This window comes from Blautia intestinalis (assembly GCF_014297355.1).
Taxonomy (GTDB): Bacteria; Bacillota; Clostridia; order Lachnospirales; family Lachnospiraceae; genus Blautia_A; species Blautia_A intestinalis.
In genome coordinates, this window is record NZ_JACOQE010000008.1 from 57,672 (window position 1) to 115,342 (window position 57,671).

The window sequence follows — 57,671 nt, forward strand, 5'->3', positions numbered from 1 at the left end:
AACACCGGCATTTATCGCAAGTGTTCTGGGAATCATTGCGGGATTGACAGGCGTGATCAAACTTCTGCTTGCAGGCCCGGCAGGCGGAATTTATGCAAGCGTCGAGAGTATTCTGACTACAGCTTTGACAGCAATCATTCTGATCGTAGTAGGTTTCAGCATGGAACTGACACCGGAACTTTTTGGACCGTGTGTTCGGACGATCGTGATGCGTATTGTGCTGCAGGCAGTTATGATTGTGTGTGTCCTTCTGGCGGTACATAGTTTTATCGGAAGTAATAAATTACTGGACCTGGCAGTGATCACCTATATGTCCGCACCGGCTACGTTTAGTATGCAGACTTTCCTTAAGCGTGAAGACGGAAGCGCATATGTATCTACGACAAATTCGCTGTATTGTATTGTGTCGGTCGTGGTGTATATGATCCTTGCGTTTTTTACATATTAAAATAGAGAATAATTATAAATAAGTGCCATACGGAGCAGAAAACCGTATGGCACTTGTTAGATGGTTACTGGAAGATCTGATCATCACAGACACAAGTAAAGAAAATGTGTTTGAATTGCAGGAGAATTATCCATGCTGCAGCAGAGATATGGTCATAACAGCAGGAAACAGGGAGCATTATAAGTTGCTGTGAACGGAGTGGACAGAAACTATTATAATTTACAGAGAGCGAGGTTAAATATATGTCCTGTACAATAAGAAAAGCTACACCGCGGGATCTTCCGAGAATCCGGGAAATCTACGAGATGGCAAGACAGTTTATGAGAAAAAACGGCAACCATTCACAGTGGGGGAAAGGTGACGAACCGGAAGCTCTGATCGAGGGAGATATCTGTCAGGGAAATCTGTATGTACTGGAGGAAGCGGACATTCATGCAGTATTCGCCTTTATTATTGGAGAAGATCCGACCTATCTGGAGATAGAAGAAGGAAGCTGGAAGTCAGAGGAACCTTATGCTGCCGTGCATCGTGTAGCCAGCGACGGAACAGTGCAGGGTGTCCTTGGTCATGTCATGGATTACTGCAGCGCACAAGTGCCACATCTTCGGATCGATACACATACGGATAACAAAGTAATGCAGCACGTATTGGAAAAATACGGTTTTGTAAGCTGTGGCATCGTACATGTCCCGGATGGAAGCCCGCGTATTGCATACGAACTGCTCCCATAATATGTTCTTTGATAAAAACTTGCATTATCCTGCGGAAAGGAACATAATGTCAAAGGCGGCATGACCGCCGGTAAAGTCTGGAAATGAATTATGGGGGGGAGTTGAGTGAAAAATGGAACAGCAACAGCATATGTTTTCTAATCGCATGATCTGCAGTCTTCTGATTCCGGTCGTGCTGGAACAGTTGTTGAATTCAATCATGGGAACTGCGGATACCATGATGGTAAGCAATGTCGGTTCGGCGGCAATCTCAGCGGTATCGCTGGTAGATTCGATCAACGTGCTCGTCATTCAGGCATTCTCCGCACTGGCGGCAGGCGGTGCGATCATCTGTGCACAGTACATAGGACAGAGAAACAAAGAAAAAGCAAACGAATCTGCAAGACAGGTGTTGTTTATCATAACAGCTATTTCGGTAGCGGTGAGTCTGATCTGTCTTGTTTTCCAGAAACCACTCCTGAGGCTGATCTTCGGATTGGTAGAACCGGCGGTCATGCGTGCTTCGGAAACATATTTCTTCTATACAGCTCTGTCGTTCCCGTTCATCGCAGCTTATGATTCAGCAGCTTCTATTTTCAGGGCGCAGGATAATACAAAAGGACCGATGATCATTTCGATGATTTCCAATGTCATGAATATTGCGGGAAATGCAGTGATGATCTGGGTATTTCATATGGGAGTTGCAGGTGCGGCGCTTTCTACATTGATTTCCCGTATTTTCTGTGCAGTTGTCGTTATAATCCAGCTTCGAAAAGAAAGAGAAGGTCAGGAGATTGTTGTACGTGATTATTTCGAGATCCGTCCGGACTGGAGTATGATCAGACGTATTCTCGGACTCGGTATTCCGTCAGGCATCGAAAACAGTATGTTTCAGCTTGGGAAGCTTGCAATTCAGTCAACAGTTTCCACGCTTGGAACTACCGCAATCGCAGCACAGGCAATGACAAATATCCTGGAAAATCTAAATGGTATTGCAGCAATCGGAGTCGGAGTCGGTCTGATGACGATCGTCGGTCAGTGTCTTGGTGCCGGAAGACAGGATGAAGCAGTCTATTACATAAAAAAACTCTGCGTGATCGCAGAAGTTATTATCATCATAAGCTGTCTTGGTGTATTTGCACTGACAAAACCAATCACAATCCTTGGTGGTATGGAAAAAGAAAGTGCAGATATGTGTTTTCATATGGTGATGTGGATCACAATTGTAAAGCCGCTTGTATGGATCATGGCATTCATACCTGGATATGGACTTCGTGCAGCGGGAGATGTGAAATTTTCCATGATTGTTTCCTGCTGTACGATGTGGGCATGCAGATTTTGTCTCTGTGTATTTCTGATCAGAGTCATGGGATTCGGACCGATGGGTGTCTGGATCGGTATGTTTGCAGACTGGACACTTCGTGGAATTATTTTTACATGGAGATTTCACAGCCGGAAGTGGTTACAGCATAAAGTCATATAAATATACATTTTCTATTCACATATTATGTGGTAAAATAGAGAGAAAATGAATAGTTATACATAGAAAGGAATTCTTATTATGGAAAAGGGAACAATTTTTAAATTTCATAATGACCTTGATACAGACCAGATCATTGCATCCCAGTATTTGCTTCTGCCGAATCTGGATGAAATGAAAGGGCACGCATTTGAATCATTAGATCCTGATTTTGCAAAGAAAGTAAAACCTGGAGATTTTGTAGTAGGCGGAGAAAACTTTGGCTGCGGTTCGTCCAGAGAGCAGGCACCGGGCGTCCTGAAAGCACTTGGTGTACAGGCTGTCATTGCAAAATCTTTTGCGAGAATTTTCTTCAGAAATGCAATCAATATCGGCCTTCCGGCAATTGTCTGTAAAGATCTTCCGGATAATGTAGCAACCGGAGATACTATGGAACTCCATATGTCTGACGGAACAGCAGTTGCAAACGGCAGGACTTATACCTGTACAAAACTCCCGGAATATATGCAGGGAATTCTGAATCAGGGCGGTCTGATCGCTTCGCTGAACAAGGAGGAGAAATAACCATGGGAATGACAATCGCAGAAAAAATTATTGCAGCGGCAGCCGGAGTGGAGAGCGTAAAGCCAGGAGATATCCATACCGTACAGCTTGACCGTCTGATGAGTAACGACGGAACGACACATCTGACTGTTGATATGTATAACAATAAATTAAAAAATCCGCACATTGCAGATACAAAGAAACTTGTATTTATCGTGGACCATAACGTACCGTCTGACTGCCCGAAAACAGCAGCGTCTCAGAAAAAAATGAGAGATTTTGCAAAAGCAAACAACATTGATTTCTGGGAAGGTAAAGGTGTCTGCCATCAGGTCATGATTGAAAATTATGTGCGTCCGGGCGAACTGATCTTTGGTGCAGACAGCCATACATGTTCCTACGGTGCACTCGGTGCATTTGGTACAGGTGTCGGATGTACAGACTTCCTCTATGGAATGGTGACAGGTACTTCCTGGGTACTTGTTCCGGAATCTGTAAAATTCAATCTGACAGGAAAACTTCCGAAAGGTGTGACCGCACGTGACCTGATCCTTACGATCATCGGCGAAGTTGGTGCAAACGGATGTAACTATCAGGTAATGGAATTTACCGGAGAAGGTGCAAAGACATTGAGTATCAGTGACCGTATGACACTTTGCAACATGGCAGTAGAAGCCGGTGCAAAGACCGGTATCTTTGAAGCTGATGAGAAAGCCATGGATTATCTGAAAGAGCATGGACGTGAGCCAAAAGCCGTTTTCCACAGCGATCCGGATGCAAAATATGTAAGAGAATACACATTTGATCTGAGTAAAGTCCGTCCGGTAGTTGCCAGACCGGATTTTGTAGACAATGTTGTTCCGGCAGAAGAAGCATGTGGCATCGAGATCAACGAAGCATTCCTTGGTTCCTGTAACAATGGACGTATCGAGGACCTGCGTGTGGGTGCCGAGATTATCAAAGGAAAGAAAGTAGCAGATAAAGTACGTTTCCTTGTTGTTCCGGCAAGCCAGACCATTTACCGTCAGGCATTAAAAGAAGGACTGATTGACATCTTTATGGAAGCCGGCGCAATCGTTATGAACCCGAACTGCAGTGTATGCTGGGGAAGCTGCCAGGGAGTGATCGGAGAAAACGAAGTGCTGATCAGTACCGGAACACGTAACTTCAAGGGACGTGCAGGACATCCGAGCTCCAAAGTATATCTCGGATCAGCAGCAACTGTTACAGCTTCGGCAATCGCAGGAAAGATCGCGCTGCCGTCTGAAATCTGAGAAGCAGGAATATAAGAACGAAATACAAACAACGAATACATATTCAGTGAGGGAACATAGATTATGGAAAAGTTTACAGGTAAAGTCTGGGTACTTGGCGATGACATCGATACAGATATCATCATCCCGACCGAGTATCTGGCACTCAAAACAATCGACGATATGAAACAATATGGATTCAGCCCGCTTCGCCCGGAACTGGCTGGTCAGATCCAGAAAGGCGACATCATTGTTGCCGGCAAAAACTTTGGCTGCGGTTCATCCAGAGAGCAGGCACCGGAGATCATCAAAGCGCTTGGAATCCAGTGTGTCATCGCGAAATCTTTTGCCAGAATTTTCTTCAGAAACTCTATCAACAACGGTCTTCTTCTGATCGAACAGCCGGATCTTCATAAAGATGTCAAAGAAGGAGATTCTGTGACTGTTGTTATGAATGAGCATGTGGACTACAACGGAAAACAGTACCCGATCGCTTCCCTGCCGGAGAATCTGATGAGCATCATTCAGGCAGGCGGACTTGTAAAAGCCATGCGTAAACTGAACGGACTGGACTAAGGAGGTAGATCAGATGGGCGAAACAGTTATTGAAAAGATTATCAGAAACAATGTGGGTCATGCCGTAAAACCGGGTGATATCGTCACCGTCAATGTCGACAGAGTGATGATCCACGATATTTTTATTCCGTTTGTTGCAGAGAAATTTGAAGAAATGGGATTTCAGAAATTATGGGATCCGGACAAAGTAGTCTTGATCTATGACCACCTTGTTCCGGCAAGCCAGCTTGATGATACCAGACATTTCCACACAGGAGATGCTTTTGCAGAAAAATATGGCATGAAAAACGTGCATAGAAGTGACGGAATCTGCCATCAGTTAATGACAGAGGCCGGCTATGTGAAACCGGGCAATATCGTATTTGGTACAGACAGCCATACGACTACTTATGGATGTGTCGGCGCTTTTTCTTCCGGTATCGGTTATACCGAGATGGCAAGTATCCTCGGAACAGGGACTATGTGGATCAAAGTTCCGGAAACGATCAAAGTTGTGATCGACGGAGAACTTCCGGAAAATGTCATGTCAAAAGATGTGATCCTGCGTCTGATCGGGGATCTCGGTGCGGACGGGGCTACATATCGTGCACTGGAATTTACAGGAAGTGCAGTGAAGAATATGTCTGTGGCTAGCCGCATGACAATTGCCAACATGGCAATTGAGGCAGGCGCAAAATGTGCGCTCTTTACTCCTGATGAAAAGACGGCAGAGTACTGCGAGATTGAGCTGAACGATTTCCAGAAGAGTCTTGTCGGAGATGAGGATGCCACATATCTTAATATTGTGACCTATCGTGCAGAAGATCTGGTTCCGGTTATGGCATGTCCGTCTCAGGTAGATAAGATCTGTGATGTCAGCACACTGGAAGGAACTGAGATCGATCAGGTATTTATCGGTTCCTGTACAAACGGACGTCTGGAAGACCTTGCAGCAGCAGCGGAGGTTCTGAAAGGCAAAAAAGTTGCAGATTATGTAAAACTGATCGTAACACCGGCAAGCCGTAAGATCTACAGACAGGCAATCGAGCTGGGTATTCTGGATACTCTGGTTGAGGCAGGGGCGATGATCACACATCCGGGATGCGGACTGTGCTGTGGACGTGCAGGTGGTATACTGACAGACGGAGAGCGCGTTGTGGCAACAAATAACCGTAATTTCCTCGGCCGTATGGGAACATCCAAAGTAGAAATTTATCTGGCATCTCCGAAGACTGCGGCAGCATGTGCGGTGGCAGGAAAGATTGTCAGCCCGAAATAAAATACATTTAATTAACAAAAAATTTCAAGAGGGAAGAAAAAAATTTCCCTCTTGACATCTTAATGATTTAGCACTATAGTATAACGCAGTGACAGCAATAACGAGGAGAAGTTTGCAGGAAAGAGGCCAGGGCCCACCGAAGGAGTAAAACTCTCAGGTATCCGTGTTATCGGACAGAAACTGTAAATGGATCGTTTCTCTGGAGACACCTGTTTCAGTACAGGGGCCGAAGGTGCAAGCGACGCGTAAGCGTCTTGAATCTCTCAGGCAAAAGGACAGAGGATGCTTTTTTATAATTACATCCTGGAAGTTTATTCTTTTAGCAGTTCTTTTTTTAGTCTGAGTTTCAGAGATTCTTATTATTATCCTTTTATCAGAGATTGATTCTTTTTATGAAGTCCCCTTGTTTATGATGCTGAAAAATACATACGTAAGGAGAACTTTTTGAGATGTGGGAAGCAATCAACAATTTCTTAGTTGCAGTGGATGACAAAGTCTGGGGAGTGCCGCTTATGGTATTGATCATAGCCGGTGGTGTCCTTCTTACCAGCAGACTTGGGTTTCTTCAGGTGCGTCGTCTTCCGCTGGCTCTGAAATGGATGTTTAAGAATGAAGAAGAAGGAGACGGAGAAATCTCCAGTTTTGCAGCTTTATGTACAGCACTGAGTGCAACGATCGGTACCGGTAATATCGTCGGTGTGGCAACAGCAGTCTGTGCCGGAGGTCCGGGAGCATTGTTTTGGATGATCGTAGCAGCATTCTTCGGAATGGCAACGAAATATTCAGAAGGTCTTCTGGCAGTTAAGTATCGTGTGGTTGCCGAGGATGGACACAGCCTTGGCGGACCATTCTACTATATCGAAAAAGGTATGGGAAGCAAATGGAAATGGCTTGCAAAGATCTTTGCATTCTTTGGTGTATGTGTTGGTCTCTTTGGTATCGGTACTTTCAGTCAGGTAAATGGTATTTCCAGTGCGGTACAGAACTTCTTTGATCCAAATAAAACAAACTGTATCAATATCCCGTTTTTGGGACAGTATTCTGTGGCTGTTGTTGTTTCTTCTCTGATTCTTGCATTCTGTGTGGCAGCAATCCTGATCGGAGGTTTGAAGCGAATTGCAACAGTCAGCCAGATTATTGTACCATTTATGGCAGTAATCTATATTGCGCTCAGTGTTGCTCTGATCATCTGCAACATTACAGAGATCCCGGCAGCAATCGTAACTGTTGTAAAAGCAGCGTTTAACCCGAGCGCAGTGACAGGTGGTGTGGTTGGATCCATGATCGTGGCAATGCAGAAAGGTGTCGCACGAGGAATTTTCTCTAACGAGGCAGGTCTTGGTAGTGCACCGATCGCAGCAGCAGCAGCTCAGACAAAAGAGCCGGTACGCCAGGGTCTGGTAAGTATGACAGGTACTTTTATTGATACGATCATTATCTGTACAATGACAGGTCTGTCTATTGTCCTGACAGGCGCATGGCAGGTAGAAGGTATTGAAGGTGTACAGGTTACTACATATGCATTCCAGCACGGACTTCCGCTTCCGGCGAAATTTACAGCATTTGTACTCATGCTCTGTCTTGTATTCTTTGCATTTACCACCATTCTCGGATGGGATTACTACAGTGAACGTTGTCTGGAATATCTGACAAACGGACACCAGAAAAAAATCATTGTATACCGTTGGTTATACATTCTCGCAGTATTTATCGGACCTTACATGACAGTAAGTGCTGTATGGACCATCGCAGATATCTTCAATGGTCTGATGGCAATTCCGAATATGATCGCACTGTTTGTATTGAGTGGAGTCGTAGTAAAAGAAACAAAAGCGTTTTTTAACGCAAAGAAACATAAAATGTAAAGGTGTAAAATGAATAATTCCTTCTGTTTTTCATAAAATAGACATTAGAAATGTCGAGAAAAACAGGAGGAATTTTTTTGAAGAAAAGAACAAAAACACTGCTCACCTGTCTGGCAGTGCCGCTTGGAGTTGGGGCCGTTTCCGGATTTCTGACACAGGGAAGCATGGATGCATTTGAAAAATTAAATCAGCCTCCGCTTGCTCCGCCGGGATGGGTATTTCCGGTAGTGTGGACCGGACTGTTTGCAATGATGGGAACAGCATCTTATCTGATCGCGCGTCTGCCGGAATCGGAAGAGAAGAAAAAAGCATTGACGCTGTATGGAATACAGCTTGCAGTGAACTTTCTGTGGCCGGTATTTTTCTTTAATGCGGGATGGTATCTGTTTTCGTTTGCATGGCTGTTGCTGTTGTGGTATCTGGTATATCTTTGTACAAAAGCCTTTTATCATCTTTCGGAGAAGGCAGGATACCTGATGATCCCATATCTGGTGTGGCTGACCTTTGCAGGATATTTGAATTTTGCTATTTTTCTTTTGAACTGATACAAAGCACTGTCTGAAAATGACAGTGTTTTTGTATTTTACAGAAAAACATCTGGCTTTCGTACAAAAACAGCGCTTGACAAAGACTGAGGAATCCTGTAATATAGGTAAGGATTATGATTAACAATACAAATGTTGAACATTTTTCCAACTGCCGTAATGAATGGAAGTGACAGGACTCGTCATGATACTTTCTGCGACAGCTTTTTTTATGCAACAGGGTTGCCTTGATGCAAATGGATGAGGGATATAAACAAATGGGAAAAAGCTATACTCACAAGGAGGAAGATGCATGAACTATGATGTGATCATTATTGGTGCCGGCCCGGGAGGAATCTTTGCGGCATATGAGCTGATGAAAGAAAAACCGGATTACAAAGTGGCTGTTTTTGAAGAGGGATATTCTCTTGAAAAAAGAAAATGTCCGATTGACGGCAAAAAAATCAAAAACTGTATCAATTGTAAGAGATGTTCGATTATGTGCGGCTTTGGTGGCGCAGGTGCATTCTCCGATGGAAAATATAATATCACCAATGATTTTGGCGGAACATTGTACGAGCATATCGGAAAAAACGAAGCCATTGAACTGATGAAATATGTAGACGATATCAATATGGAATATGGCGGAGAGGGAACAAAGCTCTATTCTACAGCAGGAACTAAGTTCAAGAAGCTCTGTCTGCAGAATAAACTGAATCTTCTGGATGCATCCGTACGTCATCTCGGAACAGATATCAATTATGTTGTTCTTGAAAATCTGTATAATGCAATGAAAGAACATGTGGATTTTTATTTTGACACACCGGTACAGAAGCTGGAAGTTCTGGAAGACGGCTACCGTGTGATCTGCGAAAAGGATTCTTATGAATGTAAGAAATGTATCGTTTCCGTCGGAAGAAGCGGAAGCAAATGGATGGAAACTGTCTGTAAGGATCTCAAGATCCCGACCAAATCCAACCGTGTGGACCTCGGTGTCCGCGTAGAGCTTCCGGCAGTTATTTTCTCTCATCTGACAGATGAGCTTTACGAGAGTAAGATCGTTTACCGCACAGAGAAATTCGAAGATAATGTCCGTACATTCTGTATGAATCCGAACGGAATTGTTGTAAACGAGAACACAAACGGAATCATTACTGTAAACGGTCACAGTTATGAAGGCGATGAGAAGAAGACAGATAATACCAACTTCGCGCTTCTTGTATCCAAACATTTTTCAGAACCGTTCAAAGACAGCAACGGATATGGCGAAAGTATCGCAAGGCTTTCCAACATGCTTGGAGGCGGCGTTATTGTACAGCGTTTCGGTGATCTTGTACGTGGACGCAGAAGTACTGTTAAACGAGTAGAAGAAGGTCTTGTAAGACCAACCCTTACTGCAACACCGGGAGACTTAAGTCTTGTGCTTCCGAAGCGTATTCTTGATGGTATCATCGAAATGATTTATGCACTTGATAAGGTAGCGCCGGGAACTGCAAACGATGATACCCTTCTGTATGGTGTAGAAGTAAAATTCTACAACATGGAGGTTGAAATCGATGATAATCTCGAAAGCTGCTATAAAGGCCTGTATGTGATCGGAGACGGAAGCGGAGTTACCCATTCCCTGTCTCACGCATCTGCAAGTGGTATCTACGTAGCAAGACATATCGCAGGACAGAACTAAATATAATCTAAGACATAAAGAAAAGCCCATGAACTGTAAGACAACAGTTTGTGGGCTTTTTGCATTGTACATCGAGGAGGTGCAGGTGGCGCGTCCGGTGATTAATATATGTAAATTTTGATACGCCTGTAATACGTATAAAACAATTGACATATACGCCTTAAGGGCGTATTATAAAAATAAGGAGGGTACGAGTTTGAAGAGACGTAATCTGATAAAGAAACTCGAAAGTGCCGGATTTATTTTTTAGGAACATGGAGGAAATCATGATACATACAAAAGAGGCAATGATACAGAGCAGGTTCCGCGGCATACCGAGATCAATGAGATTACTGCGAGAAGAATTTTAAAAAAGTGGGGATTGAAATGAATACCTGCTTTCATAATATACTAAAGAGGACAAAAGAAAGGTGTGGATAAAATGAAAGAAGCATATCCGGTTTTGATCAAACAATGTGGGAAAGACTATCTTGTTTATGTTCCTGATCTGGAACTATACACAGAAGGCAAAAGCATGGCGGAGGCAATGGAAATGGCAAGGGATGCGATTGGATTAAAAGGTATTGACTATATAAAAGACTCCAAACCATTGCCGGAACCGTCAAATACAACGAAAGTACTTCAGAAAGCCAAAGAAGAAGCGGATGAGGAGTTTGACTATTCAGATGGAGTATTGACATTAGTTGATGTAGACTTTGAAGAATACAGAAAACGTATGAGAAATCGTGCAGTAAAGAAAAACTGTACGATACCATATTGGATGAGTGAGGAAGCTGACAAACGTGGAGTAAATTATTCACGTTTGTTGCAGGAGGCGCTGCTTGCATTTCTTGGAGGAACGCAAGGCGTGAATAACTAAAATGACCAGGGCAGCCTTGGGGGGCTGCCTGTTCTTTACTCATTTCAGTATATTAAGTCCGTTCAGCATAATATCTTCTGTATATCGTGCGAGTTCCTCCGGAGTCTGTGGAGTGTCATTTTTGCTCCAGTTTTCGATGATTCCAATACAACCGGAAAGGAGATATGCGGAATAAATTTCACTCAGCCTGGGATCTGCATTGGAAAAAATGGCATCCCAGTCTTTGATGCACCGGTCACGTATGATATCCTTCAGACGATTCTTTAAATTCTGTTCCTGATTGTCTACAAGAACAAGTCTTACAAAATCTGAATTCTTTTCCAGAAATTTGTACAAATCACAGATAAGAGGAAAGGGTTTTCCCATCATATCCTGAGGCTGATGAGAATTGGTGATTTCTATAAATTCATCCAGCATATCATTTTCTATATGCTCAAGAAGACCCATAATATCCCTGTAGTGCAGATAAAACGTTTCTCTGTTCAGATTTCAAAACACTTCGATTTTTTCCTTTTGTATTTATAAATAACTTCTTTTCTGTTGTTCAAAAAAGGACAACTTGAAAATTTTTTGTAAAAGATTGAACGTTATAGCAAATATGTGTTGAAAAATCAACGGCTGTAAAAAAATATTGATTATTGAGTTTTTTTGTCTTATGAATATGGGCAAACTGACTCTTCAGGATTTGGGGCAAATGCAGATGTATGTGAATTATTACACGCGTGAAATGATGAATGAGGGAGATATGTAGCCCATTGGTATCGTACTTTGTGCAGATAAGGGGGATTCTATTGTGAAATATACACTTCCAGAAGATAATCACCAGATATTTGCGTCTAAATATTTTACCTATTTGCCATTATAGGTAAAAGCCTGGAAGAAACAGCACGGAAAAGCACTGGTCTTTCGGGCCTTTTTCTGTTTGTATCCATATATCCGGTGCCGATAAATGAATAATACATTCTAAAACAGATGAAACGAAATATAAACGAAACTATAAATAATGAAAACGAAATAAATATATTGACTTTTTGGTGAGAAACGAATATATTATACTCATAAATTACATTTTTGAATGCATTCCGAAAATGAAAGAAAACAAAAACAAAACATAAAACGAAACTATATGAAAAGAAGGTATTTAAAAAACGGGAGGGAATTTATGAAAAAAGCGACAGCTATTATTATGACAGCAGCTTTAACAGTTGGTTCATGTATGATGAGTACAGGGATTAATGTTTATGCAGCAGATGATCTTAATTTTGTAATCATTCCAAAGTGTGTTCATGAATGGTTTGATGCAGTAAATCAGGGGGCGCAGTCACAGGCAGATACACTCAGTGAACAGCTGGGAAAGAATGTGAATGTCGACTACAGAGCACCATCAACGGCAGATGTTACAGAGCAAAATACAATCCTTGAACAGGCGGCAGCTACAAAACCGGATGGTATTGCAATTGACCCGGTTGATTATGAGGGAAGTAAGTCTGTAATTGAAGAAGTTCAGGCAATGGGAATTCCGGTAATGCTGTTTGATGCGGTTGTTGAAGATTCTGGACTTTCATCAGTTGGAAATGATTTTAAACAGCAGGCAGAAATGGAAGCTGAAAAATTAGTAGAACTTCTGGATGGAAAAGGAAAAGTAGCTGTTATGCATGGTGTAACAACATCTGCAACACATATTGAGAGATATGAGGGACATATGGAAGTCCTGAAAAAATATCCGGATATTGAGATTATTGACGGTGGTGCTTCCAGTGATGATGTTCAGACTGCCCAGCAGCAGGCGGCGGCAGTAATTGCAGCTAATCCGGATTTGAATGGATATCTCTGTGTAGATGGTGCAGCACCAATCGGTATTTCCGCAGCGATTGAAGAAGCTGGAAAAGCTGGAGAGATTACATTTGTAGGAGCAGAAAATCTGGCACAGATTCTTCAGTATATCAAAGATGGAACAATGGTATGCTCATATTCAACAATGCCTCAGATGCAGGGATCAATGGCAACATTGATGCTCTGGGAAATGTCATGCGGACAGGATATTCCGAACTTTGTGGATACCGGTATCCTTTATATTGACCAGAACAATGTTGATGAATGGATTGAAATTGTTGGTGATGGTTCAGCAGAATAAACGCTGAAAACGAATAAATAGGAAAAATCAATGACGGGCGAGGCATTTATGCCCGTCCGTCAACCTCTTTATAAATAAAAGAAAGGAAAGACAGACTATGAGTGTGCTGGAGGCAAAAAATATTACAAAGATTTTTCCGGGAGTAAAGGCATTGGAAGATGTGAGTGTTTCCTTTCATAAGGGCGAAATTCATTGTATTATGGGAGAAAATGGAGCAGGTAAGAGTACACTGATCAAATGTCTTACAGGTGTGTACGAAGCAGAAAACGGAGAAATCTTTATCAATGACAAGTCCGCATTAAAGGACAGAAGTTTGTTTAAGAGAATTGCATATGTACCGCAGGAAATCAGCTTGTTTCAAAAGATGACGGTTGCAGAGAATCTTTTTATACCATATGACAAAGCAGGGATAAAAGGAAGAATCAATCAGAAAAAATTAGAAGAACAGGCAAGACCGATTTTGGATAAATTTAATATACATGTTGAACCGGGAAAACTGGCAGATGAAATTTCTGTGTCAAGTCAGCAGCTTTTGCAGATTGCTCGTGCAGCAGCGTTCGCAGATTATGATGTACTGATTTTGGATGAGCCAACGACATGTCTGACACAGAAAGATACTGAAAATCTGTTTGATATAATCAGGAAAATAAAAAAAGAAGGAAAAGCGATTATTTTTATTTCGCATAAGTTAGATGAAGTTTTTGAACTGGGAGACTGTATTACTGTTTTCTGCAATGGAAGAAAAGTTTCCACGGCTGAGTTGAAAGACGTAGATGTGCCGTGGGTGGTAGAACAGATGACAGGCAAGCAGCTGGATTATCAGGAGACATTTTGCTCAGAAAAAGTAAGCGAGGAGATGATTCTTGACGTAAAACATCTTACGGGAGCGATGTTTCATGATGTAAGTTTTTCTTTGAAAAAGGGTGAAATATTAGGATTTTCCGGACTGGTCGGAGCCGGAAGAAGCGAACTGATGCAGGCAATATTTGGATATCTTCCAATCTATAGCGGTGAAATCGTATGTCAGGGGAAGGTATGGAAGACGGGAGATACACATTATTCTGTAACAAATGGAATGTTCTATCTGCCGGAGGAGAGACGCAGCCAGGGAATTCTGCCGGACATGAGTGTAAAAGAAAATATTTCAATTAATACACTCGACACAGTCAGTAGCTGGTGTGGTATTTCCAAAAGAAAAGAGACTGCCAAAGCAGAAGAAATCATAAAGGCATATAACGTAAAGACTTCCAATCTGAATAAAGAAATAAAATTTCTGAGCGGAGGTAATCAGCAAAAAGTAATTATAGGAAGATCAACTTGTACTGAACCTAAAATACTGATTTTTGATGAGCCGACAAAAGGAATTGATATCGGAGCAAAGACAGAGGTGTACAGACTGATGAAAAAACTGGCGGAAAACGGGATTGCGATTATATTAATTTCTTCCGAAATGGACGAAATAAAGAAATGTGCCAATCGTATTATATGTATGTATCACGGAGAGGTGACGGGAGAAAGCGATTACGGTTCGGAAAAAGAGGAGATTTTAAAGGCAATTCTGGGAATCAAAACCAGTAGTGAGGAGGGAAAGACTGATGAGCAGAGAGCATGAAAATAAACAGAATACATCAGTGGCAGATATCTTAAAAAAACTGAGCAGGAACAGTGTGGCTTTGATAGGAAGCGTACTGATTTTGATGATGATCATAGCAACTATATTTTCACCACATTTTCTGACGATATTTAATCTTCAGTCACTGATGCGTGATATTGCATTTATTGGTATGGTTGCGGTGGCCCAGTCCCTGCTTCTGCTGATCGGAGAACTTGATCTTTCAGTAGGAAAGATTGCAACATTATCAGGTGTACTGGGCGGTATTTTGATGACAAGCATGAAAGTAAATCCATTTTTGGCTTTTGCAATAGGACTTTTGTCCGGAATTTTATTTGGTGTGATCAACGGACTTCTGGTGACAAAACTCCGCCTGAATTCTATGGTCACAACAATAGGAATGCAGTCACTGTATGGAGGAATCACGTTAGTTATAACAAAAGGAAAAGCAGTTACAAATATACCGGATGCGATTTTTTTCCTTGGAAAAGGCAATATTGGTGTATTTCCAATTCCGTTTATCTTTGCTATAGTTGTTCTTATAGTCATAGTATATTTTGTTACAAAGACGAAGACAGGAAGATACATTTATGCAATCGGAAACAGCAGAGAAGCAAGTAAGATCATGGGAATTCGTGTAGATGCTGTAAGAGTTCTTATATATGGAATTGTAGGATTTATTTCAGCTTTGGCAGGAATGCTTTACGTTGCAAGATTGGGCTCTGCGCAGGCAGCAATCGGAAATAACTGGCCGATGAATTCTATTGCATCCAGTGTAATTGGAGGAGTTTCTCTGACTGGTGGTGTGGGAAGTCCTGTAGGAGCAATCATTGGTTCCGCAATTATCTGTGTGATTTCGAATGTCATAGTATTGTTTGGGGTTAATGTATACTGGCAGGAAGCAGTCAGCGGATTTGTTGTAGTAATTGCAATCGCACTTCCATCTCTGCTTACGATTATACGGGAGTGCAGTGTGGCAAAAGCGAAGGCATGATCTGATTCAACACGGGGGTGACTATATGGAGAAGTATTTTATTGGAATTGATTCCGGTACATCCGGAATCAAAGCGGTACTGTTTGATCTGAAGGGAAATGAAATCGGACAAAAATCCTTTCCGTTAAAAGGTATATTTCCACGGGAAGACATGTACGAAGAAGACATGCTGGAAATCTGGGACAAAGCAGTGAAATGTGTAAAAGCTGTTACTGAGGCGTTTCCGGACAAAGAGATTGTGGGAATCGGTATCACTGCACAGGGCGACGGGCTGTGGATGGTTGATGAAAATATGGAGCCGGTGAGAAACGGATGCTGTTTCTGCGACGGAAGAGCAGCAAAAATCGTAGACAGATGGGTCGAAGACGGTACTTGTGACAAGCTGTTTGAAATTACTGGAACACGTATTTTTACCGGAAATCAGAATGGAATCGTAAAATGGATGGAAGAGCATGAACCGGAGAATCTGGATAAGAGCAGATGGCTTTTGCACTTAAAAGATTATCTTTTCTACAGATTTACAGGAAAAGTAACAACAGATGCAACTGATCAGTCACTGATCTTCCTTGATCAGAATAAAAGAGATTATCTTGATGAAACATTCAAGATCTGTGGGATCGAGAAATACAAAGATAAATACCCTCCGGTACTTTCCGCAAAAGAAAATGCATTTCCGGTACAGAAAGAACTGGCAAAAGAATTAGGACTGGGAGAAAATGTTATTGTAACATCAGGACCGATGGATGTCAGTGCATGTGCACTTGGAAGTGGTGTAGTCGAAAATGGTCATTGCTGTTCAATTATCGGCACAGCGGCACTTCATGAGATGGTAATCGGCAAACCTCTGCAGGACAATATTAAAGCCGGAATGACCGTCTGCCATGTAATGGAAAACAGATGGCTGAGACTTATGGCTTCTCTTGCAGGTACACCGAATCTGGAATGGATGCTTGATAATTTTGGTGGAACGCTGAAACAGCAGGCAGCCGAAAAGAATATGAATATCTATGATTATATGGAAGAACTGATCGAGACAGTTCCGATTGGTTCCAGAGGAGTTATGTATCATCCGTACCTTCTTGCAGGAGGTGAGCGTGCACCGTTTACTGATTCCAGAGCAAGAGCAAGCTATACAGGAATCAGTGTGCGTCATACAATCGCTGATATTGTCCGCGCGACTTACGAAGGGGTTGCTTTTGCAATGCTTGACTGTTATCAGCATATGCCACAGGAGATCAAACAGGTGACGTTATGCGGCGGCGGAGCAAAGAGCCCGGGATGGAGCCAGATGTTTGCAGATATCCTCGGCAGCGAAATCGTCACAATTAAAGGAAACGAACTGGGAGCAAAAGGTGTTATTTTAAATAATGCAGTTGTCCAGGGATATTATAAGGATTACAAAGAAGCTGTTGATGCGACTGTTGAGATCAAAAAGGTTTATGAGCCAGATATGAAGAAACATGAAGAATATATGAAATTCTATCCGCTCTATAAGAAAACCTATGAACAGTTAAAGGAGACATGGAAACTCAGGAGTTCTCTTGTCGGAGAGGAGTGATGAAAGATGCTCTATGAAGAAGAGAGAAAAGATATCATTCGGATCTGCCTTGAAATGCAGGAGAAAAAATATTTCCTTGGTACATGGGGAAATGTAAGTATCCGTGTTGGAAACCATATTATTCTGACACCCAGTCGTATCGGGTACAATGATATGACACCGGAGAGCCTGGTAGTCATTGATCTGGAAGGAAATATTGTGGAGGGAACCAACCGCCCCACTTCTGAGAAAGAAGTACACAGACAGATTTATCTGAGAAGAGAAGATGCAGGAATGATCATTCATGCACATACAAAGAAAGCGATGGCGGTTTCTGTCCGTAAGATCAGAGAAGTGCCGTGTCTGGTAGAAGAAATGTCACAGCTGATTGGCGGAGGAATCCCAATCACTCCACAATACGTTCCGGCAGAGCAGCATTTCCAGCTGGGAACAGCAGCAGCAGAAAATATTGGAAACAGAAATGGAGTAATCCTTCGAAATCATGGCCCGGTGGCAGTCGGTCGAAACACGGAAGAAGCAGTTCTGATGGTTGAGGTGATCGAAAAAGCATGTGAAATCTTTCTGGATCAGGGACAGATGTTTTATGCACCAATTCCACAGTGCTATATAGATTCAGAACGTTATCGATACTTATATAAGTATGGAAATGAAAATACCTGACATTTTGGCAGGAATAAGAAAAAAGAAGTCTTTGAAATGAGTGGAAAAGAGGGTATAATGGAATAAATTGGTTTTGGTTAAATATTGAAAAAGAAAGAATTTAAAGTATGAAACGAACGGACAGATTAACAGAAATAAAGAAAATGGTTGCCAAACAGGGCAGAATCGAATTAACAGAGCTGAGCCAGCTGTTTGGGGTATCTGTTGTTACGATACGTAAGGACGTTGAAATTCTGCAGGAACGTAACAGTGTGAGAAGGGTCCATGGGGCAGTAGTCACACCGGAGGAACCGGAATTGCAGGAAGAAGAAAAAGACAGCATTATGGGAATTCCACTTGTGAATGTTGCACTGAAGGAAAAAATCGGTAAAATTGCCGCGTCCAGAGTAAATGGCTCAGGTTGGATCTTTATAGGTCAGGGAACAACATGTTATTATGTAGCAAAAGAACTTGCAAAACTTGAAACTGTAAATGTGCTGACAAATAATCTCATGGCAGCGCAGGCACTGGCCAAAAATAAAAGGGCGAACGTCGTAGTGACGGGAGGAAACATGATCAACAGCCATTTGTATGTAGCCGGTGAAATGTTTATGCGAAACCTTGATAATTTGTATATTTCAACAGCATTTTTAGGTGTTGGAGGAGCAGATATGCATGCCGGCTACACGGTGAATTATTCAACGGAGCTGACTGTGTTTGAGACAATACAGAAACTGACAGATAATCTTATAATTGTTGTGGATTCCACCAAATTTGACCGGACAACATTTTTGTCTCTGGGAAAACTGGAATATGCAGATATGGTGATCACGGACGATGCCATACCGGAAAAATACGAAAAATATTACAGAGAAAATGGTGTGACGGTTTTGAAACCAATGGACATTACCCGGTGAACAGACTCTTCGGAGTCTGTTCCTTTTTTGTTGCATCCGAAGAAAACTGCCAGTGGCAGGTTTTGCAGGTGGCTTTCTCAGAAAAATTCTGTTATAATAAATGCATAATAATCATATGGAGGCTTTTTGTACTATGCATACAATTGAAAACGAAGAACTCCGTGTAATGATTAGTAATCACGGGGCAGAATTGTCAGGCATTTTTGACAAGAGAAATAATCGTGAGGTTCTCTGGAATGCAGATCCGAAATACTGGAAACGCCACGCACCGGTACTTTTTCCGAATGTCGGACGTCTTTATGAGGATACATGCCTGATCGGAGGAGAGACTTACACATCCGGACAGCATGGATTTGCCCGTGATATGGAATTTGTCTGTGTTGAAGAAACAGAAACATCTGTGACACACTTACTGGAAGCAACAGATGCAACGAAGAAAGCATGGCCGTATGAATTTCAGCTTTACATCACACATACATTAAACGGACGTGATCTGACTGTGACATGGAAGATTGTGAACAAAGATCAGGAGACCATGTATTTTACGATCGGTGCACATCCGGCATTTAATGTTCCGGTTCTTCCTGACACGGTGCAGAGCCAGTATCATCTGACATTTAGTGGACAGAAAGAACTTACCTATTGCTTGCTGCACCCGGAATATGCGACGGCAATGCCGGATCAGCCGCATACACTTTCTCTGGAAAACGGCACCTGTCTGATCGATGAGCATATGTTTGATGAAGGTGCACTGATTTTTGATGACAGACAGATTACAAAAGCCGGAATCGCTTTACCGGACGGTACTCCGTATGTGGAGATTTCCTGTGAAGGATTTCCGAACTTTGGTATCTGGTCTGCAATCGGAGCTCCGTTTGTATGTCTTGAGCCATGGATGGGACGTTGTGATAACACCGGTTATGATAAAGAACTGTCTCAGAAACCGAATATTAATACACTGAAACCGAAAGAAGTATTTGACAGATCCTATGTGATTTCTGTTAAATAAACAAAAAGTATATGAGGAGATAGGAAAATGAAAAGAAAATGGAAACAGATTTTGTGTGGAACTCTGGTGGGACTTCTGGTGGCTACAGCAGCTCCGGCAGCTTTTTCGGGAAATGGATATGTGACAGAAGTTGAGGCAGCATCAAAGAAAGCAAAGCCAAAACTGAATAAAACTAAAATCAGTGTAAAAACAGGCAAGACATACACACTGAAGGTAAATGGCACAACACGGACGCCGAAATGGAAATCCAGCAACAAAAAAGTTGCTACGGTCAGCAAGACAGGCAAAGTTACTGCAAAGAAGGCTGGAACAGCGAAGATTACGGCAACGATCGGTAAAACCAGACTGACCTGTACCGTTAATGTAAAAAAGGCATCCACAGGTTCTTCAAAATATACAAAGAATTATACGAAGGTAAAGAAGTATCTGAATAAGAAAGGCAAGGTCGACAGTGACGGAACAAGATATATTGAGAAGAAAATTGACGCACATACGACTGCAATTCTGGGATATGATCCAAAAACAAATAAACTGGATATAGGGCTGGCGATCATTGATAAAAAAGCAGATGTTTCATCAGCAGTAGATGTCCTTGTAAACTGTTCAAAATCAGCTACAGCAGAAGCGATATCTGCAATCTTCGGGGATGGAAATGAAACTTATGCAACTGCAAAGTTCAATGCAAACAGCTATACAGGAAAGAAAGATGTAACTTTCCGTAAGCTCAGTGGAAGTAAGGCTCCGAAGAGCATTCAGAAAGCTTCTAATGCGACACTCCAGGCAGCGATTGCAGGTGCAAATTACATTTTAAGTTCAAAACTGCATATGACAGTAAAAGACCTCGGCTTTACAGCTTACCAATAAGAACCGCAAGTAAATAAAACAAAAGAAAAGCCGGAGCATTATCAAAATTGTATTGATAACGTTCCGGCTTTTTTGTACTGCAAAGCAGATATGTAATTATTTGTTTTCGTCGATTTTCAGACGACCTTTTAATGCGACACAGCATGCAAGGTCTCCGATAACATTGACGCAGGTTGCACCCATATCACAGAGCGTATTGATACTGATGTAAACGCCCATAACACCGGCAGGAAGTCCAGCCATAGTTGCGAGTGCTGCGAAAGATGCGATTGCACCTCCAGGTACACCTGGCGTTCCGACAGAGAGGAGTACGTTTGCAAGAAGTACGATTACCATCATGGAGACGCTGACGTTGATTCCGCATGCGTTGGCAAAGAACATGATCATAAAGGACATCAGGATGGATACGGCATCCATGTTTACGGTAGCACCAAGTGGAATAGCGATACTGGTGATTTTGTTGGAAACGCCCATACCTTCTTCCATACACTGTTTACTGATCGGAATCGTAGCAGAACTGGAACATGTTCCGAAAGCATTCAGGGCAGCCGGCATAATGGTTTTGAAAAACTTGACAGGGCTTTCTTTACCGATTACTTTTACAGCAAGTCCGTACACTACAAATGCAAAGATGAAGAATGCAAGATAGAGGATGATCAGCTGAGTTGCCAGTGAGATGATCGTCTCGGTACCGTTTGCTTCGACAACAGGAACGATCGTACAGAAAACACCGATTGGTGTAAAGTACATGATTGTGCTGATGATTTTTAAGCATACTTCGTTGAGTGAATCAATTACATTCAGAAGTGCTTTTCCCTTGTCACCGACAGAAATCAGAGTGAATCCGATGATTACTGCAAAAACAAGAACCTGAAGCATATTTCCCTGTGCAAAAGCACTTACTGGATTGGATGGGATCAGATTTTTGACTGTTTCCAGAATATTGCTCATGTCCGTAGCTGCAATATCGGAAGTAGCCATCTCGAAGGAAACACCCTCACCGAGATGAATCAGTCGCGGAATGATCAGTCCGGCAAGACTTGCAAGTGCTGTTGTGCAAAGGAAAAATACCATAGCGGCACCGGTGATCTTTCCGGTTGTGCGGATATTTCCGATGCTGCAGATTCCCATAACAACGGAACAAAATACAAGTGGAAAAATCATCATGTTCAGGGCATTCATGTAAATGCCACCAAGAAGACTGGTTACGGTCAGAACCGGGGTAAAGCGGTCTGCCAGAAATAGTCCGGTCAGGATACCAAGAAGCAGGCCGATGAAAATCGCACCGGTGATGTGCTTCTGATACCATGCATAGAATTTCTTCATTTTATCTCCTCCTCAAAAAGTGGTATGCTTCGGCAATAATCCCCAAATACATACAAATATAACAAAAATTATAGCATGCGTGTATATTTAGTGTCAAGAAAACCAACAGTATTCTATTATAGAAGAAATACCTGTCAACATAAAATATCTGGGGGAGTTTTACGCTATCGTTTGAGTAGATTTTGTTTTATTTTCTGATAAAATATGGTATAGTAACAAAGATGAATTGCATCAGAAAGATGCAGAATACTTGAGAGAAGAATATTGGGGGAATAGACGGTGGAACAGACCGTATTACATAAAAAAGAACTGGAATATTTTTTTGTAGAGGAATCCTATGGAGGTAATCAGGATCTTTTTCCGGATGTGACTATGCGTGATGGAGGATGCGGTGCGATTGCAGCTTGTGAGAGCTGTATTTATTTTGCAAGAACAAATGATATGAGAAATCTTTATCCACATCCGATTCAGGAGATAAGCTGGAATGAGTATCATGATTTTGCTTACATTATGAAACATTATCTCTGTCCGAGACCAAATGGAATTGATACGCTGGAACTCTTTATGGAAGGCTTTGGGGAATACCTGAAAGATGTGAAGGACACACGGCTTCAGATGGAAGGATTTCACGGGACACATACATATGAGGAAGCTGTGCAGGCAGTAAAAACACAGATTGATGCAGCCTGTCCGATCCCATATCTGATGTTGAAGCATAAGAATGAAAAAGGAGCACTGGAGGATTATATCTGGCACTGGTTTATTCTGGCAGGATATGAGATAACAGAGGATGACCTTCTGGTAAAGGCAGTTTCCTATGGAGAGTACAAATGGTTCTCTTTAAGTGAGATGTGGGATACCGGATATGACAAAAAAGGCGGAATGATCTTGTATCATATATAGAACAGTCGGGAGGATGTGTGTAGCATGCTCCCTTGCTTTTAGGAGGTACAGAGTTGGAAACCAGAGAAATACTGACAAGATTTAAGAATGGGGAGCTTTCTATCGAGGAAGCAGAACATTATTTTCGTAAAGAACCGTTTGAAGTGATGGATGATTATGCAAAGCTGGATTCACACAGAGAAATCAGAAATGGATTTCCGGAAGTGATCTTCTGCAGTGGAAAAGCTGATCAGCATTTTGTCCATATCTTTAAGAAGTTGTATGAGGATAATGGTGAAGTGTTTGGAACGAGAGCATCGAGACATCAGTATGAACTTGTGAAAGACCTTTTGCCGGATGTGGAATATGATGAACTGTCTCACATTATCAAGATAGAGAAGAAAGAAAAGGAGCATATCGGTAAGATTGCGGTATGTACAGCAGGAACTGCCGATATTGCAGTGGCAGAGGAAGCGGCTCAGACGGCAGAATATTTCGGCTCACATGTAGACAGAGTCTTTGATGTCGGAGTCAGTGGCATACACAGACTGTTTTCCAGACTGGAAGTGATTCAGGATGCCAACTGTGTGATCGCAGTTGCAGGTATGGAAGGTGCGCTTGCGAGTGTGCTTGGCGGACTTGTAGATAAACCGGTGATCGCGGTGCCGACTTCAGTGGGATATGGTGCAAGTATGAACGGACTGTCTGCACTTCTGACGATGATCAATTCCTGCGCAAACGGAATTGCGGTGGTAAATATTGATAACGGATATGGTGCCGGATATATTGCGACGCAGATTAACCGTCTGGCAGCAAGAGAATATAACATAAAATAAAACGGGATGGGAAGTAAATGGGAAAAACATTATACTTAGAATGTTATTCGGGAATCAGCGGTGATATGACGGTTGCGGCCCTTCTGGATCTGGGGGCAGACAGAGACGTACTTGAAAAAGCACTGTACAGCCTTCCAATCGGAGGATTCCACATCGAAATTTCAAGAGTAAAAAAATCAGGATTGGATGCCTGCGATTTCAACGTAATTCTGAATCATGATAACCATGACCATGATATGGAATACCTGCATGGGAAGGATCACGAATATTCTCATATACATGAGCATTCACATCCGCATGAGCATCGTGGAATGCGCGAGATCACAGAAATCATTCAGGGTTCGGCAATGACAGATAAAGCCAAAAAGATGGCGCTGCATGTGTTTGATATTCTTGCACATGCGGAATCAAAGGCTCATGGTGTAAATATAGAGGAAGTTCATTTTCATGAAGTAGGTGCCATTGATTCTATCGTGGATATCGCTGCGATTGCAGTCTGTATGGACAATCTGGATATTACTGATGTGATTGTACCGGTTTTATATGAGGGAACCGGATTTATCCGCTGCCAGCATGGACAGATTCCGGTGCCTGTGCCGGCAGTTGCACACATTGCAGAGGATCATCATCTGAAACTGAAAATCACTGATATACAGGGCGAGCTGGTGACACCGACAGGTGCAGCTGTAGTGGCAGCTTTCTGCACATCTGAAAAACTGCCGGAAGATTTTTCGATATTAAAGAGTGGACTTGGTGCGGGAAAAAGAGAATATCGCTGTCCTGGAATTCTTCGTGCAATGCTGATTCAGACAGAACCGGCAGATGCAAAACTGACAGATACTGTCTGGAAACTGGAGACAGACATTGATGACTGCAGTGGTGAAGTTATGGGTCATGTATTAAAACTTCTCATGGCAAACGGGGCAAGAGAAGCACACTATATGCCGATCTATACAAAGAAAAACAGACCTGCATATACTCTGACAGTGATCTGTAAAGAGAAGGACAGAGAAAGTCTGGAAAACCTGATCTTTGCAGAGACGACAACAATCGGTATCCGCAGAGCAGAAATGCAGCGTACGATCCTGAAAAGAGAAATCAGCACATTTGAAACACCTCTTGGTCAGGCAAAAGCCAAAATATGTACCCTGCCGGACGGACAGATAAGATGTTATCCGGAATATGAAAGTGCGGAAGAACTGGCCTCACGAAACCAGATCAGTTTTCGCGAGGCATATGACAGTATCAGGAGTTATTGGACAACAGAAAGGTGAGACAGAGCGATGAAAACAGGACTTGTTTTGGAAGGCGGCGCAATGCGCGGAATTTACACAGCCGGTGTACTGGATGTTTTTTTGGAGCATGAAATACATTTTGACGGAGTGATCGGTGTTTCTGCGGGAGCACTGCATGGCTGTTCATTTGTATCCGAACAAAAAGGAAGAAGTCTCCGTTATTTCAAAAAATACCGGAATGACAAACACTTTATGAGCTGGTGGAGCTTTCTGCACACAGGAGAAGTGGTAGGAAAGCAATTTTGTTATCATGACATTCCGGAGCGGCTTGATCCATTTGATTACGAAGCGTTTGTGAAATCTGATACAGATTTTTATGCGACCTGTACAAATGTTGAGACAGGCAAAGCGGAATATATTAAAATCACAGATATGCTGAGCCAGGTCGATGCCATGCGTGCGTCTGCTTCGATGCCATACGTTTCAAAAATCGTGGATTATAACGGGATGAAACTTCTTGACGGAGGCTGTGCGGACAGTATTCCGGTTGAAGCATTTTACAAGATGGGTTATGAACGTCTTGTGGTTGTACTTACAAGAGAAGCCGGATTTGCCAAAAAACCTGAGAATGCAAAAATGGCAGAAATCCGCTATCATAAATATCCGGAGTTTGTACAGGCACTTCAGAACAGACATGTAGTCTATAATCACAGCCTGGAAGTCCTGAAAGAAATGGAACGGGCAGGCAAGGCATTTGTGATCCAGCCGGATAAAAAACTGGATATCAGTCGTATGGAAAATGATATTGAAGTGATCCAGCAGGTGTATGATCTGGGAGGAAAAGATGCGCGTATCCGCATGAAAGCATTGAAAGACTGGATGAAACACTAACCGAAACAGAATAAAGAGTGGGCCCAAATATAAAATTCAGTTGCACACCATGCTGGTATTCTGGTATAATGATTTACATAAATAAAGAACGAAATAAAGAAGTACAAGGGTGTACAGCGCGCAGGTTGCGTGAGGTATGCCCTTGCGCTTTTTCGTTGAAAAGCGAGGGAGGAAACAATATGGATGCAATAACAAACCTGATCAATCAGATTGATGCCTGGGTGTGGGGCTGGTGGATGATTCTTCTGCTTCTTGGTACACACATTTTTATGACAATCCGAACCGGAGTAATCCAGCGAAAAATTGGTACGGCAATTAAGCTGTCTGTTACGAAGGATCCGGATGGAGAAGGTGAGGTCAGCCAGTTTGGAGCACTGACAACGGCACTGGCATCTACGATCGGAACCGGAAACATCATTGGTGTGGGAACGGCAATAGCCCTCGGTGGTCCCGGAGCAGTTCTGTGGTGCTGGCTTACCGGTGTATTTGGTATTGCGACAAAATACAGCGAATCACTGATCGCAGTTAAATATCGTGTCAAAACAAAAGACGGTCGTATGCAGGGGGGTGCAATGTATGCACTCGAGCGTGGACTTCATATGAAATGGCTCGGATTGATCTTTGCCATTTTTGGCGGTTTTGCATCTTTTGGAATCGGATGTGCGACGCAGGTAAATGCAATTGCAACGGTCTGTCAGGAAAATCTTCACATTCCTCCGGCAGCGGTAGGAATTGCAGTAGCTGTACTGACTGCACTGGTTATTTTCGGAGGAATCAAAGCAATCGCAAATGTCTGTGAAAAACTGGTTCCGTTTATGGCTGCATTTTATGTGATTGGCTGTTTTATCATTCTGTGCATCAACTATGATTTTATCATACCGGCAGTAGTGACGATCTGTAAGATGGCTTTTACACCCGGCGCAGCAGCAGGTGGTCTGGTAGGACGCGGAATTATGATGGCAATGCAGTATGGAATTGCAAGAGGTCTTTTTTCAAACGAGTCCGGTATGGGATCAGCACCGATCGCAGCGGCAGCAGCACAGACGAGAAATCCGGTCCGTCAGGCTCTGGTTTCCAGTACAGGTACATTCTGGGATACCGTTGTTGTATGTCTGATGACAGGACTGGTACTTGTCACCAGTATTATGAAAAACCCGGCAATTGATATGGGACAGATCACAAATGGTGGTGTCCTGACTACACTGGCATTTCAGCAGATTCCAGTTCTGGGACCGGTCATCCTTGTGGTTGGGATTATTTCCTTTGCATATTCTACTGTGCTTGGATGGGCATATTACGGAGAACGCTGTGTGGAATATTTTGCCGGAAGAAAAGGGCTTGTACCGTATCGAATCCTTTACATAGCAGTAGCGGTGATCGCACCGGTTATTTCATTGAACCTTGTCTGGACGATCGCGGATATTCTGAATGCACTGATGGCACTTCCGAACCTTGTGGCGGTATTGCTTCTGTCGAATGTGATCGTGGCGGAGACGAAAAAATATATCAATAATCTGGATGCCAAAGACGATACCGAGATTGAAATCATTGACCGCTGAAAGATTAAGCGCTAATATAATAATGCAACAGCCAAAACAGTCTGTGTGAAGCAGGCTGTTTTTGTTGCAAAAATAACAGATAAGAGACAGGAGAAAAGAATGGCAGAAGAGCACGGAATGAAAGTGATTGCAAGAATCCATAATGATTTCCCGACAAAGTTTGGGATTCCTCATCAGAGTAACCGGCTGGATGCACTGAAGGCAATAATCGTATTTGAGCCGGAATACCGGGTGCCGGAAGCATTTCGCGGGCTGGAGGAATATGATTATATCTGGCTGATCTGGCAGTTTTCTGAGGCAGTGCGCGAGAACTGGTCGCCGACTGTACGACCGCCGAGACTTGGTGGGAATACACGCATGGGAGTGTTTGCCACGAGATCACCGTTTCGTCCGAACAGCCTTGGACTGTCTTCTGTACGTCTTGAAAAAATAGAGATGCATCCGGAACTGGGACCGGTTCTTCATATTTCAGGTGCGGATCTTATGAACGGTACACCGATCTATGATATCAAACCATATCTTCCTTATGCGGACAGCCACCCGGAAGTGAGAGGCGGTTTTACGGACAAAATCGAAGATTATCGGCTTGAAGTGGAATTTCCGGAAACACTGATAGAGAAAGTACCGGAAGAGCAGAGAGAAGCTTTGATGGAAGTGCTTGCCAACGATCCGCGTCCCCGTTATCAGAACAAACCAGATAAGATTTACGGGCTGGCATATGGCAGTCATGATATCCATTTTACGGTGAAGGATAAGACCCTTAAGGTCTGTGATGTGACAGAATTAAAAGAATCCTTTGACAAACAAAACAATATATGATAATATTTTATATATAGTTAGCGCAAGCTAACAGATGAAGACATTAAGCGGAACTATGCGTCCGCTTTACTTTTAAAATATGAGTTAGTCAAAGATAACAAAAGGAGAGTGAATCTATGAGTATCGTAATCGTAGGCGGAAATGAACGTATGGTATGTCAGTATGAGGATATCTGCAAAGGATATGGATGTAAGGCAAAAGTATTTGCAAAAGAAAAAGGAGCCATGAAGAAAAAAATCGGTGCACCGGATCTTCTGATTTTGTTTACAAGTACGGTTTCTCATAAAATGGTGAACTGTGCAGTGGAGGAAGCAAAGAAAAAATCCATACCGGTATGCAGATGCCACACAAGCAGCGCATCGGCTCTTGAGAACATTCTTCGTGAATATTGTGCATAAAAAGCGAGTTTTTATGTAATATTATAAAGAAAGACTTGCAAAACCCCGAGGTTTTCAATAAAATAAGAGACAGATTTTCTGACTGAAAAGAGAAAACAGAAGGGTGATAAGTATTATTATGAAAAAAGTGGTAAAATTTGGAGGAAGCTCTCTGGCCAATGCAGAACAGTTTCAGAAGGTCGGAGATATCATCAGGAGCGATGAGAGCAGACGTTATGTGGTACCGTCCGCACCGGGAAAGAGATTTTCCGCAGACACAAAGGTAACTGATCTTCTGTATACATGTTATGACAAAGCAGAAGCAGGAGAGGATTTCACAGATGTCCTTACGGAAATTAAGGGACGTTTTTATGAGATCATCAAAGGCTTGAATCTTGACCTGTCTCTTGAGGAGGAGTTCAGACAGATTGAAGCAGATTTTAAGGCACATGCAGGCAATGAATATGCAGCATCCCGTGGAGAATTCCTGAACGGTAAAGTAATGGCTGCTTATCTCGGATATGAATTTATTGATTCTGCAACTGTGATCCGATTTGACAAAAACGGAAATTTCGATGCAGACAAAACAGATAAACTTTTAAGTAAGCGTCTCCAGAAATGCGAGAGAGCAGTTATTCCGGGATTCTATGGTGGTATGGAAGACGGAACTGTAAAGACATTCTCCCGTGGCGGATCGGATGTTACCGGCTCTCTGGTAGCGAAGGCAATCCATGCAGACATTTACGAAAACTGGACAGACGTTTCCGGATTCCTTGTCACAGATCCGAGAATCGTCGATAATCCGGCAGTGATCGAGACAATCACATACAGAGAACTTCGTGAGCTTTCTTATATGGGTGCGACCGTTCTTCATGAAGATGCAATCTTCCCGGTTCGTAAGGAAGGTATTCCGATCAACATCCGTAATACAAACCGTCCGGAAGATAAGGGAACCTTTATCGTAGAAAGCACCTGCCGCAAACCGAAATATGTGATCACCGGTATTGCAGGTAAGAAGGGCTTCTGTTCCATTAATATTGAGAAATCCATGATGAACAGTGAAATCGGTTTCGGAAGAAAGATTCTTCAGGTATTTGAAGATCAGGGAATAAGTTTTGAACATGTTCCGTCTGGAATCGACACAATGACTGTTTACGTTCATCAGGATGAATTCGAAGAAAAAGAGCAGCAGGTAATTGCAGGCATTCACAGAGCCGTTCAGCCGGATTTTGTAGAGATGGAATCTGATCTGGCACTGATCGCAGTTGTTGGCCGTGGCATGAAGTCCCAGAGAGGAACTGCAGGCCGTGTATTTTCCGCACTGGCACATGCACATGTCAATGTAAAAATGATCGATCAGGGATCCAGTGAGCTGAATATCATCATTGGTGTGGAAAACAGAGATTTCGAAACTGCTGTAAAAGCAATTTACGATATTTTTGTCCTGACACAGATGTAAGCAGGTAATATTTTTCAGATCTGATTCAGGAGGATAAAGCACATGGTTGAAAGACATATCAGATTAAATGAAACAGAAGACGTAAAAGAATTTGTGAATGAAGCCGCCAAATGTGAGTTTGATATTGACATATCCTATAACAGAATTATCATTGATGCAAAATCCATTTTAGGTATTCTGAGCATGGATCTTACAAGAGAACTGACAGTAAGATGCTACGGAGAGAGCAAGAGATTCAATGAAGTAATGGCAAAATTTGCTGTAGCATAGGTGAAAATGCGTGGGCGCATATTCCGGAAACGGGTATGCGCCTTTTTACATTGCAGAGCGGGGAGGCAGAAACAGCATGGAAAAACCAATCGTCCGTATTTCGGTTCGAAATCTTGTGGAATTTATATTGCGAAATGGTGATCTGGTGAACGGAAGCAGCGCTTCGGATAAAGAAGCCATGCTGAAAGGAAGCCGGCTTCACCGTAAGATACAGAAGCAGATGGGAAGCCACTACCAGCCTGAAGTTTCTCTGAAAAAAGATACAGAGTATGATGATCTGATCCTTCGCGTAGAAGGCAGAGCAGACGGTATTTTTTCGCAGGATGACCGATTCTGTATTGATGAGATCAAAGGTGTCTATAAAAATCTTGAACTAATGGAAGAACCGGTACCGGTGCATCGTGCGCAGGCACTTTGTTATGCATGGATCTATCTGGATGAGCATGAACTGGAAGAAATTGATGTACAGATGACTTATGTACATCTTGACACCGAAGTGATTAAACGTTTTCGGGAAACACTTACCAGGGCGGAACTGAGACAATGGTATAAAGAACTTACCGATAGTTATCATAGGTGGCTGGCATATCAGATTGAATGGCGCAAAAAACGAAATGAATCAATGGAAAATCTGGACTTTCCATTTACATACCGTAAGGGACAGCGGGAGATGGTATCTGGAATTTATCATGCTATTTCAAAGAAAGAGCAGATTTTTATCCAGGCTCCGACCGGTGTCGGAAAGACTATGTCCGCCGTCTTTCCGGCAGTGCGGGCAATCGGTCAGGGAATGGCTGAGACGGTCTTTTATCTGACGGCAAGGACAATCACAAGGACAGTAGCACAGGATGCTTTTGAAATATTACGGGACAGAGGACTCTTGTTTAAAGTTGTTACGATCACGGCAAAAGAAAAACTCTGCTTTTGCGACAAGCCGGAATGTGATCCGGAAAAATGCCCTTATGCGAAAGGCCATTATGACAGGATCAACGATGCAGTCTATGAACTCTGGACAACGGAACAGTCGTTTGACAGGGAAACACTGCTTCGTCATGCGCAGAAGCGGCAGGTCTGTCCTTTTGAAATGAGTCTTGATCTGGCAATCTGGATGGATGGTGTCATCTGCGACTACAATTATGTATTTGATCCGAATGTCTGTCTGAAACGTTTTTTCGGGGAAAATGTGTCAGGAAATTATCTTTTCCTGATCGATGAGGCACATAATCTGGTGGACAGGGGAAGAGAGATGTACAGTGCGTCCATCTGCCTGGATGACGTGATCGAGACCAGAAAATCTGTAAAACCCTACAGTCAGAAATTATGGAAGAAACTCGGAAAAGTTAAAAAACAGATGGAAGAGCTGAAGCAGAATTGCAGTGAATGGAAAGTGCAGGAAAATGCCGGAGTACTGCCAGTCAGTCTCTTAAGTGTGCAGGGGGAATTGGATCAGCTTCTTGAAGAGCCGCCATCGCAGGAATTGGTGGATGGAATCCTCGATTTCTATTTTGAAGTAAGAGATTTTTTGAATATTTCGGAACTGGTGGATGACAATTATGTGGTTTATACCGCTTTTGGAGAGGACGGAAGATTTTATGAAAAACTTTTTTGCGTCAATCCGGCGGAAAACCTGCAGAAATGTCTCGATAAGGGAAACAGCACGGTGTTCTTTTCGGCAACATTGCTTCCGTTACAGTATTATCGAAAGATGCTGAGTACAAGAAGTGAAAATTTCGGTATGTATGTGGAATCACCGTTTGAACAGAGCAAGAGATTACTGATGATTTGCAGGGATGTCAGCAGTAAGTATACCCGGAGAGGATATGAGGAATATCATAAGATTGCGGAATATATTGCAAGGATGAGCTGGCAGAAAAAAGGAAATTATATGGTGTTTTTCCCGTCTTATCGGCTGATGGAAGATGTTTATCAGGTTTATCAGGACGAGTTTTCTGTTTCATGGGTGCGCTGCATCAGTCAGCATGCTTCTATGACGGAACTGGAGCGTGAGGAGTTTCTGAATGAGTTTACGGAGGAAAGTGAAGAAACACTAGTAGGATTCTGTGTTATGGGCGGTATTTTTTCAGAAGGAATCGATCTGATCGGTGACCGTCTGATCGGAACTGCGGTTGTGGGAACAGGACTTCCTCAGGTGAGCTGTGAGCGGGAGATTTTGAAAGACTATTATGATGAAAAAGGCGAGCAGGGATTTGATTACGCTTATCGTTATCCCGGGATGAACAAAGTCCTGCAGGCAGCGGGGCGTGTGATCCGAACAAAGGAGGACACGGGAACGATACTTCTTCTGGATGAACGTTTTCTGAACCGGGATTATCGAAATCTTTTCCCAGGGGAATGGAGCAATGCCGGTACATGCACACTTGGAAATGTAGAAAAATATCTGCAGGCATTTTGGAACACTTTCGAGGATAAATGACAAAATATGTTAGCTTGACATAAAGAAAATATCAGGTATACTATGGACAATTACTATTTGAACTATAGATAAGGAGAACCAGATGAAAACCGGAAACCGCTTGAAAAACTGGAAAATTTTGGCAGCAGGGCTTGTATTTATGACGACGGCATCTGCAGCGACTGCACCGGTGGCGGCAAGCAGCCTTCTTTCTGTGACAGGGGAATCCCAGATACGTCCGATCGAAGACGGATCAGGAAAATATATTTTAAAAAGTGACGGATTTTACTGTCTGAAAGAAGATGGAAGTAAAGATGCTACTCCTGCAGTGCACTATTTTGATCACGTGAATATTGATGGAACAATACTGGACGGATTTTATTACCATGATGAGTCGGGCTGTTTTCAGGCAGGCAGTTCCAATATGGTAAAGATCACGAAGCTTTCCTGTGCAAAAAGTACTGATGAAGATGCAGAGACGGTGGATTTTGATGGTTATTATATGGTCAATAACCTTGGAAAACTGACAGCGGCACCGCAGGTTCGATATATCAGCAATTACGTGATCGATAATACGACATATGACGGATATTATTATTTCGATGAAAATGGAAAGATGGTGACGGAAACAGGGACACATGAGCTGGAAATGGCATCGAACGGACAGATTTTTTCCGGAATATATTATTTTGGCGGACCAAACGGTGCATTGCTTCAGGAAGCCGGAGTAACTGAGGAGGGTTTTCCGGTGGATGCGACAGGTAAGGTGACCGCTCTTGATGATCTCGGGATGGACACACTGGAACCGCAGCTTACATCCATGTTGAGCGGATATGATGGTACGTGGAGTGTTTATGTCAAGGATCTTGCCACGGATGAAGAAATTATACTGAATGATACACAGATCTATTCTGCAAGTCTCATCAAAGTTTTTGTGATGGCGAAAACATATGAGGATATGGATACCGTTCTGGAACACGAAGCGGCTCTGATGAAAACAGATAAAGACAACGCAAAGGTGAAAGCTAAGGTGGACACCCTTCTGCGGAACATGATCACGGTCAGTGACAATGAATCCTGTAATGAACTTGGAAGGCTTCAGTCTGAAAAACATGATTTTCTGGACGGAGCAGAACTTGTAAACAAATATCTGAAAAAAGAAGGCTACACAGAAACTACCTATCAAAATACGCTGCATCCTTCATCATCCCAGAAGCTCAGCCTTGGCGGACATAATATGACTACTGTGAAGGATTGTGGAAAACTGCTCGAGCGGATATACAAAGGGGAATGCGTCAGCAGGGAAGCTTCGGAGGAAATGCTGAATCTGCTTTCAAATCAGGAAAATACAACAAAGATTCCGGAGGGGGTTCCGGCTGATGTGAAGACTGCGAACAAAACAGGAGAGACCGATGAGAATCAGCATGATATTGCAATTGTCTACGGGCCGAAGACGACTTATATTTTGTGTGTGATGTCCGAAGACAGTACGAATGCGATTGCAAATATCCGGTCAATCTCAAAAGTTGTTTATAATTATTTGAATCTGTAGGTAGCTATCGGGGCTGTCTGCGTTGATTTTTTATACAGAATCATGTATAATAACGGATTGTATAAAATAGGTTTTCTGTATGTTGCCCTGAGAAAACACGGCAGCATCACATGTTAAATGCAGGAGGAGAGAAATAAATGCGAGTCGATACGGATGACTTTGCCCGACCTCGCGGGTGCGGGAAGAATCACCTTGTAGAAGTGGAGAAAATTTTAATTGAACCGGGAGCGGTAAATGCCCTTGAAGAAGCAATGTCAGAAGGCTTTCTGAAGGAATACATATCCCCGCTTCTGATCTGTGACACAAATACCTGTAAGGCAACAGAAGAAATCATGGAAGATATTTACGACCGATGTCAGGTTCTTGTGCTGGATGCGGATGATCTTAAGGCCGACCGGCATGCAGTAGAGATCGTCGAGAATTATATGGATGAGGACATTGATCTGATCCTCGCGGTAGGCGCTGGTACGATCCATGACATCAGCCGTTATGTGGCTTCTCAGTACAAAATTCCTTTTGTATCTGTGCCGACAGCAGCAAGTGGTGACGGATTCGTATCTACGACGGCAGTTATGACTTTTAACGGAATAGAGGAAGAAGTGCCGGCAGCAGTGCCTGTAGCGCTGTATGCAGACACGGATATATTTGCAAAAGCACCGGCCGGGCTTAATGCCGCCGGAGCAGCAGAACTTTCGGATGAAAAAATATCCCTGTCCCTCATCGAAGAGGGGAATCCGGAAGCCTGTGAAAAACTGATGTATGCACTGATTAAATCCGGGTTTTCCGGTCAGGCAGAAGGAGAATGATATGAGAGTTGGAATGGGATATGATGTACACAAACTGACAGAAGGAAGGAAGCTGATTCTCGGCGGAGTAGATATTCCGTGGGAGAAGGGCCTTCTGGGACATTCGGATGCAGATGTACTGATCCATGCAGTGATGGATGCCCTGCTTGGTGCTGCTGCACTTGGCGATATCGGGAAACACTTTCCAGACACAGATCCGGCATATAAAGGAATCTCAAGTGTGAAACTTCTGGCGCATGTGGCTGGTCTTTTGCGCGAGCATGGCTACGAAGTCGGAAACATCGATGCAACGATCATTGCCCAGAAACCAAAGATGGCACCGCATATCTCGCAGATGCGTAAAAATATGGCGGAGGCACTTGGCATTACGGAATCAAAGATCAATGTAAAAGCAACGACAGAAGAGGGACTTGGGTTTACCGGAAGCGGAGAGGGCATTTCTTCTCAGGCTATCTGCCTGCTTACAGAAATAAAGAACTGATTCAGCTTAAAATAATATCGGAGGAAAGAGATATGAAGCTTTTTAATACAATGTCACGCAGAAAAGAAGAATTCGTACCGCTGGAAGAAGGAAAGGTGCGGATGTATGTATGCGGACCGACAGTATACAACCTGATCCACATCGGAAATGCGAGACCGATGATCATTTTTGACACTGTACGCCGCTATCTGGAATACAAAGGTTACGAAGTAAATTATGTATCCAACTTCACAGACGTTGATGACAAGATCATCAAAAAGGCAATCGAAGAAGGTGTAAGCTCTGAAGAAATCTCACAGCGTTACATCGCAGAATGTAAGAAGGATATGGCCGGCATGAATGTAAAACCGGCAACCACACATCCGCTGGCAACACAGGAAATTGACGGAATGATCGATATGATCCAGACACTGATCGACAAAGGATATGCTTATCCGGTTGCTGATGGTACCGTATATTTCCGTGTAAAGAAATTCAAAGAATACGGCAAACTTTCTCATAAAAATCTGGATGATCTGCAGTCCGGTTTCCGTTCTCTGCAGGTATCCGGCGAAGACCAGAAAGAAGATCCGCTGGATTTCGTACTCTGGAAACCGAAAAAAGAAGGAGAACCATTCTGGAAATCTCCATGGTGCGACGGAAGACCGGGATGGCACATCGAGTGCTCCGTTATGTCAAAGAAATACCTCGGAGAAGAAATCGATATCCATGCAGGTGGCGAAGATCTGGTTTTTCCACATCATGAAAATGAAATCGCACAGAGCGAATGCTGCAATGGAGTTCCTTTTGCAAAATACTGGATGCACAATGCATTCCTGAACATTGACAACCGTAAGATGTCCAAATCTCTCGGAAATTTCCGTACCGTTCGTCAGATCGGAGAGCAGTACGATCTGCAGGTGCTTCGTTTCTTTATGCTGAATGCTCATTACAGAAGTCCGCTTAATTTCAGCGCAGACCTGATGGAATCTTCTAAGAATGCACTGGAGCGAATCACGGATGCGGCTGCAAGACTTCGTGACCGTCAGGCAGCAGCTTCTGTACAGGAAGCGTCTGAGGATGAAAAGAAGATGATGCAGGAAGAAGCTGCATTTGTAACGAAATTTGAAGAAGCAATGGATGATGACTTCAATACAGCAGATGCACTTGCCGCAGTATTTGAGCTGGTTAAATTCGGCAATACAAATGTGCAGGAAGGAAGCTCCGCAGAGTTTGCAGCGCATACACTTGAAGTGATGACAAAACTTTGTGATGTCCTCGGACTGATCCTTGACAAAAAGGAAGAGATCCTTGATGAAGAGATCGAGAATCTGATCGCAGAACGTCAGGCAGCCAGAAAGGCAAAAGATTTCGCGAGAGCAGATGAGATCAGAGGATTACTTCTTGATAAAGGAATCGAGCTGAAAGATACTCGTGAGGGTGTAAAATGGAAACGAATCTGATGCAGCTGAAAGAATTGTTTCATCTGGAAGACCAGGATCTACGGAGTTATTCTCCGCTGACTCTGGCATACATCGGAGATGGAGTTTATGAACTGATCATCCGGACGATCCTGGTTAAGAAAGGAAATTGTCCGGTGAATCGTCTTCATAAGAAAGCAAGCAGTCTGGTGAAGGCCGGTGCGCAGTCTGCAATCATGGAAGTGATCGAGGAGAAACTGACACCGGAGGAGCTGAGTGTTTACCGCAGGGGCAGGAATGCACATTCTCCGACTATGGCAAAACATGCAACAATGGCAGATTACCGTCGTGCGACCGGTTTTGAGGCATTGATGGGATATTTATATTTAAAAGAGGATTACACACGGATGCTCACTTTGATCCGTATGGGAATCGGAGAGGATATTTTATGAGTGAACAGATAGAAGGACGCAACGCGGTACTGGAAGCTTTCCGTTCCGGAAAATGCGTGGACAAGCTTTTTATCCTTGACGGATGTCAGGATGGACCGGTGCGTACGATTGCAAGAGAAGCACGCAAGACCGATACGATCATCAACTATGTGTCAAAAGAACGACTGGATCAGCTCAGTGAGACAAGAGCGCATCAGGGTGTGATTGCGCAGGCTGCTGCTTATGAGTACAGTACGGTGGATGAGATTCTTGCCAGAGCAGAAGAAAAGGGTGAACCGCCATTTTTGATTCTTCTGGACAATGTAGAAGATCCGCACAATCTCGGTGCAATCATCCGTACAGCGAATCTTGTCGGTGCGCATGGTGTTATCATACCAAAGAGACGTGCAGTAGGACTGACATCTACTGTAGCGAAAACTTCCGCAGGTGCGATCAACTATACACCGGTTGCAAAAGTAACAAATATTGTAAGAACGATTGAAGAACTGAAAGAAAAAGGAATCTGGTTTGTCTGTGCAGATATGGGTGGAGAGATCATGTATGATCTGGATCTGACTGGACCGATGGGACTTGTGATCGGAAATGAGGGAGAAGGTGTCAGCCGTCTGGTACGTGAAGCATGTGATTTCACGGCATCCATACCGATGAAGGGGGATATTGATTCTCTGAATGCTTCTGTGGCAGCAGGAGTTCTTGCCTATGAAATTGTAAGACAGAGACTGGTAAAAAGCAGCAAATAAAAGGGGAAACAGAATGAGCCGTTACGATCAGTACAGTGACGAAGAACTGATTTTCAGACTGCGACAGGGAGAGACGGAAATATCTGATTATCTGATGGAAAAATACAAGGAGTTTGTCCGCAAAAAGGCAAGAGCCATGTTTTTGATCGGAGGAGAGACAGACGACCTGATCCAGGAGGGAATGATTGGTCTTTTTAAGGCAATTCAGAATTACCAGCCGGATCGGGAGGCGTCTTTTCAGACATTTGCAGGTTTGTGTATTGACCGGCAGCTTTACAGTGCGGTACAGAATTCAAACAGGCAGAAACATCTTCCACTGAATACGTATATTTCGCTCAGTAATGAGGAAGAATCTGAACATCTGGAAGGCTCGTGGGATTCCCGCACAGAAGACCCGGAATCCATTGTGATCGATCAGGAAAGTACGAGAAATCTGGAGCAGGAGATCAGCAAGGTCTTAAGCCCGATGGAGAATAAAGTGCTGGATTATTATATGAAGGGATACGGTTACGTAAAGATTGCGGAGATTATGGGCAAAACACCGAAATCCATCGACAATGCGCTGCAGCGTATCCGAGGTAAGATTCGTAATTTTTCTCTTCCTTTTTTGATGCAAAAGTAGTAAAATAACACTAACATTATTCAGAATATCGGACAGATGGTTTCTGTATATGAAAGGAGAAACGAAGTTATGGCAAAGATTAATAAATACTGGGGACTTGTAGCAGTCGGAGCAGTTGCTGCCGCAGCAGCAGGAGCAATCGCAGCGCTTGCATTCCGCAAAGACCCGCTGGATGATTTCGATGATTTTGATGAAGATTTCGAGGATGAGACCGAAGAAGAAACATTCAGGACTGAAGAAAAGAAAGAAACATCCGAAGCTTTTGAAGCATGGGATGAAGCAGAAGAAGCTGTAGAAAAGGCTGTTGAAGAAACCGCTGAAACAGCAGATGCCGAGCAGGCGGTAGAAGAAGCTATCAAAGAAGAGGAAGCAGCAGATAAGAAAGAAGAACGGGAAGAAGAATAAATCTGAATCCGGTTCGGTTTGAACATAAAAAATATGAAGACATAAAGTGAGCAGGCCAGCACAAGCTGACCTGCTCCTTTTACGTTGTGTTATTAATTTCAGAAAAATTATTTCGGAAGACGGAAAGAACTCTTAAGAGATACAATACGGTTAAATACCGGTGCACCTTCTTTGGAGTCGTGGATGTCTGCACAGTAGAATCCGTTTCTTACGAACTGATAGCTGTCGTAGCCTTTGGCTTCCATAAGCGCAGGCTCTACGTAAGCGGTAACGGTTGTAAGGGAGTTTGGATTTACGTTCAGAGATCCGTCTTCTTTATTGTATACGCCTTTTTCTTCATCTACGATGTTTTCGTAGAGACGTACAGTTGCTTTTTTGGCGTTGGTAGCTTCTACCCAGTGGATGGTTCCTTTTACTTTACGTCCGTCCGGAGCGTTGCCGCCTTTGGTAGCAGGATCGTAAGTACAGTGTACAACACGTACAGTACCGTCATCGTCTGCTTCATAACCGGTACAGGTAACGAAGTATGCATTCATCAGACGAACTTCTGTACCGAGGAAAAGTCTCTTGTATTTACGCGGCGGGTCGATCATGAAATCGTCACGTTCGATATAAAGTTCACCACTGAATGGAATCTTACGGGTTCCGAGAGCTTCATTTTCCATGTTGTTCGGAGCGTCCAGATATTCTACCTGTCCTTCCGGATAGTTATCAATCACGAGTTTGACCGGATCCATGACTGCCATCATACGAGGACGTTTTAATTTGAGGTCTTCACGGATGCAGTACTCAAGCATTGCGTAATCTACAGAGCTGTTTGCTTTGGAGACACCGCAGAGATCTACAAACATCTTGATGGATTCCGGTGTGAAACCACGCCTGCGCAGTGCGGCGATGGAAACAAGACGAGGATCATCCCATCCGTCTACGATGCCGTCTTCGACCAGTTTTTTGATGTAACGTTTACCTGTAACAACATTAGTCAGATAGAGCTTTGCAAATTCAATCTGTTTTGGTGGCTGCGGATATTCGAGCTCGCGTACTACCCAGTCATACAATGGACGGTGATCTTCGAATTCGAGTGTACAGATAGAATGTGTGATACCTTCGATTGCATCTTCGATTGGGTGTGCAAAGTCATACATCGGATAAATGCACCATGTATCACCGGTTCTGTGGTGAGTCATATGAGCTACACGATAGATGACCGGGTCACGCATATTCATATTCGGAGATGCCATGTCAATCTTTGCACGGAGAACCTTTTCTCCATCGGCATATTTGCCCTCTTTCATTTCTTCAAAAAGCTGAAGGTTTTCTTCTACAGAACGGTTGCGGTACGGGCTTTCTTTACCAGGCTCTGTCAGAGTACCACGATACTGGCGGATCTCGTCGGCGGTCAGGTCACAGACATAAGCTTTGCCTTTTTTGATCAGTTTGATTGCTGCTTCATACATCTGACCGAAATAATCGGAAGCGAAGAAGAGTCTGTCCTCCCAGTCAGCACCGAGCCATTTGATATCTGCTTTGATAGATTCTACAAATTCACTTTTTTCTTTTGTAGGGTTGGTATCATCAAAACGCATATTAAACTTGCCGTTGTATTCTTTGGCAAGTCCGTAATTTAAAAGAATGGATTTGGCATGTCCGATATGGAGGTATCCATTAGGTTCCGGTGGAAAGCGGGTGTGGACGGTGTCATAAACGCCATCAGCCAGATCCTTGTCAATGATGTTCTCAATAAAATTTTTAGAAACGGTTTCGTTATCCATCTCTTTCCCTCCTGAATGGTTCTTTAAAGGTTAATCATATCATAAAAATGTGGAATTTAAAAGATTTCCTGAGAAAAATATAGAAAAATATAGAAAAGAAAAAAAGTTAGAACAGATCATAAAATTATTGAGATCAGGTATATTGCTTTACGGAAACACATATGTTATAATGCCAATAGGCAAAAATGAATTATGTTCCAACTATGGACGACAAAACGAGAACCCCAGTGTTGCAGCACTGGGGTTCTCTATTCCTATTTCGGGTATGGAAGGCTTAAATCCATAGGCTAGTTACCGACTACCGCTTGTCTAACCATTTGTTGATGAGGTGGCAAACCACACCAGCCGTAACAGCGATTAAAAATGAAATTATGTATTCCAACTATGTTCACCCCCTTCCCTTACCTGTCTAGGGGCGGTAACGTTACTAGTATATCATAAGTTAGAATAAAATGGAACGTCTTGTGCTGAGACGGGGATGAAATGTTACTTTTTATGAAGCAGAAAAGTTGACGAAAATCCTTTGCAGTATCAGGGATAAACGTCAACTTTTTGTTTGCAGAAAAATGCTAAAAAATGAAGGTACAATTTTAAAAATTAATTTCTTCAAATAATTGAATAACGCTTAAATGAATCTTTAAAACGATACTGCACATTGTCAGAATAAATATACATAACGAGTGCTGTTTTTTAGCTGATGTCGCACTGCTGCCACAAAAATGGAACTGGATGAAGCAAGTGGAGAATATAAAGTTGCAGGACAGAGAACCATGCAGGATTTTACTGACGGATTAAACCTGTCAATGCCGATGGTTCAGGCTATGTTCGGGAAGATACCTCTGATTTCGTCTTTAAAAAAATCATTAAGGAGCCGGAAGAGGTTGTTTTTACTGAAGATGAATTTCCGGTATATACTGAATATCTGGAAAGGTACTTAGATTAAAAAAAGCTTGGAATATTCTATTTATCATAAAAACAGAAAATCCATTGATCGGAAGAAAGAAATTTTGAGTAATATTCCAGATTTTCAGGCACAGAAAATGCCTAAAATAGGGTGAACGCATGTTTTGATTACTATTTTGACTACTATTTGATACCGAAACATCCGAAAACCCTTTAAAATAGGCAAAAAAATAAAGCTGCTGACGGGAATCGAACCCGTGACCTCCGCCTTACCAAGGCGACGCTCTACCGACTGAGCCACAGCAGCATTTACATATTTTGAGGGTAATTTACCGCTCACAGTTGATTATAATAGCAGAAAAACAATATACTGTCAACAGGTAATTTCAAATTTTATTCTATATATCTGGCGTAAATATGTTCTAATTATGAAAAATGTTTTTCGCGGTTGCACGATTTTGAGGGACAGGGTATACTGTTACCGAAGTAAAACAAAGAAAAGGAAGAACTTTATGAGAAAAATCATACTTGCATCTGCGTCACCGAGGCGGCGTGAACTGCTTGCGGCGGCAGGTGTTATTTTTCAGATATGTGCAGCAGAAGGCGAAGAAAAGATTACAGCAGAAAGACCGGATGAGATCGTCTGTGAATTATCTGCCCAGAAAGCTGAAGAGATCGCTTCGAAGTTTGAACTGGGAGATGGGACAGTGATCATTGGAGCAGATACGATCGTTTCTTATAAGGGTGAAATCTTAGGAAAGCCGTCTGATGAGCAGGCTGCATTTGAAACGTTGAAGATGCTGCAGGGAAATACCCACCAGGTTTATACCGGCGTGACAGTTCTGGTTAAAAAGAAGGGAAAATGGGAGAAACATTCTTTTGCAGAATGCACGGATGTTACTTTTTATCCTGTGACAGATGAAGAAATCCATGCATATATAAAGAGCGGGGAACCGATGGATAAAGCCGGAAGTTACGGGATTCAGGGAAACTTCGGTATCTATGTAAAGGGAATTCATGGTGAGTATACGAATGTAGTCGGCCTTCCGGTCGGAAGACTTTTTTATGAATTGAAGAAACTGGGGATTGAATTAAGAGGATAAACAGATGATAAAAGCATGTATTTTTGATCTTGACGGTACACTTGCAAATACGTTGGAATCTATGGCATATGTGGCCAATGAGATCCTGGAAAAACTGAAACTTACACCGCAACCGGTGGAAAACTTTAAATATTACAGTGGCGAAGGTGCAGATATGCTGATCAGACGCTGCCTGAAAGATGCAGGTGATCCGGAACTGATGCATTATGAGGAATGCCGCAGCCTCTACAGAGAGAAATTTGATGCAGATCCACTCTATAAAGTGGTTCCATATGATGGGATTATGGAGACACTGAAAGAACTGAAAAATCGTGGGATGAAGCTGGCAGTCTGCTCCAACAAGCCACATGTGGCAGCGGTGAAAGTAATTGCGCAGATGTTTGACGGATATTTTGACCTGGTGATCGGACAGAGCGATGCAATACGCCGAAAACCGGCACCGGATGGCCCGTTAAAGGCAGCACAGGAGTTTGGAGTGACACCGTCAGAATGTATGTATGTGGGAGATACCAAAACAGACATGGAAACCGGGAATGCAGCCAAGATGCATACGGTAGGTGTACTCTGGGGATTCCGCGACCGCCGGGAACTTGAAAGTAACGGTGCGGAAGTAATTGCAGAAAAACCGCAGGATTTACTGAAGATATGTGAGGAATGGAAAAATGATTAAGTTGGTTGCAAGTGATCTGGATGGAACGTTATTAATGAAAGGTGCGCAGAGCCTTCCGGAGGATCTTTTTCCGCTGATCAGACAGTTAAAAGAGTTAGGGATACTTTTTGTAGCTGCAAGTGGACGCCAGTATGCCAACATGAAAAAAATGTTTGCTCCGGTAGCAGATGATATGGCTTTTATCTGTGAAAATGGCGGGCTGGCAGTTTATCATGAAAAGGTAATGTATCAGAATTATTTTGATCAGAATCTGGTCAGAGAAATTGCAGAGTGTATTTATAACAGGGAAGGATCTGAATTTACCTGTTCTACAAAAGATTTCTACTATATAAAACCAAAGACAGAACATTTTCGTGACCTTATGCTTCATGTGGTTGGAAATGTCTGCATGGAAATTCAGAGCTTTGAAGAAATAAAGGAGTCATGCATGAAGCTTGCTGTGTATGAGCAGGGTGGACTGCAGGAAGACACGATTTACTACTGGAGAGAAAGATTTGGTGACAGGTGTACAGTTGTAACATCAGGAACGGCATGGGTGGATTTTATTCCTTTTACAACAAATAAGGCAAGAGGACTGGCAGAATACCAGAAAATTCTGAATATCAAACCAGAAGAATGCATTACATTCGGGGATGAATACAATGATATTGATATGCTGAAATCAGTTCCGTATGGATTCGCGATGGCACATGCAAAACCAGGTGTAAAAGAAGTGGCAGCATATGAAACGGACAGAGTACAGACAATATTGAAAAAGCTGATCAAAGCAAAAGAAAATATAGAGGAGGTGCTGAAATAATGTATTCAGAAGAAGCAGTAGAAGTTTTTCTCAAAGATCAGAGCAGACTTTATGATGAACCGGTCGCAGAGACACCGGAGGAAGCTCTGGAATTTCTGGAAGACTGTATGGCGGTAGAAGTGGAAAATATCAAAGAAGTCAGAGCGTATCTGGATGAGGCAGGTGCTGATGTCAGTGGAATGACTGATGAGGATCTGGAAGAAGCGTGTGAGGTATTTACATTGCCATCCGGTGGATATCTGATTGTAGAGGCCTGAGAATTCGAAACCAAAAGAAAAGTTGCGGAAATATCCCTGTCCAGCAATGAAAGGATGGGGATATTTTTTGTGTCTGAAGAACAAAATGGTGGAAAAGCACATATACGGGAAATCGTAAAATACAAATTACATCCGTAAAAAATGCTGTGCTATAATTTCTGACAGAAGAAGGGCAGAATGCCTGTTGAAAGGATAAAATAATATGAGGCGTGCAAAGCACCGCTTACAGAGAAAATTTTAAAAGGAGGATGACTTATGCGGAAAGAGAGAATTCTTGCAGTTATCATGTCAGTACTGCTGGCATTGTCGATACTTCCGATGACAGTATTTGCGGCAGAAACGACAGTGCTGGACGGTAAGCTTAAAATCCATGGGATCGTAGCTGAGGGAAAGACGCTGAGTGCTGATTTTAAAGAAGTAAATACGGAGGGAATGACAGAGGATGATGTCACTTATCTCTGGTCAAGAAAGACACTTGACGATGAAGCCGCGGAAAGTGCAGGGGAAACTCCTGAACTGAAAGAGCTTGGTAAAGAAAAGACTTATACAGTGACAAAGGAAGATATCGGTTCCAAGATCGTGCTGACAATTACCGGCAAAGAAGAAAACGGTTATAGCGGCACACTGACAGTAACTTCTGATGAAGTGGTTGATGCTGAGAGCGGAGCTGCAGCAGAGGCACAGACAGAGGATGCTTCCGAAGAAACAGGAGAAGATCAGACAACTGATGAGGAGAACACCGACGATCAGCAGGACAGTGCAGATAGCACTGAGGATACCGAAGCAGCAGGTGCAGAAACGGTAGATGAGATACCACCTGCGACTTCTAATGATCAGCAGACAGAGGGACAGGTGACAGAAGAACAGCCACAGGAAGAACAGCCGGAGCAGACTGGCGAGCCACAGGAAGTGCCGACAGAGGATACGTTGGTAAAGGATGACCAGATGGAAGATAATCAGCTGACGCAGCCGGATGATTCTGCTGAGGGAGAAGATAAGGCCGGTACTGAAACGGTAGATGGAATTCCGCCGGCAACTTCCGATGATACCTATCCGGCAGAGGATGGAAATAACGGAACGACAGAAGATCCATCGAACGAGAATCCATCAAATGAAGAACCGTCAAATGGAGAGCCATCAAACAAAGATTCATCAAACGAAGAGCCGTCAAATGAGAATCCGAGTCAGGTAACCGCAGATCAGATTACAATCGGAGAAAATGACAGTCTTACACCGGAGTTCTCTTTTGTACAGGACTATACAGCAGAGGATGCTACAGCAGCGCAGAAGACAGTAACATTTAAAAATAATAGTGATACAGAAGTGACTCTTTCTGTTACTGCATCAGGTGATGAGAATCAGGCAGCAACGGCGGTTTGGGCTGAGCAGACAGACGCGCAGACGAACACAGTTACAGTGAATTCGGGTGCAACAGCAACACTTACGATTACACCGGTAACCGGACTTGGCGCAAATGCGAATCCATATCAGCAGACATTTAAGGTCAATAATGTCAATGATCCGGAAGCGATGATGGAGATAGCTACAATCACCGCTACTGTGACGGTACAGGATATTTTACATGACCTTACCCCGAATCCGAATGAGACTCTGGACTTTGCGACGGCAAAGAATGGCTATTCTGCAGTTGACGCGAAGACGATCACATATACAAATAACGGAAATGTACCAGAGACAGTAATTATGCCGGTGAGTCAGAGTGGAAATTATGAGATCACTACAGAGGATTCTCTGACACTGGCGCCGAATGGGGAAGGCAGAATCACATTTTCCGTACGTCCTAAGGCAGGTCTGGCAGTCGGCAGCTATACAGAAACGATTAAAGTAGCAACAGAAAGCGGATTTGAAGCAACAACTCCGATTTCTGTAGCGTTTCAGGTGATCAAAGATACCGCGACCATTACGAAGATTCAGCAGCCATCGGCTGTCAGCGGACTTCCAAACGGTACCAAGAAAAGTGCTTCTTCATTGAATCTTCCATCCGCAGTTGTGATTGAAACAACTGCAGGCAATATGAAAGCGGCTGTTTCCTGGAATGTAAAAGGATCTTCTTACAGACAGTCTGCAACAGATGAACAGAACTTCACCGTATCAGGAACAATTACTCTTCCGGACGGTGTGGATAATGATAACAATCTGAATCTGGCGACATCCATAGATGTCAACGTAAAAGCATACAGTCCGAAGATGGCTTCTGCCGAAAATAATACAATCACCGGAATTGATTACAATGGTGTATATACGACTCAGTCAAAGATTTCCTTTACAGCAGTAGGTGCCGGAATGGATAATACATCTCCGCGTAAAGGAGATACACGTTATGAACCGAAGTCATGGACTGTACTCAATAATACTCTGGGATGGGATGCGGCACCGTATACAGCATCTTTTGGTCTGGCAAAGAGTGGAGACTACACATTAAAAGTTAATTTTGAGCAGCAGAAGTATGATGGAAATTCCTGGCAGCCGACCAATACAACAGATACACGGCAGGTATCATTTTCCATCACAAAGGCCAATGTGACAGCTCCGGGAGCTAATCTGACACCGGCAATCAGCAAGACAGGCGCCGTGAAGACAGGAGATAGTACGCAGATTCTTCCATTTATATGTATTCTGATTATTGCGGCCGGAGCAATCGGCGGAGTAGTATTTTACAAAAAGAAAAATAAAAACAAATAAATAAAAAATTTTTTGTTAGCACTCATTTTAAATGAGTGCTAATTTTTTCTTGACTTTTGGAAAAAAGGGGATTAGTATATAAAAAGACGAAAAAACGAATCTAAGGAGTGTGGATAATATGGCTGAAAAGCATGGAAATTTATCAATTAACAGTGAGAATATTTTCCCGATCATTAAGAAATGGCTGTATTCTGACCATGACATTTTTGTTCGAGAACTTGTATCCAATGGCTGTGATGCAATCACAAAGCTGAAAAAACTGGAAGTAATGGGCGAGTATACATTTGCAGATGATTATAAACCAGCAGTGCAGGTTGTAGTTGATTCAGATGCCAAGACCCTGAAATTCATTGATAATGGTATTGGTATGACTGCCGATGAGGTAGAAGAATACATTACACAGATTGCATTTTCCGGAGCAACAGAGTTCCTTGAAAAATATAAAGATAAGACAACAGATGACCAGATGATCGGTCATTTTGGTCTCGGTTTCTATTCCGCTTTCATGGTGGCCGATGAAGTACACATTGATACACTTTCTTTCAAAGAAGGTGCGACACCGGTTCACTGGACCTGCGACGGTGGTACAGAATATGATATGAAAGATGGCGACCGCACAACAGTCGGAACTGAGATCACACTGTTTCTGAATGATGAAAGCCTGGAATTCTGTAATGAATACCGTATGCGTGAGGTTATCGAGAAATATTGTTCTTTCATGCCGGTAAATATTTATCTTTCTAAAGCAAATGCAGAGCAGGAATACGAAACGATCGATGAAGCGGATCTGAAGGATGATGATGTTGTTGTTGAGCATATCCATGAAGATGCAAAGACAGAAGAGAAAGAAAACGACAAAGGCGAGAAAGAAGTTGTCGAAGTTTCTCCTGCAAGAGACCGTGTAAAGATTAACAAACGTCCGGTTTCCTTAAGCGATCCGAACCCGTTGTGGATGAAACATCCAAATGAATGCTCTGATGAAGATTATAAAGAATTTTATCGTAAAGTATTTATGGATTATAAGGAGCCACTGTTCTGGATTCATCTGAACATGGACTATCCGTTTAACCTGAAAGGTATTCTGTATTTCCCGAAGATCAATACAGAATATGATTCCATTGAAGGAACCATCAAATTATATAACAACCAGGTATTTATTGCGGACAACATCAAAGAGGTAATTCCGGAATTCCTGCTTCTTCTGAAAGGTGTGATCGATTGTCCGGATCTGCCGCTGAATGTTTCCAGAAGTGCACTTCAGAATGATGGGTTTGTTCAGAAGATTTCCGAATACATTTCCAAGAAGGTTGCTGACAAGCTGACCGGTATGTGCAAGACCGACCGCGAATCTTATGAGAAATACTGGGATGATATCAGCCCGTTTATCAAATTCGGCTGTATCAAAGACAGCAAGTTTGCTGAGAAACTGCATGATTATATCCTCTTTAAAGATATCGACAACAAGTATCTGACACTGAAAGACTGCATCGAACAGAATAAGAAAGCAGACACAGAAGAAAAGGCTGAAGATACAGAAAAAACAGAAGATACAGAGAAGAAGGACGAAAATAAAGAACCGGAAAAGACAACGATCTTCTATGTAACAGATGCTGTACAGCAGAGCCAGTACATCAACATGTTCAGAGAAGCAGGAAAGAATGCAGTGATTCTTTCTCATAACATTGATACAACATTTATTTCTCATCTGGAGCAGAAGGATCAGACAATTCAGTTCAAGAGAATTGATGCTGATGTAACGGAAGAACTGAAAGGTGAGGGTGCGGCTGACGAAGAAACAGCAAAAGCTCTGACAGAGCTTTTCCGTAAGAGTCTTAATATGGACAAGCTTGAAGTGAAGGTTGAAAACCTGAAAAATGAATCAGTTGCTGCAATGATGACACTTTCTGAAGAAAGCCGTCGTATGCAGGATATGATGAAAATGTACAATATGTATGGCATGGATCCGGGTATGTTTGGCGGTCAGGAGACACTGGTGCTGAATATAAGTCATCCGCTTGTTAAATATCTTGCTGAGAATCAGGAATCTGCTCATGCAGAAATGATTTGCCAGCAGTTGTATGACCTTGCAATGCTGAGCCACAAACAGCTTTCACCGGATGAAATGACAAAATTTGTGCAGAGAAGCAACGAAATTCTAATGCTTCTTACAAAATAAAAACGTCAGATATATAAGTAATCTCTAAAAATAAGAAGTATGTAAGCAAAGATTATTATAGAGTTCCCAAATGCGGTCTTGAGACTGGATTTGGGAACTTTTTTTAACAAACAAATTAATTCTTGACAACAAAAGATAAATCGAATATGCTGATGCGTACATGGTTCTTAAAAAAATTTTGGTTGAAAAAAATAAGGTTCTCTCTGAAAATGTCGTTTTTTCTCGAACTAGAACGAGTTTGGTATGCAAAAGAAAAATAAAAAGATTTTGTCGTATAATAATGACAAAACAGGAAAAAGCGGAGGGAGAGCACATGAGAAAAGTATACAGATTGATCAGGCAGCTGGGTATGACTTCAAAATATAAAGGCTATTATTATGTGGCAGAAGCAGTAATGATGTCTATGGAGCTTCAGGATTATCCGATTAAGATTACAAAAGATATTTATCCACATCTGGCTAAGAAGTTTAAATCAACACCGGTCAATATTGAACATGACATTCGTACAGTGATCAACGTCTGCTGGACAGCAAATAAGGAAACAATGGATCGGATAGCCGGTTATCCATTGAGATACAGGCCGACAAACAGCGAGTTTGTAGATATGCTGGCATATTATCTGGTGCAGACCGAATATGAAGAGGAAGAAGAACAAAATCCCCTGATGGGCAATCCACAATTTAAAGCCTGTCAAAATTTATCTGGCGGGCTCTGAAATAATCCGTAATAAAGGACTCCCAGATAAGTTCCGATGATTTATCAGGAAGAAAGCCGTCCGAGGAAATTCCGGATGTACAGAATAATTCATGGTTTTTGTACTGTAGATTCAGATTCAGTCCACGGATGGCAGGAACAGTGATCACATCAGAAAATGCAGGAAGAATTTGCGTTAACTGACTGGGGCTTAACTGAAAAGTAATTCGAAAATGCAGGGGTGGAAGTTTGCCTCGAATAATAGAGTAGCAATAAGCTTTCAATTCTTTCCATGGACAGTAGGGAGCGTTCTGATCGGCGAGCTGTTTACTGTCACTGTCAAAAAAATCTCTGTGGAGCTTACCATCGATCGTGAAACTGCAAAATGTTGTAATTGAAGCTTCGACAAGAGAAAAATCGTCGAAGGTCTGGCCAATCAGAAGCTGATTCATAAAATTTTTAACGTCATTTATTTTGAGTACAAGCATTTTTTTACTCTCCTGAATTAATGTAGCTTCTATTATAGATCAGAAAGAAAAAAAAGAATAGAGTTTTTCGAAAAAGTCTTTTCAAATATGTGGCTATATGTTAATATAGATGTGGTATTCGATACTACATATTATGGAAAAGAGGACGATATATTTGAGCTATAAAGTTGTTATAGATAGTTGTGGGGAATTACTTGATGAATGGAAGCAGGATCCACGCTTTGAATCAGTCGCTTTGACATTGAGCGTAGATGGTGTAAATATTATAGATGATGAAACATTTGATCAGGCCGATTTTTTGAAAAGGGTTGCAGAGTGCCCGGAATGTCCGAAATCTGCATGCCCTTCTCCTGAGCGCTATATGCGTGCATTCGACTGTGAGGCAGAACATGTATATGCGGTAACTCTTTCAGCAGAGCTGAGTGGATCTTACAACAGTGCTGTTCTTGGCAAAAATCTTCTGCAGGAGGATCATCCGGACAGACAGATTCACATCTTTAATTCGAAATCTGCATCAGTAGGTCAGACTCTGATTGCAATGAAAATTCAGGAGTGCGAAGAAGCAGGGCTTCCATTTGAACAGGTTATTGAGACGGTTGATGCGTATATTGAGCAGCAGCATACCTTTTTTGTACTGGATAATCTGGAGACGCTTCGTAAAAACGGCAGACTCAGCAAGGTAAAAGCACTTGTGGCAAGTGCACTCAAGATCAAACCGGTCATGGGATCTACAGAGGAAGGTGCAATCTGTCAGCTTGATCAGGCAAGAGGAATGAACAAAGCACTGGTTAAGATGGCACAGGCAATCGTGGAGAAGACTGCTGACAGCGGACAGAAGACTCTTGCAATTTCTCATTGCAATTGCCATGAAAGAGCAATTTTGTTAAAGAATGCGCTGGAAGAGCGGATGCCGATAAAAAAGATTGTGATTCTGGATACCGCAGGTGTCAGCAGCATGTATGCGAATGATGGCGGTGTGATCGTAGCGGTGTGAAGATCCTGTGAACAACGACTGTATAAGCGGTAAAGATGCTTCACTTTTTAATGATAGTGTGATATAATGACAAAAGCATGAGCTTATATAGCAAAGGAGATTCTTGATATGAGTCAGAAGAAAGTAGACAACTACAGAGCAGGCAAGTATGGACGTTCCAAAGCCGCCAGAAAGGAAAGAATCATCGACAAACTGGAAATCCTTGCATGGATTGCCATCTGCGTTGCGATGGTTGGCTGGATCGGATTTTCCGCCTACGCTAAAATTGAAGCAAAAGAAGCATCTACCGTGACAGAGACAGTTATGGATACTTCAGCAATCGACAATTATGTTTCAGGCCTTTCGTCTGATGCAGAGTAAATGAGATAATAAAAAACCCCGGGAAACCCCGGGGCTTTTTATTTGAAGGTTATGAAACCTGAAGTATCAGATGTTAATTATAATTTTGTAACGTTAGCAGCCTGCATTCCGCGAGCGCCTTCTGTTAAATCATAAGTTACTGCCTGTCCTTCGTCCAGTGATTTGAATCCTTCACCATTGATTGCAGAAAAATGTACGAATACGTCAGCGCCATCCTCTCCTGTGATGAAACCATAGCCTTTTTCTGCGTTGAACCATTTTACAGTTCCTTTGTTCATGATGTTACCTCCATAAAAATAAAAAGTTAAATGTCCATCTGACGAAAAAATCACCAGATTTTAGAGACTATATCGTTGGGTAATATATAATCTCTAAAAACTAGTGATTTTATATTAAGGTACTTTTCGTCTATGAATGAATTATAGACCGAGGGTATGAAAATGTCAAGGTCAATATGTAAAAAACACTTTATTAAATCGTCCTTTTCGTGTATGATATTGGTGATAATGTATATAAAACTATAGAATATAAATCATCAGGAGGAAGCAGTTATGATTAACAAGCTTATTGAAAAAATCCGTAAAACCAATGCACCGATCGTTGTAGGACTTGATCCGATGCTGAACTATATTCCGAAACATATTCAGGAAAAGGCATTTGTGGAGTTTGGTGAGACTCTGGAAGGGGCTGCAGAAGCGATCTGGCAGTTCAATAAAGGGATCGTTGATGCAACATATGATCTTATTCCTGCTGTGAAGCCGCAGATTGCCATGTATGAACAGTTTGGAATCCCGGGATTACAGGCATACAAAAAGACCGTAGATTACTGCAAATCCAAAGATCTTGTTGTGATCGGAGATATCAAACGTGGGGATATCGGTTCTACATCCGCAGCATATGCAGTCGGACATCTCGGACATGTACAGGTTGGTTCTAAGAAATATGCAGGATTCGATGAGGACTTTGCAACGGTGAATCCATATCTCGGATCAGATGGCGTAAAACCGTTTATTGATGTCTGCAAAGAAGAAAATAAAGGCTTGTTTATTCTTGTTAAGACATCCAATCCATCCAGTGGAGAATTTCAGGATCGCCTGATCGATGGTCGTCCGTTGTATGAATGGGTTGGCGAAAAGGTTGCTGAATGGGGCAAAGACCACATGGGCAAAGAATACAGTTATATTGGCGCCGTAGTCGGTGCTACCTATCCGGAAATGGGCAAAGTACTTCGTAAACTGATGCCAAAGACATTTATCCTTGTACCGGGATATGGTGCACAGGGTGGAAAAGGTGCAGACCTCGTTCACTTCTTTAATGAAGACGGACTTGGTGCAATCGTAAACTCTTCCAGAGGAATCATTGCTGCATACAAACAGGAAGCTTACGCAGAATTCGGAGAGCTCAATTATGCGGACGCGTCCCGTAAGGCAGTAGAAACGATGATCGCGGATATTGACGGTGCATTACAGAATCGCTAATGAGGGCAGGAGGAGACAGATGAGTACAAAGACTAAAGAAAATCTGACCGTTGTCAGTCAGGAAGAAATAGGCAAAGATATTTTCAGCCTCTGGCTGCAGACCGATCAGATGGCACAGTATGCACGTCCGGGACAGTTCCTTTCTTTATATACAGGAAATGCAGGTAAATTACTTCCGAGACCGATCAGTATCTGTGAGATTGACAAAGAAACCAGCCGGATTCGTCTGGTTTACCGTGTGACCGGAAAAAATACCGGTACAGAAGCATTTTCAAAGATGCAGCCAGGGGACAAGATCGAAGCACTCGGACCACTCGGAAATGGTTTTCCGCTCGAAGAAGCAGAGGGCAAAAAAGTCTTTCTGATCGGCGGCGGTATCGGTATTCCGCCAATGCTGGAGACTGCAAAACAGTTAAATGCGCAGAAAACAGCTGTTCTCGGTTACAGAGATGAACTGTTTTTGAATGAAGAATTTGCAAAATATGCAGATGTTTATGTGGCAACAGAAGACGGAAGCGCAGGAACAAAGGGCAATGTACTGAATGCAATTCAGGAAAAAGCACTGGAGGCAGATGTGATCTTTGCCTGTGGTCCGACTCCGATGCTTCGCGCACTGAAGGAATATGCGGCAGCAAATAATATCACCTGCTGGATTTCCATGGAAGAAAGAATGGCATGCGGAATCGGTGCCTGTCTGGCGTGTGTCTGCAAATCAAAAGAAATCGATGCACATTCTCAGGTACATAACAAACGTGTCTGCAAAGACGGACCGGTATTCTTAAGTACGGAGGTGGAGTTATGATAAATACAAAGGTAACTCTTGCGGGAGTCGAGTTAAAAAATCCTGTGATGACCGCTTCCGGTACATTTGGTTCCGGGGCTGAATACAGTGAATTTGTAGATCTGAACAAACTTGGTGGTGTTGTGACAAAAGGTGTTGCAAACGTGCCGTGGCCGGGAAATCCGACGCCGAGAGTGACAGAGACTGCCAGTGGTATGTTGAATGCAATTGGACTTCAGAACCCGGGAATTGATCTTTTCTGCAAAAGAGACATTCCATTTCTGAAACAATATGATACAAAGATTATTGTCAATGTATGTGGAAAAAGTACCGAGGATTATTGCGAAGTAGTGGAAAGACTGGCAGATGAACCGGTAGATCTTCTGGAGATCAATGTATCCTGTCCAAATGTCAAAGAAGGCGGAATTGCTTTTGGGCAGGATCCGCATGCACTTGAGGCAATCACAAAAGAAGTTAAGAAATACGCAAAACAGCCGATCATTATGAAGTTGAGTCCGAATGTAACAGATATTACAGAGATGGCGAAGGCAGCAGAGGCAGGCGGCGCAGATATTTTATCGCTGATCAATACGCTGACAGGCATGAAAATTGATATTTACAGAAGGACATTTGCACTTGCAAACAAGACAGGCGGCATGTCCGGTCCGGCAGTAAAGCCGGTTGCTGTCCGCATGGTTTACCAGGTAGCACAGGCAGTGAAGCTTCCAATCATCGGAATGGGCGGCATTGCAACTGCAGAAGATGCACTTGAGTTTATTATGGCAGGTGCGACGGCTGTTTCTGTAGGTACTGCGAATTTCTTTAATCCTTATGCGACGGTTGAAATTGCAGAAGGAATTGAGAAGTTTATGGCACAGCAGAAGGTTGAAGATATCAATCAGCTTATTGGTATCGTAAAATAATAAGCAAAAAAGAATGACAGCAGGAGGCGCACAGATGAAAAAGATTCGTATATTTTTGCTGATATTGGCAGCGATGTTTGCAGTGCAGATATACGAGCCGGTGACTAGCTGCGATGTTTATGCAGCAGCCAAAACAATTACAAAAAAATCTACAGCAAAGAAAAAAACTAAGAAAAAGAAGAATGGTTTTTATAAGGAATCATCAAAGAAATACTGTTATTACAAAAACGGCAAAAAAATCAAGAATCAGTGGAAAACCGTTAAAGGCAAAAAATACTATTTCGGCAAGGATGGATACGCACTGAGGGGGAGAAGATTGGTAAAGGGTGTCCGTTATCTGTTTCGCAAAGACGGAAGTCTTTATACAAGAAAATCCGCCGGATTTGTAACTTACCGCAATGAGAAATATTATCTCTATAAAAACGGGGCGCTTCGTATCGGATGGTTCAAAGTAGGGAGATATACATATTATGCAGATGAATATGGGATTCTGAAACATGATACAACCTATGCCGGGCTGAGCTTTAACAGTAATGGGCAGACGAAGGCAAATGAGGCCGCACAGTTAAAAGTAACTACCCGTAATATTATTAACAGAGTAACGAATTCAAAGATGTCAAAAGGACAGAAACTGAGAGCCTGCTATAATTATCTGGCATACGGCAATCATTTCTATTATTATGTATGGGCAGACCCGGATCTTAATGCAGATAAATGGTGGATTGGCTGTGCACAGAAAATGTTTGATCAGAGCAGAGGAAACTGTTATGGTTTTGCCTGTACATTTGCCGCACTTGCAAAGGAACTTGGTTATAATCCATATGTGATCTGCGGCAGGGTTCCGGGAAGCAGAGATCATGCGGCAGATGGTTTTATACAAGACATGGCTGGGTTATGATCAACGGAAAGCATTATGATGCCGAGGGCGCTTTTGCAGGATGGGGCGGATGCTTTGGTACCAGTGACTTTACGACATCTTATCAGGTACAGAAGATCGTACAGTTTAAATATTGATATAAGAAGATCAGAAAAGAGAGGGCTTTGAATGAAAAAGAAAAAATATGGTTTGGTGATTTTACTGGCATTGTTTTGCTGCATTTTGTTTTCGGCTTCTGCGCAGGCTGCAAGCGCGAAAAACAAATTTGTAAAGGCTTCCAACGGAAATGTCTATTATTACAATGCACAGGGAAAGAAAGCGAAAGGGCTTGTGACAGTCAATGGAAAAAAATACTATTTTGCATCAAACGGAGTTCAGAGAACCGGTTGGCGCTGTGTAAAGAAAAAATACTATTTCTTCAGACAGGCAGGTGGTGCCGGCGGATACATGAAGAAATCTACGAAGGTAAATGGCATCCGTCTGAAAAAGAACGGTACAGCCTCGTATAATAAACAGCAGCTTCGTAAACTGAAACTGATGGTTCTCGCCAGTTCGGAAGTGGACAGATGTACAAATAACAAAATGACAAAAGCACAGAAGCTTAAGGCGGCTTTCAGGAGAGCTGTATCATATGGATACGGTGCAGATACAAAATTTTACAGTGGTTCTGACTGGGATATTCATTATGGGGAGATCATGCTTTACAGAAAAAAGGCAGACTGCTTCGGATTTGGCGCAGCGTTTGCGTATCTTGCAAATGCAGTAGGATATAAAGCATATGCGGTATCATCTGGCGGACACGGCTGGGCTGAAGTCAATGGACGAGTTTATGATCCAGACTGGGCAAAGGTGACAGGACAAATAAGTTTGTACTGTGGCATGAATTATAATACAAGGGGAGCAAATATCCCACTATATCAGCCAAACAGAGTATATGTAAAGAAAATATAAGTATAATAAGAGCATTCCTGCGGAAGTTGTTATTTTCGCAGGAATGTGTTAGAATTTGTAGATCTGAACAAACTTGGCGGTGTTGTGACAAAAGGCGTTGCAAACGTGCCGTGGCCGGGAAATCCGACGCCGAGAGTGACAGAGACTGCCAGTGGTATGTTGAATGCAATTGGACTTCAGAACCCGGGAATTGATCTTTTCTGCAAAAGAGACATACCGTTTCTGAAACAGTACGATACAAAGATTATCGTCAATGTATGTGGAAAAAGTACCGAGGATTACTGTGAAGTA

The 57,671-nt window shown here is 42.6% G+C and carries 57 protein-coding genes, 1 tRNA gene, 2 pseudogenes and 2 riboswitches (2 of these 62 cut by a window edge); of the genes and pseudogenes, 54 read left to right on the forward strand and 6 right to left on the reverse strand.

Translation table 11 applies throughout. The features are described 5' to 3' along the window. The 12 genes from H8Z79_RS12265 to H8Z79_RS12320 all read left to right on the forward strand — a co-directional run. Nucleotides 1-448, forward strand: partial view of an AEC family transporter gene (locus tag H8Z79_RS12265; protein WP_118040314.1) — the 3' portion only. It extends 482 nt beyond the left edge of the window; 448 of the gene's 930 nt are visible here — the last part of the coding sequence; its start codon lies beyond the left edge, outside the window; it ends in the stop codon at nucleotides 446-448. Nucleotides 449-494: 46 nt separating this feature from the next. Continuing rightward, on the forward strand, nucleotides 495-641 hold the full coding sequence (locus tag H8Z79_RS12270; protein ID WP_015541319.1) for a hypothetical protein: 147 nt from the start codon (nucleotides 495-497) through the stop codon (nucleotides 639-641). Between the two features lie 49 nt (nucleotides 642-690). Continuing rightward, entirely contained in the window at nucleotides 691-1,179 is a 489-nt protein-coding gene (locus H8Z79_RS12275) for a hypothetical protein (protein WP_015541320.1), read from the forward strand. A gap of 112 nt (nucleotides 1,180-1,291) precedes the next feature. Then, a complete protein-coding gene (locus H8Z79_RS12280; protein WP_118040316.1) occupies nucleotides 1,292-2,641 on the forward strand; it encodes an MATE family efflux transporter in 1,350 nt (449 codons plus the stop codon). Nucleotides 2,642-2,719: 78 nt separating this feature from the next. Further along, nucleotides 2,720-3,202 carry a LeuD/DmdB family oxidoreductase small subunit gene (locus H8Z79_RS12285; protein WP_118040318.1) on the forward strand — a complete coding sequence of 161 codons (483 nt, stop codon included), beginning with the start codon at nucleotides 2,720-2,722 and terminating at the stop codon, nucleotides 3,200-3,202. Between the two features lie 2 nt (nucleotides 3,203-3,204). Then, on the forward strand, nucleotides 3,205-4,455 hold the full coding sequence (locus H8Z79_RS12290; RefSeq protein ID WP_118040320.1) for a 3-isopropylmalate dehydratase large subunit: 1,251 nt from the start codon (nucleotides 3,205-3,207) through the stop codon (nucleotides 4,453-4,455). Nucleotides 4,456-4,518: 63 nt separating this feature from the next. Further along, nucleotides 4,519-5,010, forward strand: a complete 492-nt coding sequence (locus tag H8Z79_RS12295; protein ID WP_118040322.1) for a LeuD/DmdB family oxidoreductase small subunit — start codon at nucleotides 4,519-4,521, stop codon at nucleotides 5,008-5,010. A gap of 13 nt (nucleotides 5,011-5,023) precedes the next feature. Further along, entirely contained in the window at nucleotides 5,024-6,268 is a 1,245-nt protein-coding gene (locus H8Z79_RS12300; protein WP_118040324.1) for a 3-isopropylmalate dehydratase large subunit, read from the forward strand. 104 nt (nucleotides 6,269-6,372) lie between these two features. Further along, nucleotides 6,373-6,455: riboswitch (glycine riboswitch) on the forward strand. Between the two features lie 2 nt (nucleotides 6,456-6,457). Beyond that, nucleotides 6,458-6,557, forward strand: a riboswitch (glycine riboswitch). Nucleotides 6,558-6,717: 160 nt separating this feature from the next. After that, nucleotides 6,718-8,133 carry an alanine/glycine:cation symporter family protein gene (locus H8Z79_RS12305; RefSeq protein WP_118040326.1) on the forward strand — a complete coding sequence of 472 codons (1,416 nt, stop codon included), beginning with the start codon at nucleotides 6,718-6,720 and terminating at the stop codon, nucleotides 8,131-8,133. 77 nt (nucleotides 8,134-8,210) lie between these two features. Next, on the forward strand, nucleotides 8,211-8,678 hold the full coding sequence (locus tag H8Z79_RS12310; protein WP_225876985.1) for a TspO/MBR family protein: 468 nt from the start codon (nucleotides 8,211-8,213) through the stop codon (nucleotides 8,676-8,678). 292 nt (nucleotides 8,679-8,970) lie between these two features. Beyond that, nucleotides 8,971-10,341 carry an NAD(P)/FAD-dependent oxidoreductase gene (locus H8Z79_RS12315; RefSeq protein WP_118040330.1) on the forward strand — a complete coding sequence of 457 codons (1,371 nt, stop codon included), beginning with the start codon at nucleotides 8,971-8,973 and terminating at the stop codon, nucleotides 10,339-10,341. Nucleotides 10,342-10,762: 421 nt separating this feature from the next. After that, nucleotides 10,763-11,200: a type II toxin-antitoxin system HicB family antitoxin gene (locus H8Z79_RS12320; RefSeq protein WP_118040332.1), complete on the forward strand. Its 438-nt coding sequence runs from the start codon at nucleotides 10,763-10,765 to the stop codon at nucleotides 11,198-11,200. Nucleotides 11,201-11,239: 39 nt separating this feature from the next. Here the strand turns inward: H8Z79_RS12320 and H8Z79_RS12325 are convergent, their stop codons facing one another. After that, nucleotides 11,240-11,647 (reverse strand): TetR-like C-terminal domain-containing protein, encoded by a 408-nt coding sequence (locus H8Z79_RS12325; RefSeq protein ID WP_118040334.1) that lies wholly within the window; start codon nucleotides 11,645-11,647, stop codon nucleotides 11,240-11,242. Between the two features lie 313 nt (nucleotides 11,648-11,960). Here H8Z79_RS12325 and H8Z79_RS17700 point away from each other — a divergent pair, with 313 nt between their 5' ends. The 9 genes from H8Z79_RS17700 (at nucleotide 11,961) to H8Z79_RS16950 (ending at nucleotide 20,927) form a co-directional block, all read left to right on the forward strand. Beyond that, nucleotides 11,961-12,065 carry a hypothetical protein gene (locus tag H8Z79_RS17700; protein WP_456298202.1) on the forward strand — a complete coding sequence of 35 codons (105 nt, stop codon included), beginning with the start codon at nucleotides 11,961-11,963 and terminating at the stop codon, nucleotides 12,063-12,065. 297 nt (nucleotides 12,066-12,362) lie between these two features. Further along, nucleotides 12,363-13,334 (forward strand): substrate-binding domain-containing protein, encoded by a 972-nt coding sequence (locus H8Z79_RS12335; protein WP_118040336.1) that lies wholly within the window; start codon nucleotides 12,363-12,365, stop codon nucleotides 13,332-13,334. A 97-nt stretch (nucleotides 13,335-13,431) separates the two neighbouring features. After that, nucleotides 13,432-14,946, forward strand: a complete 1,515-nt coding sequence (locus H8Z79_RS12340) for a sugar ABC transporter ATP-binding protein (RefSeq protein ID WP_118040338.1) — start codon at nucleotides 13,432-13,434, stop codon at nucleotides 14,944-14,946. Continuing rightward, nucleotides 14,930-15,940, forward strand: a complete 1,011-nt coding sequence (locus H8Z79_RS12345) for an ABC transporter permease (RefSeq protein ID WP_118040340.1) — start codon at nucleotides 14,930-14,932, stop codon at nucleotides 15,938-15,940. Before H8Z79_RS12340 ends, H8Z79_RS12345 begins: the two co-directional genes overlap by 17 nt. 25 nt (nucleotides 15,941-15,965) lie before the next feature. Continuing rightward, nucleotides 15,966-17,498 carry an FGGY-family carbohydrate kinase gene (locus tag H8Z79_RS12350; protein ID WP_118040342.1) on the forward strand — a complete coding sequence of 511 codons (1,533 nt, stop codon included), beginning with the start codon at nucleotides 15,966-15,968 and terminating at the stop codon, nucleotides 17,496-17,498. A gap of 6 nt (nucleotides 17,499-17,504) precedes the next feature. Further along, nucleotides 17,505-18,158, forward strand: a complete 654-nt coding sequence (locus tag H8Z79_RS12355; RefSeq protein ID WP_015541336.1) for a class II aldolase/adducin family protein — start codon at nucleotides 17,505-17,507, stop codon at nucleotides 18,156-18,158. A 107-nt stretch (nucleotides 18,159-18,265) separates the two neighbouring features. Continuing rightward, nucleotides 18,266-19,054, forward strand: coding sequence for a DeoR/GlpR family DNA-binding transcription regulator (locus tag H8Z79_RS12360; RefSeq protein WP_015541337.1), 789 nt, complete (start codon nucleotides 18,266-18,268; stop codon nucleotides 19,052-19,054). Nucleotides 19,055-19,187: 133 nt separating this feature from the next. Then, nucleotides 19,188-20,063 carry an aldose 1-epimerase family protein gene (locus H8Z79_RS12365; protein ID WP_118040344.1) on the forward strand — a complete coding sequence of 292 codons (876 nt, stop codon included), beginning with the start codon at nucleotides 19,188-19,190 and terminating at the stop codon, nucleotides 20,061-20,063. Nucleotides 20,064-20,090: 27 nt separating this feature from the next. Beyond that, nucleotides 20,091-20,927, forward strand: coding sequence for an Ig-like domain-containing protein (locus H8Z79_RS16950; protein ID WP_225876986.1), 837 nt, complete (start codon nucleotides 20,091-20,093; stop codon nucleotides 20,925-20,927). Nucleotides 20,928-21,023: 96 nt separating this feature from the next. Here the strand turns inward: H8Z79_RS16950 and H8Z79_RS12375 are convergent, their stop codons facing one another. Further along, entirely contained in the window at nucleotides 21,024-22,253 is a 1,230-nt protein-coding gene (locus H8Z79_RS12375; protein WP_118040346.1) for a dicarboxylate/amino acid:cation symporter, read from the reverse strand. Between the two features lie 279 nt (nucleotides 22,254-22,532). On the opposite strand from H8Z79_RS12375, the gene H8Z79_RS12380 reads away from it, so the two are divergent. From H8Z79_RS12380 to H8Z79_RS12465, 18 genes and pseudogenes are all read left to right on the forward strand, one after another. After that, nucleotides 22,533-23,156, forward strand: a complete 624-nt coding sequence (locus H8Z79_RS12380) for a hypothetical protein (RefSeq protein WP_118040348.1) — start codon at nucleotides 22,533-22,535, stop codon at nucleotides 23,154-23,156. 53 nt (nucleotides 23,157-23,209) lie between these two features. Beyond that, nucleotides 23,210-23,971, forward strand: a complete 762-nt coding sequence (gene larB / locus H8Z79_RS12385; RefSeq protein WP_072523256.1) for a nickel pincer cofactor biosynthesis protein LarB — start codon at nucleotides 23,210-23,212, stop codon at nucleotides 23,969-23,971. 17 nt (nucleotides 23,972-23,988) lie between these two features. Beyond that, nucleotides 23,989-25,245, forward strand: coding sequence for a nickel pincer cofactor biosynthesis protein LarC (larC, locus tag H8Z79_RS12390; protein WP_118040350.1), 1,257 nt, complete (start codon nucleotides 23,989-23,991; stop codon nucleotides 25,243-25,245). Nucleotides 25,246-25,254: 9 nt separating this feature from the next. Then, nucleotides 25,255-26,097, forward strand: coding sequence for a patatin-like phospholipase family protein (locus tag H8Z79_RS12395; protein ID WP_118040352.1), 843 nt, complete (start codon nucleotides 25,255-25,257; stop codon nucleotides 26,095-26,097). Nucleotides 26,098-26,276: 179 nt separating this feature from the next. Further along, complete coding sequence (locus H8Z79_RS12400; RefSeq protein WP_118040354.1) at nucleotides 26,277-27,656, forward strand: alanine/glycine:cation symporter family protein; 1,380 nt, start codon at nucleotides 26,277-26,279, stop codon at nucleotides 27,654-27,656. Nucleotides 27,657-27,755: 99 nt separating this feature from the next. Next, entirely contained in the window at nucleotides 27,756-28,475 is a 720-nt protein-coding gene (gene tsaA / locus H8Z79_RS12405; RefSeq protein ID WP_118040356.1) for a tRNA (N6-threonylcarbamoyladenosine(37)-N6)-methyltransferase TrmO, read from the forward strand. A gap of 116 nt (nucleotides 28,476-28,591) precedes the next feature. Next, nucleotides 28,592-28,873 (forward strand): DUF2325 domain-containing protein, encoded by a 282-nt coding sequence (locus H8Z79_RS12410; protein ID WP_015541344.1) that lies wholly within the window; start codon nucleotides 28,592-28,594, stop codon nucleotides 28,871-28,873. Nucleotides 28,874-28,991: 118 nt separating this feature from the next. Then, entirely contained in the window at nucleotides 28,992-30,311 is a 1,320-nt protein-coding gene (locus H8Z79_RS12415) for an aspartate kinase (protein WP_015541345.1), read from the forward strand. A 42-nt stretch (nucleotides 30,312-30,353) separates the two neighbouring features. After that, the gene (locus H8Z79_RS12420) at nucleotides 30,354-30,581 is read left to right on the forward strand and encodes an HPr family phosphocarrier protein (protein WP_015541346.1); all 228 of its coding nucleotides are present in this window, start codon (nucleotides 30,354-30,356) and stop codon (nucleotides 30,579-30,581) included. Nucleotides 30,582-30,657: 76 nt separating this feature from the next. After that, nucleotides 30,658-33,015, forward strand: coding sequence for an ATP-dependent DNA helicase (locus tag H8Z79_RS12425; protein WP_118040406.1), 2,358 nt, complete (start codon nucleotides 30,658-30,660; stop codon nucleotides 33,013-33,015). 82 nt (nucleotides 33,016-33,097) lie between these two features. Continuing rightward, a complete protein-coding gene (locus H8Z79_RS12430) occupies nucleotides 33,098-34,546 on the forward strand; it encodes a serine hydrolase (RefSeq protein ID WP_187002860.1) in 1,449 nt (482 codons plus the stop codon). 137 nt (nucleotides 34,547-34,683) lie between these two features. Beyond that, nucleotides 34,684-35,352 (forward strand): iron-containing alcohol dehydrogenase, encoded by a 669-nt coding sequence (locus H8Z79_RS12435; RefSeq protein ID WP_118040360.1) that lies wholly within the window; start codon nucleotides 34,684-34,686, stop codon nucleotides 35,350-35,352. Between the two features lies 1 nt (nucleotide 35,353). Further along, nucleotides 35,354-35,833: a 2-C-methyl-D-erythritol 2,4-cyclodiphosphate synthase gene (ispF, locus tag H8Z79_RS12440; protein ID WP_015541349.1), complete on the forward strand. Its 480-nt coding sequence runs from the start codon at nucleotides 35,354-35,356 to the stop codon at nucleotides 35,831-35,833. 32 nt (nucleotides 35,834-35,865) lie between these two features. Continuing rightward, on the forward strand, nucleotides 35,866-37,275 hold the full coding sequence (cysS, locus tag H8Z79_RS12445) for a cysteine--tRNA ligase (protein WP_015541350.1): 1,410 nt from the start codon (nucleotides 35,866-35,868) through the stop codon (nucleotides 37,273-37,275). Then, nucleotides 37,260-37,685, forward strand: coding sequence for a Mini-ribonuclease 3 (locus tag H8Z79_RS12450; protein WP_015541351.1), 426 nt, complete (start codon nucleotides 37,260-37,262; stop codon nucleotides 37,683-37,685). The genes cysS and H8Z79_RS12450 overlap by 16 nt, the downstream gene beginning before the upstream one ends. Beyond that, nucleotides 37,682-38,425 carry a 23S rRNA (guanosine(2251)-2'-O)-methyltransferase RlmB gene (gene rlmB, locus H8Z79_RS12455; RefSeq protein ID WP_118040364.1) on the forward strand — a complete coding sequence of 248 codons (744 nt, stop codon included), beginning with the start codon at nucleotides 37,682-37,684 and terminating at the stop codon, nucleotides 38,423-38,425. Before H8Z79_RS12450 ends, rlmB begins: the two co-directional genes overlap by 4 nt. Nucleotides 38,426-38,435: 10 nt before the next feature. Then, nucleotides 38,436-39,047, forward strand: a pseudogene (locus H8Z79_RS12460) (sigma-70 family RNA polymerase sigma factor); the annotation flags it as partial. A 69-nt stretch (nucleotides 39,048-39,116) separates the two neighbouring features. Beyond that, a complete protein-coding gene (locus H8Z79_RS12465) occupies nucleotides 39,117-39,452 on the forward strand; it encodes a hypothetical protein (RefSeq protein ID WP_118040366.1) in 336 nt (111 codons plus the stop codon). Nucleotides 39,453-39,559: 107 nt separating this feature from the next. On the opposite strand, the gene H8Z79_RS12470 is transcribed toward H8Z79_RS12465, so the two are convergent. Both H8Z79_RS12470 and H8Z79_RS12475 read right to left on the reverse strand, forming a co-directional pair. Then, nucleotides 39,560-41,224, reverse strand: a complete 1,665-nt coding sequence (locus tag H8Z79_RS12470; RefSeq protein WP_118040368.1) for a glutamine--tRNA ligase/YqeY domain fusion protein — start codon at nucleotides 41,222-41,224, stop codon at nucleotides 39,560-39,562. Between the two features lie 1,137 nt (nucleotides 41,225-42,361). Further along, nucleotides 42,362-42,434: transfer RNA gene (locus tag H8Z79_RS12475), tRNA-Thr, on the reverse strand. Between the two features lie 205 nt (nucleotides 42,435-42,639). Between H8Z79_RS12475 and H8Z79_RS12480 the strand changes: the two genes are divergently transcribed. The 7 genes from H8Z79_RS12480 to H8Z79_RS12510 all read left to right on the forward strand — a co-directional run bounded on the left by H8Z79_RS12480 (nucleotide 42,640) and on the right by H8Z79_RS12510 (nucleotide 50,550). Beyond that, the gene (locus H8Z79_RS12480) at nucleotides 42,640-43,230 is read left to right on the forward strand and encodes a Maf family protein (protein WP_118040370.1); all 591 of its coding nucleotides are present in this window, start codon (nucleotides 42,640-42,642) and stop codon (nucleotides 43,228-43,230) included. A 4-nt stretch (nucleotides 43,231-43,234) separates the two neighbouring features. Beyond that, complete coding sequence (locus H8Z79_RS12485) at nucleotides 43,235-43,900, forward strand: HAD family hydrolase (protein WP_015541358.1); 666 nt, start codon at nucleotides 43,235-43,237, stop codon at nucleotides 43,898-43,900. Further along, entirely contained in the window at nucleotides 43,893-44,699 is an 807-nt protein-coding gene (locus H8Z79_RS12490) for an HAD family hydrolase (RefSeq protein ID WP_118040372.1), read from the forward strand. The genes H8Z79_RS12485 and H8Z79_RS12490 overlap by 8 nt, the downstream gene beginning before the upstream one ends. Further along, the gene (locus tag H8Z79_RS12495) at nucleotides 44,699-44,956 is read left to right on the forward strand and encodes a hypothetical protein (protein ID WP_015541360.1); all 258 of its coding nucleotides are present in this window, start codon (nucleotides 44,699-44,701) and stop codon (nucleotides 44,954-44,956) included. The genes H8Z79_RS12490 and H8Z79_RS12495 overlap by 1 nt, the downstream gene beginning before the upstream one ends. A gap of 255 nt (nucleotides 44,957-45,211) precedes the next feature. Next, nucleotides 45,212-47,659 carry a hypothetical protein gene (locus tag H8Z79_RS16955; protein WP_015541361.1) on the forward strand — a complete coding sequence of 816 codons (2,448 nt, stop codon included), beginning with the start codon at nucleotides 45,212-45,214 and terminating at the stop codon, nucleotides 47,657-47,659. Nucleotides 47,660-47,777: 118 nt separating this feature from the next. Next, nucleotides 47,778-49,835, forward strand: a complete 2,058-nt coding sequence (gene htpG, locus H8Z79_RS12505; RefSeq protein WP_015541362.1) for a molecular chaperone HtpG — start codon at nucleotides 47,778-47,780, stop codon at nucleotides 49,833-49,835. Nucleotides 49,836-50,148: 313 nt separating this feature from the next. After that, complete coding sequence (locus H8Z79_RS12510) at nucleotides 50,149-50,550, forward strand: sporulation initiation factor Spo0A C-terminal domain-containing protein (RefSeq protein WP_225876987.1); 402 nt, start codon at nucleotides 50,149-50,151, stop codon at nucleotides 50,548-50,550. Here the strand turns inward: H8Z79_RS12510 and H8Z79_RS12515 are convergent. Further along, nucleotides 50,516-51,016, reverse strand: a complete 501-nt coding sequence (locus H8Z79_RS12515; protein WP_118040374.1) for a DUF5721 family protein — start codon at nucleotides 51,014-51,016, stop codon at nucleotides 50,516-50,518. The two genes, H8Z79_RS12510 and H8Z79_RS12515, sit on opposite strands and share 35 nt — an antisense overlap. Nucleotides 51,017-51,170: 154 nt before the next feature. Between H8Z79_RS12515 and H8Z79_RS12520 the strand changes: the two genes are divergently transcribed. Both H8Z79_RS12520 and H8Z79_RS12525 read left to right on the forward strand, forming a co-directional pair. Beyond that, nucleotides 51,171-52,010 (forward strand): DegV family protein, encoded by an 840-nt coding sequence (locus H8Z79_RS12520; RefSeq protein ID WP_118040376.1) that lies wholly within the window; start codon nucleotides 51,171-51,173, stop codon nucleotides 52,008-52,010. Nucleotides 52,011-52,118: 108 nt separating this feature from the next. Then, entirely contained in the window at nucleotides 52,119-52,370 is a 252-nt protein-coding gene (locus H8Z79_RS12525; protein ID WP_118040378.1) for a hypothetical protein, read from the forward strand. Nucleotides 52,371-52,447: 77 nt separating this feature from the next. Here the strand turns inward: H8Z79_RS12525 and H8Z79_RS12530 are convergent, their stop codons facing one another. Further along, nucleotides 52,448-52,648: a cold-shock protein gene (locus tag H8Z79_RS12530; RefSeq protein WP_005425201.1), complete on the reverse strand. Its 201-nt coding sequence runs from the start codon at nucleotides 52,646-52,648 to the stop codon at nucleotides 52,448-52,450. Between the two features lie 273 nt (nucleotides 52,649-52,921). Between H8Z79_RS12530 and pyrF the strand changes: the two genes are divergently transcribed. The 6 genes and pseudogenes from pyrF to H8Z79_RS12560 all read left to right on the forward strand — a co-directional run. Further along, nucleotides 52,922-53,848: an orotidine-5'-phosphate decarboxylase gene (gene pyrF / locus H8Z79_RS12535; protein WP_015541367.1), complete on the forward strand. Its 927-nt coding sequence runs from the start codon at nucleotides 52,922-52,924 to the stop codon at nucleotides 53,846-53,848. Nucleotides 53,849-53,867: 19 nt separating this feature from the next. Further along, nucleotides 53,868-54,650, forward strand: coding sequence for a dihydroorotate dehydrogenase electron transfer subunit (locus H8Z79_RS12540; RefSeq protein WP_015541368.1), 783 nt, complete (start codon nucleotides 53,868-53,870; stop codon nucleotides 54,648-54,650). Then, the gene (locus H8Z79_RS12545) at nucleotides 54,647-55,552 is read left to right on the forward strand and encodes a dihydroorotate dehydrogenase (RefSeq protein WP_015541369.1); all 906 of its coding nucleotides are present in this window, start codon (nucleotides 54,647-54,649) and stop codon (nucleotides 55,550-55,552) included. The genes H8Z79_RS12540 and H8Z79_RS12545 overlap by 4 nt, the downstream gene beginning before the upstream one ends. Before the next feature lie 34 nt (nucleotides 55,553-55,586). Further along, nucleotides 55,587-56,450 carry a transglutaminase domain-containing protein gene (locus H8Z79_RS12550; protein ID WP_182279245.1) on the forward strand — a complete coding sequence of 288 codons (864 nt, stop codon included), beginning with the start codon at nucleotides 55,587-55,589 and terminating at the stop codon, nucleotides 56,448-56,450. 147 nt (nucleotides 56,451-56,597) lie between these two features. Beyond that, nucleotides 56,598-57,380 carry a cell wall-binding protein gene (locus H8Z79_RS12555; protein ID WP_015541371.1) on the forward strand — a complete coding sequence of 261 codons (783 nt, stop codon included), beginning with the start codon at nucleotides 56,598-56,600 and terminating at the stop codon, nucleotides 57,378-57,380. Between the two features lie 45 nt (nucleotides 57,381-57,425). After that, nucleotides 57,426-57,671 (forward strand): annotated as a pseudogene (locus H8Z79_RS12560) (dihydroorotate dehydrogenase) (its annotated part continues 15 nt past the right edge of the window); the annotation flags it as partial.

Bases quoted from the DNA above. Each gene is read 5' to 3' on its own strand.
- H8Z79_RS12270 (WP_015541319.1), top strand. From the start codon at position 495: ATGGCACTTGTTAGATGGTTACTGGAAGATCTGATCATCACAGACACA.
- H8Z79_RS12275 (WP_015541320.1), top strand. From the start codon at position 691: ATGTCCTGTACAATAAGAAAAGCTACACCGCGGGATCTTCCGAGAATC.
- H8Z79_RS12280 (WP_118040316.1), top strand. From the start codon at position 1,292: ATGGAACAGCAACAGCATATGTTTTCTAATCGCATGATCTGCAGTCTT.
- H8Z79_RS12285 (WP_118040318.1), top strand. From the start codon at position 2,720: ATGGAAAAGGGAACAATTTTTAAATTTCATAATGACCTTGATACAGAC.
- H8Z79_RS12290 (WP_118040320.1), top strand. From the start codon at position 3,205: ATGGGAATGACAATCGCAGAAAAAATTATTGCAGCGGCAGCCGGAGTG.
- H8Z79_RS12295 (WP_118040322.1), top strand. From the start codon at position 4,519: ATGGAAAAGTTTACAGGTAAAGTCTGGGTACTTGGCGATGACATCGAT.
- H8Z79_RS12300 (WP_118040324.1), top strand. From the start codon at position 5,024: ATGGGCGAAACAGTTATTGAAAAGATTATCAGAAACAATGTGGGTCAT.
- H8Z79_RS12305 (WP_118040326.1), top strand. From the start codon at position 6,718: ATGTGGGAAGCAATCAACAATTTCTTAGTTGCAGTGGATGACAAAGTC.
- H8Z79_RS12315 (WP_118040330.1), top strand. From the start codon at position 8,971: ATGAACTATGATGTGATCATTATTGGTGCCGGCCCGGGAGGAATCTTT.
- H8Z79_RS12320 (WP_118040332.1), top strand. From the start codon at position 10,763: ATGAAAGAAGCATATCCGGTTTTGATCAAACAATGTGGGAAAGACTAT.
- H8Z79_RS12325 (WP_118040334.1), bottom strand. From the start codon at position 11,647: ATGGGTCTTCTTGAGCATATAGAAAATGATATGCTGGATGAATTTATA.
- H8Z79_RS12335 (WP_118040336.1), top strand. From the start codon at position 12,363: ATGAAAAAAGCGACAGCTATTATTATGACAGCAGCTTTAACAGTTGGT.
- H8Z79_RS12340 (WP_118040338.1), top strand. From the start codon at position 13,432: ATGAGTGTGCTGGAGGCAAAAAATATTACAAAGATTTTTCCGGGAGTA.
- H8Z79_RS12345 (WP_118040340.1), top strand. From the start codon at position 14,930: ATGAGCAGAGAGCATGAAAATAAACAGAATACATCAGTGGCAGATATC.
- H8Z79_RS12350 (WP_118040342.1), top strand. From the start codon at position 15,966: ATGGAGAAGTATTTTATTGGAATTGATTCCGGTACATCCGGAATCAAA.
- H8Z79_RS12355 (WP_015541336.1), top strand. From the start codon at position 17,505: ATGCTCTATGAAGAAGAGAGAAAAGATATCATTCGGATCTGCCTTGAA.
- H8Z79_RS12360 (WP_015541337.1), top strand. From the start codon at position 18,266: ATGAAACGAACGGACAGATTAACAGAAATAAAGAAAATGGTTGCCAAA.
- H8Z79_RS12365 (WP_118040344.1), top strand. From the start codon at position 19,188: ATGCATACAATTGAAAACGAAGAACTCCGTGTAATGATTAGTAATCAC.
- H8Z79_RS16950 (WP_225876986.1), top strand. From the start codon at position 20,091: ATGAAAAGAAAATGGAAACAGATTTTGTGTGGAACTCTGGTGGGACTT.
- H8Z79_RS12375 (WP_118040346.1), bottom strand. From the start codon at position 22,253: ATGAAGAAATTCTATGCATGGTATCAGAAGCACATCACCGGTGCGATT.
- larC (WP_118040350.1), top strand. From the start codon at position 23,989: ATGGGAAAAACATTATACTTAGAATGTTATTCGGGAATCAGCGGTGAT.
- H8Z79_RS12395 (WP_118040352.1), top strand. From the start codon at position 25,255: ATGAAAACAGGACTTGTTTTGGAAGGCGGCGCAATGCGCGGAATTTAC.
- H8Z79_RS12400 (WP_118040354.1), top strand. From the start codon at position 26,277: ATGGATGCAATAACAAACCTGATCAATCAGATTGATGCCTGGGTGTGG.
- tsaA (WP_118040356.1), top strand. From the start codon at position 27,756: ATGGCAGAAGAGCACGGAATGAAAGTGATTGCAAGAATCCATAATGAT.
- H8Z79_RS12410 (WP_015541344.1), top strand. From the start codon at position 28,592: ATGAGTATCGTAATCGTAGGCGGAAATGAACGTATGGTATGTCAGTAT.
- H8Z79_RS12415 (WP_015541345.1), top strand. From the start codon at position 28,992: ATGAAAAAAGTGGTAAAATTTGGAGGAAGCTCTCTGGCCAATGCAGAA.
- H8Z79_RS12420 (WP_015541346.1), top strand. From the start codon at position 30,354: ATGGTTGAAAGACATATCAGATTAAATGAAACAGAAGACGTAAAAGAA.
- H8Z79_RS12425 (WP_118040406.1), top strand. From the start codon at position 30,658: ATGGAAAAACCAATCGTCCGTATTTCGGTTCGAAATCTTGTGGAATTT.
- H8Z79_RS12430 (WP_187002860.1), top strand. From the start codon at position 33,098: ATGAAAACCGGAAACCGCTTGAAAAACTGGAAAATTTTGGCAGCAGGG.
- H8Z79_RS12435 (WP_118040360.1), top strand. From the start codon at position 34,684: ATGCGAGTCGATACGGATGACTTTGCCCGACCTCGCGGGTGCGGGAAG.
- ispF (WP_015541349.1), top strand. From the start codon at position 35,354: ATGAGAGTTGGAATGGGATATGATGTACACAAACTGACAGAAGGAAGG.
- cysS (WP_015541350.1), top strand. From the start codon at position 35,866: ATGAAGCTTTTTAATACAATGTCACGCAGAAAAGAAGAATTCGTACCG.
- H8Z79_RS12450 (WP_015541351.1), top strand. From the start codon at position 37,260: ATGGAAACGAATCTGATGCAGCTGAAAGAATTGTTTCATCTGGAAGAC.
- rlmB (WP_118040364.1), top strand. From the start codon at position 37,682: ATGAGTGAACAGATAGAAGGACGCAACGCGGTACTGGAAGCTTTCCGT.
- H8Z79_RS12465 (WP_118040366.1), top strand. From the start codon at position 39,117: ATGGCAAAGATTAATAAATACTGGGGACTTGTAGCAGTCGGAGCAGTT.
- H8Z79_RS12470 (WP_118040368.1), bottom strand. From the start codon at position 41,224: ATGGATAACGAAACCGTTTCTAAAAATTTTATTGAGAACATCATTGAC.
- H8Z79_RS12480 (WP_118040370.1), top strand. From the start codon at position 42,640: ATGAGAAAAATCATACTTGCATCTGCGTCACCGAGGCGGCGTGAACTG.
- H8Z79_RS12485 (WP_015541358.1), top strand. From the start codon at position 43,235: ATGATAAAAGCATGTATTTTTGATCTTGACGGTACACTTGCAAATACG.
- H8Z79_RS12490 (WP_118040372.1), top strand. From the start codon at position 43,893: ATGATTAAGTTGGTTGCAAGTGATCTGGATGGAACGTTATTAATGAAA.
- H8Z79_RS12495 (WP_015541360.1), top strand. From the start codon at position 44,699: ATGTATTCAGAAGAAGCAGTAGAAGTTTTTCTCAAAGATCAGAGCAGA.
- H8Z79_RS16955 (WP_015541361.1), top strand. From the start codon at position 45,212: ATGCGGAAAGAGAGAATTCTTGCAGTTATCATGTCAGTACTGCTGGCA.
- htpG (WP_015541362.1), top strand. From the start codon at position 47,778: ATGGCTGAAAAGCATGGAAATTTATCAATTAACAGTGAGAATATTTTC.
- H8Z79_RS12510 (WP_225876987.1), top strand. From the start codon at position 50,149: ATGAGAAAAGTATACAGATTGATCAGGCAGCTGGGTATGACTTCAAAA.
- H8Z79_RS12515 (WP_118040374.1), bottom strand. From the start codon at position 51,016: ATGCTTGTACTCAAAATAAATGACGTTAAAAATTTTATGAATCAGCTT.
- H8Z79_RS12525 (WP_118040378.1), top strand. From the start codon at position 52,119: ATGAGTCAGAAGAAAGTAGACAACTACAGAGCAGGCAAGTATGGACGT.
- H8Z79_RS12530 (WP_005425201.1), bottom strand. From the start codon at position 52,648: ATGAACAAAGGAACTGTAAAATGGTTCAACGCAGAAAAAGGCTATGGT.
- pyrF (WP_015541367.1), top strand. From the start codon at position 52,922: ATGATTAACAAGCTTATTGAAAAAATCCGTAAAACCAATGCACCGATC.
- H8Z79_RS12540 (WP_015541368.1), top strand. From the start codon at position 53,868: ATGAGTACAAAGACTAAAGAAAATCTGACCGTTGTCAGTCAGGAAGAA.
- H8Z79_RS12545 (WP_015541369.1), top strand. From the start codon at position 54,647: ATGATAAATACAAAGGTAACTCTTGCGGGAGTCGAGTTAAAAAATCCT.
- H8Z79_RS12550 (WP_182279245.1), top strand. From the start codon at position 55,587: ATGAAAAAGATTCGTATATTTTTGCTGATATTGGCAGCGATGTTTGCA.
- H8Z79_RS12555 (WP_015541371.1), top strand. From the start codon at position 56,598: ATGAAAAAGAAAAAATATGGTTTGGTGATTTTACTGGCATTGTTTTGC.